The organism is Enterococcus sp. S86.2, from assembly GCF_059834485.2.
In genome coordinates, this window is sequence record NZ_CM206813.1 from 2,068,358 (window position 1) to 2,126,028 (window position 57,671).

The window sequence follows — 57,671 nt, forward strand, 5'->3', positions numbered from 1 at the left end:
CATTAAGAGTAAGGTAAAATTATTTTCAGAAATTGCAATTAAAAATGTTGCACATGCTAACAGGGCTAGCCCAAGATACAAACATTTTTCACCTAGTAGGTGATTAAAAAAGCCAAATAATGAACCGGTTACAATTCCAATTAGCGGCATTACAGCTAAGAAGGCTGAGGCGTTGTAGTTTGCACCTTTGAGATTGGTTACCATCGTAGGAAATCTTACGCCAATTGCCACAAAGGTCATGACCAAAAATAAAGCAAACAAAGCTAACAAATATACTGAAAATTTTAATTCTCCCTGCTGTTCGTGGGATTCTTTTTTTACTTGTTGGATTTCTGGTACAAAAATCGTAAACAAAATTAGAATAGGAAAAGCCAATAAGTACACAGTAAAAGCAAAGCGCCATCCAAAAGCCATCATGAAACCAGCAAGTAAAGTTAACCCGGCATTTCCGATATTTTCTGCTGCACCTCGGTACCCTAACAAAGCTGCCCGCTCTTGCGGTTCATTTTGGAATAATAAGTTAATGATAGAAACCGCCAATGAATTAAACAAGCCAAATCCCGCTCCCAAAATAAAGCGGCTAATCAAAAGTAAAGCATAACTGTCAAGTACTAACGGCGCGACGCCTCCCCCTAGTCCAACTAAGAGTAAACCTAGTTGGACTGTTTTTTTTGTACCGATTTTTTCGGCTATGAGATTGGAAAGGATTACAAAAATTACCACCGCTAGTGCGGGCAATGTTGCTACTAATTCAACTTGCGTCGTCGTCATCCCAAGTGCTTTTTGCATTTGGGGCAGAGCACCATTTATTGACATTGCACTTGTTAATAACAGCGAAATTGCTAAAATCGATAAACGGGTCATAAGGCTATTTTTATTAATCATCTATTTTCCCCCTAAACTTTCTTCAAGTGAATAAACGTGGTTTGAAAATCACCGTAAAAATCCGGTACATTCACACCCAAATTCATCAATTCATCACCAAAATAGCGTTGTTTGGTGATCTGTTCTTCATAACATGCGTTTTTGTCTAACCCTGTTAAAAAGACCTCGTGAAATACCGGTTGGGCATTAGCTAAAGTTCTCGCCATTAAAACCACGGCTTCTGCTTGATCACAAGAGACAAACATCCAAGCGGTTAAATTTCCTTCAAAGGGACTGTTCAAGCGATAAAATTCGCCAAATTGAATCAGAGGACGAATTTTTTGATAATAGTCTACTTGTTCTTTTACAATGAGTTTTTCTTCTTCTGATAGTTCGGTTAAGTCCAGTTCATAACCAAAAACGCCACTCATAGCTACAGCGCCGCGGGTCTTTAGAGAAGTAATTCGTCCTGTCTGATGATTTGGAACAGCTGAAACATGCGCGGTCATAGAAGAAATCGGATAAGCCAAACTAGTACCATATTGAATTTTCAAACGCTCCACTGCATCTGTATTATCCGTTGGCCATGATTGGGGCATGTAATACAAGAAACCAGCGTCAAAACGGCCCCCACCACCTGAACAGCCTTCCCATAAAATTTTAGGATAGCGAGTAATTAGATTTTCAATTAATTCATAAACACCTAAGATATGCCGATGTGACGCTTCACCTTGTCTTCTTTCAGAAAGAGCAAGGGAATAAACATCAGATAAACTGCGGTTCATATCCCATTTAATATAATCAATTTCTACTTCATCTAAAATTGCACAAATCTGTTGTTCAATGTTTTGTCGAACCTCTTTTCTTCCCATGTCTAATAAATGCTGATCACGTGAAGACGAAGGTGTTCGATTGGGCTCTTGCATTAAATAATCCGGATGTTTTTGATAAAGCTTCGAGTCAAGTGAAATCATTTCTGGTTCAAACCACAAGCCAAACTGCAGACCTTTTTTATGAACATAATCTGCAATTCCTTTTAGTCCCTCTTTCAACTTTCCTTCATATTCAAACCAGTCTCCTAGTGAGGAATTATCAGAATCTCGATGACCAAACCAACCATCATCTAAAACAAACATTTCAATTCCTAGTGCTGCTGCCTCGTCAACAATTTCCTCGATTTTTTTACTATCAAAATCAAAATAAGTCGCTTCCCAATTGTTAACCAAAATTGGGCGTTCTTTGTACTGATGCTCTCCTCTAGCAACTCGTTCTCTTAGCAGATGATGGAGCGTACTACTCATTTTATTTAACCCTTGATCTGAATAGGCTAAAATTACTTCTGGAGTTTGAAAGGATTCGTTGGCCGCTAATAACCAAGAAAAATTATAATCATTAATTCCTACTAATACCCGCAACTGTTCAATCTGGTCTTTTTCGAGTTGAAAGGCATGATTCCCCGAATAAACAAAATGCATACCAATAGCTGGCCCGCTAAATTCTGTTGTATTGTGATTGACCAAAGCAATAAAGCTGTTCATATGATGGCTAGACGCACCCCGACGGCTTTCAAAACTTTGGATCCCCCCATGAATTTTTTCACGACTAATTTGTCGCTCTTTTAGATGCGCCCCTGGTAAAGAAATGACTTCATCGTAGTGAGCGTCGTTGCGCAAATCCAATTGCAAAGAAGCAATTTTTTCTAATGTAATACTTTCATCTGTTTGGTTGACTATGGAAACAGAACGCGTAATAATTGGTCGCTCGTGATAAATCGTATAAGTCAAATTTAAATATATTTCTTGCAGACGATCTTTTAACACCACGATTAAAGTCGTTGCTTCCTTTTCAGCCATAACGTAAGCCTGTGGTAAGCCTTCTAACTTTGGTTTACCCGTTTTTATTTGATAATCAAAATAGCGAAAATCATGTAAGTTTGATCCATTTTCTCTGCGAATAATGGTAGCTGGTAAGCGATAATCCATGCTCCCGTGAGTTGAGTACTCTTGCGGTAAGGTATCTTTTGAGTAAGCCCTTTCAAGATTGCCCGGTACATTTCCTGAAAAACCGCGATCTCGTCTAGGATAGGTCTTGTGTCCGCTGTAATGTTTCATCGCTTTACCAAAATATAGATGATTTAAGACCCCGTCCTCTTCGATTTTAATAATGTAAGAGATTTCATTATTGTGTAGATGAAAAGTTTGTGTTGTCTCACTAAATGTAATAAAGTTCTGTTCCATAATTTTCTCTCCTTTTGTCTTGTTGTTTACCTTATAATATTTACTAAACATAGTTGTCAAGAGAAAAATAAAAAAGGAAAAACTTTTTATGTTTTTCCTTTATCCTTCATTTGGAATAAAACTTTCTCGAACGACCAGTTTTGAGGGGAACGTCATAATGACTGGCTCTTGACGCTGCCCTTCTATTCGCTCTTTAGCTAAACGTACTGCTGCTTTGGCAATTTCATTTGCGCTAATATGTACCGTTGTTAAACTTGGCGTTAAAAATTCGGCAATTTCAATATCATCAAAACTGGCAATTTCAACATCTTTACCTACGATTAATCCAGCTGACTGTAAAGCACGATACACTCCGACTGCCAACGGGTCACTTCCAACCAAAATAGCTGTTGGTAACTTTTCTTCTTCTGCCAACCACTCATCCATCATGCGTTTACCTTCCAGCGGTTCCCACAGTCCTATTTTGCTTTGCGGCGTTAATTTTTTGGCTGTTACAAAGGATTGATACGCCCGTAACCTTTTTTCATTTTCATCGTATTTTTTTTCACCTTCTTCATCAATCGCAATATTAAAACCGCCAATATAGCCGATACGACGATGTCCTTTTTCATAAAAGAGTTGCAAGACGCGCTTTGTCATTCGCTCAAAATCAGCATACACCATGTCTACCTCCTGATTGATATCGGGGTTATCAATCACAACGATGTTTCTATTTTGTTTTAGCAAACGGCGAACAGACTGTTCAGAAACAGTTCCCACCACAATGATCGCACCTAATTTATCAAAATCCTGCCACGCTTTGGGATTATCCTCCAAATTATAAACGCGGTTCATTCCAATGTGTAAACGCCGAGCCTCTTGCTCTAACCCCATTCTTAAGGCATTAAAATAAGGATCATCCAATTCTTTTTGGCGACTAGTCGATGTAATTACGCCAATTGAAGGCAATCTTTTTTTCACATATTTTCTTTTATCCATATTATAATCAAGTTCTTTAATGGCTATATAAATACGTTCTTTTGTCGCTGCTGCTACTGATAATGTTGGATCACTGTTCAATACTCTTGACACTGTGCCAGGACTTACCCCTGCTCGTCGTGCCACATCCCGAATTCCTACCATAGCTTCTACTCCTTATAATTGTTTACTAAACAATACCCAACATTTAATTATTCGTCAATCAAAAAAAAGACCGCTGATTTATTTTCAGCGGTCTTTTTTTACGCAATTGGTTTTTGCATATGTTCATACTGGTGACCAGCGATCATTGTTTTTGCTACTGTTTTAAAGCCATTTCGTTCATATAATCGTTTTGCACCCGGATTTTTCACGTCCACGCTTAAACCAATGACATCTTCGCCATCGCGTTTTGCAATTTGTGGGAGTGCTGCTAATAGTTTACCACCAATCCCTTGTCCCCGAAATTCAGGTGCTACAGAAATAGAGTCTAAATACCATTCTGGATCAATAGTTTCTGGATCGGTAAAAAGGCGTGTATCTTTTGGGATCCCAAATTTTTCCAGCAAAGTGATTAACGGTTCATCAATCATTTTTTCCTCACTGGCAGGATAGCCATATGCTACTCCGGCAACTTTGCCATCAACTTCTTTTACCAAGGCCCGTTTATAGCCATAACGGTAATCAGGAATGGCCACACTTTCTTCTAAGAGTGCTAATGTTTTTTTTGCTCCATATTTTTGTACAAAGGGCAACTCCATATCCTCTAAAATTACTAAGACTAAAGGTGCTATCGCAGCAGCATCAGACTTTTTTGCATAACGTATCATGTTATCAACCTCCACTAACAAGCTTAACACGGCTAAAATATTTTACCAAGGGAGCTTTTACAAATTTATCAAAAAAGCATGTTATACTTCAAGTTAAAGCAGTATTTATAAAGGAGAGATTTCCATGAACATTTATTACATGTCAATTTCTGGCAACACCCGTGCTTTTGTGACCAATTTAAAAAAATATGCCGCGCAACAACATGAAATAGACACTAAAAATCCGACAATTACGCTACAAGCAGTCGACGATAATACATTACCAGAAGTGATTACTGAACCTTTCTTTGTCTTTGTTCCTACTTATTTAGAAGGAGGAAATGGTGTTGATAATGGTGATCAAGAAATTTTAACAGAAGCCTTACGAGAATACATTGCCTATGAAGAGAATGCCAAAAATTGTCTTGGCATTGTCGGCAGTGGGAATAAAAACTTTAACCGCCAGTATTGCCTGACAGCCAAACAGTACGCAACACAATTTGACTGTCCATTTCTAGCTGATTATGAATTGCGAGGCACACCAAAAGATGTAGCTCGAATTTACGAAGTTTTATTAACAGCTACAAATTGATCTTTTTACACCGAGAAGAAAAGGATAAAACTGTCTTTTCTGATTTATAAAAGAAGTATCATTTTTTTACAGGAAAAAAATTGATTTGACTACTTTGGCATTATCTGACTTTTTACCTGCCCAACTTCACGGATCGACCTTTTGGCAAAAATCGAAAGTTACAAAAATGCAAAAGCTATTTTAGCAAGTTTTAAGCCGTTGGCACGGACTGAAGGATTACTTCAGCTTTTCTTAACGGCTTAAATGGTCGGCTAGATAAAAAAAGCCACGTGTTTACTATTTTCGCTTGGCTAAAAAGTTCCACTCCAAGTACGCCTCCTTGGTCCTATTTTTAGTCCCTAAACAATATAAAAAGTCGTAAAGTTTACAAAAATTTGAATGAATTTTTGTAGGCTTCCGACTTTTTGTTTTAAATTTTTTGTTTCTGATGCTTAAAATATAAAATCCGTGCCTGTTTTGCTAAAAAATTTAAATAATGGGCTAAAACATACAAGACCATTATCACTGCGATTGCGGTCTCTATTTTTGCCAAATATTCAATAACGATAACGCGATAACCCATTGCTGTTAAAAAACTCCCTGCACTGCGGCTGGCAAAGGCTGAGATCGCCAGCGGAAATGTAAATGCTGCGTAGCTAGGATAAAATGGCAACCGAATCATTTTTATGACGTGGAAAATGATGAACCAATACAAAATCTGTGATAAAATCAATAGACCAACGACTAGAGCTATATTCGGTTTGAAAAAAGCTTTTAAATAGCCGGTTAGTTCCAAAGAACCCGGTGCCGCAATAATGGTAATCAGGGGAAGTGTTGCCTCGGCCATATTTTTAAATAAAAAGACGCGATGAATAATAAAAGGCAGTAATACCAAATAAAAGAATAGTCCCACCCAGAAATTCAACTGCCCGATTTCTGGAAAGAAGTTACTGCTGGTAACGGAAATGACACCAATACCTACGTAAACAATAAACCAGCTTGGATACAGATGATCTATTTTAACGCTTGGTTTAATTAGAAAATGATAGGTAAAGTAAGTCATCAAATAATAATGAATTAAAATTGCCAAAAGCCATAGATATTTTACATAAGGTGCAATTGCTTGAATTTGCAGTAAATAGGTACATAATACCATTGTTCCCATCGTGAATGTTGGGGATACAGACGCAATGATGGGATCTTGTAAACTGGCATGGGCATGGCGAAAAGTTAAAACTAGCTTTAGTAAGATTGCAACAAATAAAATTCCGGCAATAAGACCTAAACTATTGCCAAAAAAGTTTAAGCCATACGTTTTTAACACGTTACCGCAAGTCGCTAAACCCAAGATTAATCCGCAAATGGGAATAGGAATGATTTTTAGAAAGTCTCGCACTTTTGTTCCTCCTAATTGTAATAAAAAGATTGTTTACTTTCTCACTAGTGAGTTCGTTATTAGTATAGTGATATTTTGACTAAAAGAAAAATAAATAGTATAAATACTTATTATTAGTTTTTTTAATTAAAACGGAGGTCCTCTGATGTTACATCTGTTACACACCTTTGTTTCTGTCTATGAGACGAGAAATTTTACCCATACTGCCGAAGATCTGTTTTTGTCACAACCAACTATCTCAGCACAAATAAAAAAATTAGAAGAACATTTACAAGTGGAATTATTCATTCGCAACGGCAAACAAGAAATCATCCCCACCAAAGAAGCTATTTTCTTATATCCCCGTGCGTTACAAATTATTGAAGAGTGGGATGACACGAGTCAACGTCTTAAAAATCAAGAAAATTTCCGCCTCCAATGCATTATCGGCTGTTCCCATACTTGTGCTGTTTATTTTGTCCCGAAATTAATCCCGTATCTCGTCAAACAATTTCCAAATGTTGATTTTTCTATTAAATTGATGAATTCAGAAGAAGTCGGCCAGCAAATGGCTCAAAATAAAGTCAGTATTGGTTTTATTGAAAAACCAGAACGCAATGAGGCCATCAATCAAACAGCTATTTATGAAGATGAATTAGTTTTGGCTGGAAAAGAAGACTCTCCTTATTGGCTTTTACGGGAAAATGAATCGGGTTTACGTTTTTATAATGAAATTTATTTGCGGGAAAATAATTTATTGCCGCAAATTTTATATGTGGATAATAATGAAGCCATCCTGGCCTTATTGCGTGAAGGATTTGGCCGTTCAATTATTTCAAAACTGGCTATTTCCCATGATATTGCCTACGAAGCAATTCACGAACATCATTTACGCCATTTTTATTTATTGACCCATAAAGCGGTTTTTAAAGACGTTTTACGCGAGATTAGCGCCTACATTGAAATTCTCGTACCTCATTTATTGGAAAATAAAGTTTTTTAAATCTAAGATAAAAAGCTGGCCGAATCTTTATTTACTAAAAAGATTTCAGTCAGCTTTTTTATTTGCTTTATAAAAAAATAAGTATCATCATAACTTTTTTGTAGTTATTAACTATTTTTCCCAGCTAGATAAACCTTCATGACATTTTCCGTTAAAAGCCCAATGTTATGTAGTGTTGTTTCTTTTACCATGGCATTTTGTAAAGAAAGCGGCTTCGTTTGAATGGCAAAAACTCCGTCAAAATGATATTCAATCCCTACTGTATAATCTGGGCGTGCGCCACAAAAAGCAACAACTGCTAAGTTATGCCGCCGAGCTAGACGCGCCATACCTAAAGGTACCTTACCTTGGGCAGTTTGCTCATCAAAACGACCTTCACCGGTAATGACAAATTTACAATCTGCCATTTTTTCTTCCAGCTTTAGCATTTGCGCAATGGTTGGAAAACCAGGCTGCAACATGCCCCCGGCTAATAATAGTCCACCACCAATTCCTCCGGCTGCCCCACTGCCAGAAAAGGCATTAACGTCAATTTTATCTTGAAATTTTTTTTGGACACATTTTGCGCCTGCTTCCAATTGCGCTAAAATAGCTGGTGTGCCTCCTTTTTGAGGGCCGAAAATATACGTAAAGCCATGGGCGCCCGTATAAAAATTACTCACATCTGTTAAACCAATTATTTTTTTTGCCGTAAAATTTGGTAGTCTTACAGCTTGCAAAAAGTCTTTGCCTAAAAGTAAGGGATTTTTTGAGGGAATATCTTGTTGATTAAGTGCCGCTAACATGCCCAAGCCGCCATCGTTTACGCCACTTCCCCCTAAGGAAACATACACTTGTTTTGCCTTTTTTAATGCCGCTAAAATTACCAGACCTAAACCATAGGAATGCGCTTTTTGAATTGTTTTTTCACTAGGGGTGATCTGGGTTAGACCAAGAATTTGAGCAGACTCAATGATAGCCGTTTTGACGCCTGCGATTTCAGTTAGCCAATACTTACCTGTGATAGGCTGACCTAATAAGTCAATTGTAGGAACTGCTATTTCTTTGCCTGTAAAAGCGGCCGCTAAAATAGCCATGGTACCTTCACCACCATCGGCTATTGGTACATTACAACTTGCTATGCCCATTTCTGTCAACTTCTGACAGACGGCTGCATTTAATTCTTGTGAAGTAGCACTGCCTTTATATGAATCAATTGCCACCAACGCCTTCATTAAATCAACTCCTCCTATCACGCTTCATGCCTGTGAAAAATCCTGCCATTAAAAACCTCAAAAAAGTAGCTATAATTTTTTACACTCTTTTTTGATTCACTCTTTTCTTTATTGTAGAAAAAAGCTGCGATTAAAGCAAAAATTTGACAATTCCTTATTCATTTTGCTTCAGATTAGTAGCAAGTTCTCATTAAGAAGAAAAACAATGAAAGAATGAAACGATTAATAAAGCTTTTCTTTGTGAAAAATTTACAATTTCTTTTCTCAGACAAAAAAAATGGAAAAACGTAGCAAAAGCATTGCTATATTTTTCCATTTTTGATTATTTGCCGATTGGCCAAAAGTTATCTTTTGTTCCTTGTTCCATTCCCATTAAAAACTTCTGCCGCACATCTGGATAAGTTTTAGCAATATTTTCAACAAAAATTTTAATTTCTTCCCGTTTTGTTTTTTTATCCACTGGACAGGGGTTAAAAATGACAGGCAATGCTTCTCTTTTGACAAAGCGAATAATTTCTTGCTCTGGGATATAAAGCAGCGGACGAATCAAAGTAACTTCTGTTTTAGATAAATAACTTTTCGGCTCAAAACTATTTAACTTGCCATGAAAGAGAAAATTCATAAAGTACGTTTCAATCGCATCATCCAAATGATGCCCTAACGCTACTTTGTTACACCCAAGTTCACGAGCTTTGTTGTACAAAATTCCTCGGCGTAATTTGGCACATAATGAACAAGGAGATGCCTCTTTTCGAACATCAAAAACAACCTCGGCAATTTTAGTGGGAACTACTTCTAATGGGTACCCTAGCTGTTGACAAAATTCTATTAGTGGTTGTAAATTAACATCTTCAAATCCCATGTCTAAGCTAATTGGGACAATTTCAAATGGAAAACCAAGCCGCTCTTGCTTTGAAATGGTATCCAGAAAATACAACAAGCTGGTGCTATCTTTGCCCCCACTTAGACCAATTGCAACTTTATCTCCTGCTTCAATGAGTTGATGGTTTAAAATCGCACGCCGGATGGGATTGTAATAAAGTTGATTGTCTTTTTTCTTAAAACTCATACTAGCTCCTTATCAATCGACTATTTAAAAAAATCAGTTTTTAAACTATATTGCTTACCAGCTAAAATATCGTATTGAATTAACCGATAATCTTCATAAACGTCTTTTTTTGCACCGGTAAGTGTTAAATTTTTCTGCCAATTCCCTTGTTTTAAATACATATTTTTTTCAAAAGCTGGCAATGTTTCTTCCAACTTCAAAAGCATAGCATAATAAGGTGTGACACCAAGACCTGCTTGCAAAAGTAAATTAGGCGCAAAATAAAAAGGACTTGTAATAACATCATGCTGATTACTTTTTGCTAACTTTTCGGCCGAATCAAAAATCAAAAACTGCGTTTCATGTAGGTTCGTACCACTATTTGCTTTTTGAATGGCATCTGAATATATCCCTGGCAGATGATCCCCCCAAAAAACAACGAGGGTTCGTCGCGGCAATTTTTTCACCGCTTCAGTAAAGCTTTGTAACGCCTCAGCGCTATAGGCGATATCTTGTAAGTAATTGGCAATGGCTGAGGTATTTCCCTCTGCGTTTACTTGATAGGGAATATTTCCATATTTATTTCCGTAAGGCATATGGGTTTGCATTGTCACCAAGTGAATAAATTGAGGCGTTTTTCCCTTTTTTAAAATGGATAAAATTTCGTCATAAGCTGACTCATCGGAGATATAGGGATTATTTTCAATTTTATTTTGGTATTTCATTGTATCTTGGTCTAAAAAACGGTCAAAGCCTAAAATTTTATATACATCTTTGCGCTTATACATTGATGTATCATAAGGGTGAATAGCGGTTGTTTGATAACCTTGTTCTTTTGTTAACGACACAATGGAAGGTAATTGCTGTAGTTTAGGAACAAGTAGCGTGTATGGTGTTGTCATTTGGGCATTTAATAATTCCATACTAAAACTGGTTAAAGCTTCGAATTCAATATTGGCAGTGCCGCCACCATAATTTTGCGATAACATTTTTCCACTATACGTTTTATTGGCCACTGCATAATAATCAGCCAATGGTTCACCGCTATATTTTACGCCTTTTAAATGTGCCGGATCAGAGAAACTTTCTGACATCACGTAAATAATATTCGGTTTTTCTTCGCTGCCTTTTTCACCTTGGTATTTCTTTACAACTTCTGTGACTTTCTCTTTAGAATAATCTTTTGGCTTAGTCATTGCTTCTACTCTTAAATTATATAAAAAACCGCCAACAAAACCGACATTATAGTAATTCATTTTTTGCGAATACGGAATCCAAAGAGCCGTTTTATTGTATGCCTTTCTTAATAAATTGTCATTGGAGTTAAAATGACTAGCATAGACTAAAAAAGATAAACTAAGTAAAAAGACAACACCGCGAATGATTTGCTCGGTAAAAGACAATTTACGGCTGCGATAAATACTGTAACCTAGTGCAATAACTGCTACAAAAATGGCAAGGAGTGCCATCAGAAAGACTGGCCAACCCACCAGATCTTTTAAAACACCTAATTGCCCTAACATCTTTAAATCATCGGGATAAATAGGTTCTTGTCTGGCGGTCATTTTTTGTAAGTCAGCAAAGCCTAAAAGTCCAATGGCGATACTATAAAATATGCCCCCAAATAAAAGCGAACCTGCAATTGTGGCAAAAATGCCATAGACTGCCAGTAAAACCAAACTACCAAGGAAAAATTTGGCTGTATGCCAAGAAAAAGCAAATTTCAAAGCTAAATCCAGTGATAAATTATTTTGACACCACTGCAAATATAAATTGCTGATGATGATCAGTAAAAAAACGGCCACACCAGCTAAAACATATTTCATTTTTTTCATGAAGAAACCTTCTATTCGTTGTTTTTGTTAAACAATTTATTTTCGTAGCCTTTATTTTAGCGGTTTGTTTTACGGGTGTAAAGAAACTATGGAAAATTTAAAAAAGGACAAAAAAAAGAGGAACCAAACTGGTATCCTCTAGCCGTTGTTGACGGAGTCTTCCCCAAAACTCCACTTTTAGTATAAAATAAACCAAGTTATATAGCAAAAGGGAGGGGGTCATTTTAATTAAAAATTAATTTACACCATCGTAATCTTATTTTACTTCCAAAAATCATCGAAAACTGTAATCGGTAAGTGGCGCTTGTGTTGTCCTTTTGCCCACCAAGATTCAATTGTTGCTTGAGCACTTTTTGAAATTGTTTTTCCTTCTAAATAATCATCAATTTCATCATAAGTCACCCCAAGTGCTGCTTCATCGGCAATGAGAGGTTTGTCATCTTCTAAATCTGCCGTTGGAATTTTCAAATACAAGGCTTCTGGTGCTCCTAATTCTTTTAACAACAGTTTGCCTTGACGTTTGTTTAAACGAAATAAAGGTAAAATATCAGCACCACCATCACCAAACTTGGTAAAAAAACCGGTAATATTTTCCGCCGCATGGTCAGTACCAATCACAGCGCCGCTATTTGCTCCGGCAATTGCGTATTGCGTAATCATCCGCTGCCGAGCTTTGATGTTGCCTTTATTAAAATCCGAAACTTCAACGCCTGCTTCATTTAAGGCGTTCACTTGCCCATCAACAGCTGCTTTAATATTCACAGTTAGAAAAACGTCGGGTTTTATAAAATCTAGTGCCATTTGTGCATCGGCTTCGTCGGCTTGGGTGCCATAAGGCAAGCGGACTGCAATAAATTGATAATTAACCCCAGTCTCCTCACGTAATTCTGTAAGCGCCAATTGAGCTAATCTTCCCGCTAAACTAGAATCTTGTCCGCCACTAATTCCCAAAACCAATGATTTTAAAAAAGAATTACGTTTTAAATAAGCTTTTAAAAAGTCAACACTCACTCTAATTTCTTCTTTTGGATCAATTGTTGCCTTAACGCCTAACTCTTTGATAATTTCTGTTTGTAAAGACATTAAAAGCGTCCCTCCTCTTTTGTTACAGCCGCCACAGATTTGCGAACTTTTTCCATAATTGCCATTTTATGATTCCAACAATCGGTAGATAAATCTACTGGATATTGTTGTGGGTTCAAGTCACGTTTGTATTCATCCCATAAAGAATCTAGACATTCATGGGCATAAGCTTTAATATGCTCCAAATCTGGCAAGTCATAGACTAATTTACCAGCATGAAAAATTTCTTGTAAAACAGGCCGCGCACTAAAATCGCGAACAGTTTTATTAATAAAAGTGTGGACTGGATGGAACATAAAAATTTCTTCTTCTTCCCGTGGATCTTCATCCCAGAGCGTGATATAGTCGCCTTCAGATTTCCCATCTTTATTACGATTAATCCGCCACACTTGCTTTTTCCCAGGGGTCGTGACTTTTTCTGCATTTGATGAAAGTTTAATCGTGTCTACCATTTTGCCATTGTCATCTTCAATGGAAACTAATTTATAAACGGCACCTAAAGCTGGTTGATCATAAGCGGTGATAAGTTTTGTCCCCACACCCCATACGTCAATTTTAGCTTTTTGCATTTTCAAACTTAAGATGGTGTTTTCATCGAGATCATTTGAAGCATAGATTTTTGCTTGCGTAAAACCAGCTTCATCTAGTTGTTCCCGAACTTTTTTAGAAATGTAGGCCATATCTCCAGAGTCAATCCGAACACCTAAGAAATTAATTTTGTCCCCTAATTCTTTGGCTACTTTAATCGCCGCTGGAACACCAAGTTTTAAAGTATCATAAGTATCCACTAAGAAAACACAATCTTTATGGGTTTTAGCATAAGCCATAAAGGCATCATAGTCATTGCCATAAGATTGAACTAAGGAATGGGCATGGGTTCCACTTGCAGGAATACCAAAAATTTTACCAGCTCGCACATTACTTGTGGCATCTGCGCCCCCAATAAACGCAGCACGAGTTCCCCAAAATGCCGCATCGACTTCTTGTGCTCGGCGTGAACCAAACTCTAACAAAGGATCGTCTCCAATAACGGATTTAATTCGAGCGGCTTTCGTAGCAATTAACGTCTGAAAATTCACCATGTTCAAAAGGGCGGTTTCAATTAACTGCGCTTGTGCCAACGGTCCTTCAATTTGGACGATAGGTTCATTACTAAAGACCAAGTCCCCTTCTAATGCTGAACGCACTGTACAGCTGAATTTAAAGTCTGCCAAGTAATCCAAAAACGCTTCCGGATAGCCTGTAACTTCTCTTAAATAGGCAATGTCACTTTCTGTAAATTGTAAATTTTCTAAGTAGTGGACAAAACGCTCCAACCCGGCAAAAATCGCATACCCCGTTTTAAAAGGCATCTCACGAAAATAGCACTCGAAAACAGCATGACGATCGGCGCGTCCTAATTCCCAGTAAGTTTTCATCATATTCAATTGATATAAATCTGTATGCAGCGTTAAGCTGTCGTCAGGATATAATTTTTGCATCAGTTAAACTCCTCAAGATATTTTATGCCTTCCATTATATCAAAAAAACGCAAAAAGATAGGAAAATCACGCTTTTTCTTAGATTGACAGCAAAAAAAAGAGAATAAGAGACTGCTCTTACCTCTTTTTAGCTCTATACTTTTTTTAGATATTCTTAAAGACTAAACTAAAATTATTGTTGTATGATGATGCAATCAAACTTAATGCAGATATGTTTAGTTTTCTAAAGGCGTATACTCCACTAAGATAATATCTTTACGGGGTTTGGAGAATTTACTGCCTGCTCCTTGCATTTTTTGTTTAATGTTCACATCAACAAAAACAGCGTGACGATCCACTTTTAACAAACGATGAATAATTGTATCGACTTCTTCTTTACGAATTTTCTTGTGATCGTTAATCAAAATTAGCCGAACCTTGTCATAGGTATCAGCATAAATGATTTGCGTACGATCAGCTGAATATAATTTGTAATATTTAATTGCCGTCTTGCCAAAAACAAATTTGGTAATATTAGGATAAAATGTTTCTAAGTTCAAATTTTTATTTACTGGTGTTTCGATTATTTTCATAACATCTTTCCTTTCAAGTGAAATTCAACTATACACTAACACTGTTATAACCTTTACTCATTGATATTATAACATAATTTGTTTTCAACTTTAGCGAAGAAAGTTTGCTTAAATTATGAAACAAGAGAATTTTAAAACGCATTACCATCCAACTAACTTTATCTTTTAAAGTTCTATTTAGTCACTTATAGGCGCATTTTGCTTTGTGATCAGTGTCCAAAATAGTTTACTAGAAAAAAACTTGACCTTTACGTTGCGTCAACCCTTATGCTGTAAAAGAGAAATGGGATGAAACAACAAAAAGCAGGAGGATTACTCATGTATACGATTAATGAATTAGCCAAACTAGCAAAAATTTCCAACCGCACGCTGCGTTATTACGATCAAATTGGTTTACTAAAAGCGTTACGTCAACCTAATTCTGATTACCGCTATTACGACCGTGCTGCGGTGGACAAATTGCAGCAAATTTTATTTTTTAAGAGTTTTGGCTTTACTTTGGCTAAAATTAAAGAAGTGATGAACCTCCCCCAAGCAGAACGTTTCGCTTTGCTTGAAGAACAATACCAAGCGCTTTTAACCCAACAAGCACAGCTGAATGAAATGGTTCAGACTCTTTCTCAAACATTGGTTTATTACAAAGGAGGAGAACACATGAAAGATAGTGAAAAATTTGCAGCTTTTAAAGCCAAACAAATTGAAGAAAACGAGCAACGCTATGGAAAAGAGATTCGTGAAAAGTATGGGGAACAAGCCGTTAATTCCGCCAATGATAACTGGTCACATTTGACCAAAGAACAATATGAAAAAATGCAAGCAGCTCAAACTGCGCTATTTGCGAATTTAAAAATCTTGTCTCAAGCAGAAAAAATTGATTTAGACAGCAGTATTTCAAAAAATGTTTTTAATGCTCACAAAACTTGGCTACAAATCGCTGCTCCTTTTTACAATTCTGCGTATCATCGCGGTCTAGCCGACTTGTATGTTGCCGATGAACGCTTTGCAGCGTACTACAACGACCACGTTGAAGCCGATGTTGTAGATATTATGCACGACATTATTTACCACTATACCAAAGAATAGAACAGTCTTTACTTCAAATTTTTTTGATGAATGTTCTTTAAATTTCGCCACCCTTTTAACTGAAGGATAAAAAAAGTGATGATCCCTGAGAGATCATCACTTTTTTAGTGTTAAAAATTACATCATACCGCCCATTGCAGCAGGATCCATTCCTGGAGCTTGTGGCGCTTGTGGTTCAGGTTTATCTGCAACAACTGCTTCAGTTGTTAACAACAAAGCTGCAACAGAAGCTGCATTTTGTAAAGCTGAACGTGTTACTTTCGTTGGGTCAACGATCCCAGCTTCTACCATATTTACCCATTCACCGTTAGCCGCATTAAAGCCCATACCGATTTCAGCATGTTTTAATTTGTCGATGATAACAGATCCTTCATAACCAGCGTTTTCAGCAATTTGACGTACTGGCTCTTCTAGTGCACGTTCCACAATTTTCACACCAGTTGCAATGTCACCATCTGCTTCAATAGCCGCAACTTCAGCGATAACGTTGACTAGTGCAGTACCACCACCAGAAACCATACCTTCTTCAACAGCGGCACGGGTTGCGTTTAAAGCATCTTCAATGCGTAATTTCATTTCTTTTAATTCTGTTTCAGTTGGCGCACCAACTTTGATTACAGCTACGCCACCAGCTAATTTCGCTAGACGTTCTTGTAATTTTTCACGATCAAAATCAGAAGTCGTTTCTGCAATTTGATTTTTGATTAATTGCACGCGCGCAGCAATAGCATCTGTTTCTCCAGCGCCTTCTACGATTGTTGTATTGTCTTTATCAACGACAATTTTACTTGCTTGACCTAAGCTTTCAATTGTTGCGTCTTTTAATTCAAGACCTAAATCGTCTGTAATTACTGTGCCGCCTGTTAAAGTAGCGATATCTTCTAACATTGCTTTACGACGATCGCCAAAGCCAGGAGCTTTTACTGCAACGACATTGAAAGTACCACGAATTTTATTTAAAACAAGGGTTGGTAATGCTTCACCATCAACATCATCAGCAATAATCAACAATGGTTTTGATTGTTGTAAAATTTGTTCCAACAATGGCAAGATATCTTGAATGTTAGAGATTTTTTTATCGGTAATCAAAATGTATGGATTATCTAAAACAGCTTCCATTTTGTCGTTGTCTGTTACCATGTATTGGGATAAGTAACCACGATCAAATTGCATCCCTTCAACAACGTCTAGTTCAGTTTCAATCCCTTTTGATTCTTCAATGGTGATAACACCATCGTTTCCGACTTTTTCCATTGCGTCAGCAATGTAGTTCCCAACTTGTTCACTACCAGAAGAAACGGCACCTACTTGCGCAATTGCTTCTTTAGAGTCAACGATTGAAGAAATGCTGTGTAATTTTGCTACTGCTGTTTTAGTTGCAAGTTCAATCCCACGGCGAATACCCAATGGGTTAGCACCAGCTGTAACGTTTTTAATTCCTTCTCTGACAATTGCTTGTGTTAAGACAGTAGCCGTTGTGGTACCATCCCCAGCAATATCATTTGTTTTAGAAGCAACTTCAGAAACAAGTTTTGCACCCATATTTTCAAAATGATCTTCTAATTCGATTTCTTTTGCGATTGTAACACCATCGTTTGTAATCAAAGGTGAACCATATGATTTTTCTAATACAACGTTACGACCTTTAGGGCCTAATGTTACTTTTACTGTATCGGCTAATTTATCTACTCCACGCACCATCGCGGCCCGTGCTTCTTCTGCAAATTTAATATCTTTTGCCATGCTAAAACACCTCATTTAATTTTTTTATAACGTTTTTTGTGTGATTATTCCACAATAGCGATAATATCTTTACCATTAACAATTAAATATTCTTTGCCTTCATATTTCACTTCTGAACCAGCATATTTTTCAAACATTACTTGGTCTCCCACAACAACTGGGATTGCGGCTTTTTCACCATTTTCTAAAAAGCGGCCTTCACCAACAGCGATAACTGTACCTGTTTGTGGTTTTTCTTGTGCAGCTGATGCTAACACGATTCCGCCTACAGATTTTTCTTCTTCTTTTGCGACTTCAATGATCACGCGATCACCTAATGGTTTTAACACGATAAATCCCTCCATCAATTTTCATGTATTAGCACTCTCAATAGTTGAGTGCTAACCTACAAGAACTATATTACTCATTTTACCCCCACAATGCAAGTTTTTTCCCTTGTTTTTTTATTGAAGAAATTTTGCCTATTTTCCGAAGTAATTGTCTTGCGAAAATGATTCAGGTATACTTTTATTAGACAACTAAAGGAGTAGTTAAATGTCACAAATTAAATATAGCTTTTCATCAATTTTATGTTATGCTTTCGTTTTTTTAATTCCTGCTATTATTAAAATAAACAACGGTGAGACTCTCACTGCTGGTTTATCTTATTTAATCGGCACTGGTGTTCTAATTTTTTTATACCAAAAAGTTCCGCCTTTATCCTTCGAAAAAAATCCGATGAGTCGAAAAAAAATTATTCTCACCGGACTGATTGGTATTTTATTGACCGTCTTATTAATCGGCATCACTGGCTATATCGAAACTTTTTTTAGTATAAAAAATAATTTTAATCGCAGTCTCAATATGATGGAAGTTTTGTGGCAGCGGCCTATTTTTGCAGTTATAGCCACTATCTGTGGTCCCATTATGGAAGAACTCGTTTTTAGACGGGCTTGTATTGGCTTTTTTGGTGAATATTTTTCTTTACCTTTGGCAATTTTATTTAGTGCAGCAACGTTTGCGCTAGTTCACACCGATAGTGATATTTTAGTCTACTTTATTTTAGGTTGCTTTTTATCCTTTATTTACGTCAAGACAGGTTCAATTAAAACGGCCATCCTTAGTCATTGCGGTGCTAATATTTTAGTATTGCTTATTCAAGTATTGCGCTTTACACTTTAATCCTTTATTTTAACAGGCTTTTTTTTAGCAAAAAAAGTAGCTAACCGCTAAAATAAAGGATGTAGTGTTTTTTTTATTTTTAAGGAGGCGTTTTGATGAAAATTGGAATTATTGGAGCCACAGGTCATGTCGGCAGTCATCTACTAAAAGCGGCATTAGACGATCATTATGATGTTACAGCGATCGTTCGTAGCCCTGAAAAATTGCAAGTAGCTGTGCCCGTGCTAAAAAAAGATCTTTTTGATTTAACAACTGCTGATCTCTCTGATTTTGATATTGTGATTGATGCTTTTAACGCACCCCACGGACGAGAAGAAATGCATAAAACAAGCTTGCTTCATTTAGCTAAAATTTTGCGGAAAACATCTGTCTGGTTAATTGTAGTCGGCGGCGCTTCTTCTTTGTATTTGAATACAGAGCGAACAAAACGCTTGCTAGATACCATTCCAGCCAGCTCTCCCATTCATCCAACGGCGTCAAATATGGCCCAATCATTGGCTGAGTTAAAAGAATTTCCTGATGTTGTTTGGACTTATGTATCACCTGCCGCAAACTTTATCTATGATGCCCCTTTTACTGGTAAATACCAAATCAACGAAGATATCTTGGAAAAAGATAGTGCTGGAAAAAGTGAAGTCAGCATGGCGGATTATGCGAAGGGTGTTATGGATTTAATCAAACAGCCACAAAAAAATATTCACATCAGTATTGCTGGCGATAGTACAAATTATTAAAAAAACTTCGCTAACGCCCTTTGCTCTCAAAAATTTCCGCGGAAATTTTAGAAATCATTCCGCAAATTTTTGAAAATATCGCCTTATTCCTAAAAGCGTCAGCCCATGAAGCTAGACCCCAAAAAAAGCGGCATGAACTTGATCTACTCTTTAGCAATAAGATAGAATCTTGATAAATTGCTCTTCAAATTTCTCAAGATTTTGACTTATTGTCGCTAAGAGTTAGTTCATGAAGCTAGACCCTTAAAAAGCTTCATAAACTTGATCTACTCTTTAGCAATAAAAAAGCGGAGACAAAATTTTTGTCCCCGCTTTTTTACATATAACTGTCGTTTATTCACGACTTTTTTCATATCAATACTTAAATTGCAAACAATTCACTGGCTTGATCTGGGTCTGTATCGTAAATTTTAAAGTTATAATCCACACCTAAATCATGTTCTTTCAAAATATTTTTCATCGTTAAATGGGCGAGCTCTTTCATATTGTTTTCTTTACTTAAATGCCCCAAGTAAATTCTCTTCGTGCTATCTCCGATGATATCTGTCATAACCAGTGCACCATCTTCATTTGACAAATGGCCTTGATCCCCTAAAATTCGTTGTTTTAAACTCCAAGGATAAGGTCCCATCCGCAACATTTCCAAATCGTGGTTACTTTCCACTAAATATGCATCTGCATCGCGAATAATCCCACGAACATGATCACTGCAATAACCAGTATCTGTCAACATTACAAAAGATTTGCCGTCTTTGTGAAAACGATAAAATTGCGGTGCCGCTGCATCGTGAGAAACGCCAAAACTTTCAACGTCCATATCCCCAAAGGTTAGAACCTTCCCCATTTCAAAAATATGCTTTTGCGCGACATCAATTTTACCTAGCATACCATCCATTGCTTGCCAAGTTCCTTCATTGGCGTAAACATCCAGACCATATTTTCTAGCCAATACTCCCACACCATGAATGTGATCGCGATGTTCATGGGTAACTAGTATTGCATCTAAGTCCGCTGGATCTTTACCTACTTCTGCTAATAAAGATGTAATTTTTTTGCCAGAAAGACCGGCATCAACTAGCAGTCGTTTTTTTCCGCTTTCAATATATAAAGAATTACCAGAACTACCACTGGCTAACACACTAATTTTTAAAGCAGCTTCTGCCATCTGCTAGACTTCCCTTCAACTAAACTAAAGCGTGATTGAAATTTACAACCTCACCTTCTAAACGATTTTTATTATACATACCTTAATTGGTATTTTCCACCTTTTGCAACGTATTATTTGTAATAATACGATTTGTAAAGGCGTTCACTGTTTCAATTTGAACATTATTTTTACCAGTTTCCACAGCTACTAACCAGGCAGGCACATAAACATTTTTACCTCGAACTTGTAAAATCATCACATAAGACAGCTGGCGCCACAAAATTTTGGATTTTGCTGGTAGTTTGTTATTGATGTAAAGCGTATTGACAGCATCTTTTTCACTGTATAAGCCCATCTTTTCCCGTAGTTTTTCAATTGCAGACAGATGGGTTTGCATATAACGAGAAACACGCAGTAGACCGTCATTTTCTTCTAAGATAATTTCCATTTTACTTGTGTCATCATAAAAAGGAATACCTTCAAAGCTTTGGGCACAAATAATTTCTGGATATTCTGGATCTGTTAACGACTCATGGGGGACATACATGTATTCTTGTCCAAATAAAACTTCATTTGAATCCTTCAAAAAAGAATCCACATTCTCTTTGGTTTCTTTACTATCTTTAATATAAAAATTCGTACTCGGCGTATAAATGAATTGACTGTGATTTTCTCCAACAAAGTTTGTCCCGCTGTTGAAGGCTGCACCGTTTTTTTCCTTAGCAGTATTGACAGCTTCATTCATATTTGTTGGTACCGCAGCCAAATAATATCCTTCTTTTATTTCTGAAGAAAGGTTGCCTTTGATACTAATCTCGTCTGCTTCCAAACGCTGTAAGATATCAATTTTTTGATTCGTACTAGAAACGTTACCTTCTTCATTTTTAGTAGCGTGATAAATATTAAATAAAAAGATATTCACACCCAGAAAAGCTAAGAAGAAGATCCATTCGATTTTTTTAAAATCCAATTAATCCGCCCCCGTTTCCTGCTGGATTTTAGCAATTAAACTATCATAAGAATACCACTGACCATCATAGCGGATATACCACATCGGGACTAAATCTACAACACCACTAGTGGCAGATAGATCTTGGCGACCATAAGCAATCACAAGCGATTGAACCAAACTTTGATCGACCCCCATATAAGCCAGGTTTTCAATAATTGTATGACTTGGCGGTAATTCCACGACCTCATCAGAAGGAATCGGTACTTGGATTGCATTCATACTTGAGAGAATTTGGACCGGCAAAGCACCGTTATCTGTTTTACTTTCCCCGTTTATTTTTAAATTAACTTCCCCTTGATAAGCATCCCCAAACACAGGATAGCCTTCCACGAAAATCCGGTAAGTAATTTCATCTTTGTCGCGATCAAAATAACGTAAATTTCCCAAATTAGCACCAAGGCGTGTGATATAACTGAAGCTTTGGGAATAGATATCGCCCTCACCACCACTTAAGTCAATCTCTCCACGAAAATCAATGAGCTGCTTGTCTTCTTGAATACTCATATTTTCAGTGCCATCATATAAAACAAGGTTGCTAGTTTCTTCATTCATTTTTACATCTTGGGGATTTGTGAAAAATGCATCCCGGAATGTTGTATAAGATAAATTAGAAGCAATATAGCTATAACGCTTCAATTTGACTGGCGTTTGCGTATTGTATTGCATACTACTGATGCGATTTTCTTCATTCATTTGCAGCCAATTTTTTTCTGCGGCTTGGCTTGCAATTTGCGTAATCTTCAGCTCATCAATGGTTACTGGCACCTCGACAATTTGATGACGGCGCATATTAATAAAGCGAATTTGATGACTGTCAAAGTCAAGCTGCACCTTAGTAAAATGAACATCTTGCAATTTATCTAATGCTAAGTCCAGATTAAACATTTCAACATATTCCTTCACTAAAAATGGGCCAAAATATGAAAGTTCAACGCCATTTTTAATATCGACATCAGCAAAAAATTCTTCATCGCTGTCATAGTTTTTTTTCTCAGGGGTACCAAAACTAGCTTTATTCACTAGATTTTGAACATCCCCAATAATTGTGTCTGTAGATGTCTGCTTAATATTGCCTTCACCATTGACCCATACCAAACGTAGCGGTAAAAAAATGTCGGTTGCTTTTCGGATATTCTGGGTCGTACTGACAATCCGTTCTGCTTGCTTATTGGTTTGCAAATTACTGCGCGCAGTCGGGCTCAACCAAATCATATAAGAAAGATAAAAACTTAATGCGATTAAAAAAATCAAACCGATACGAATAATACGTTCGGATATTTTCATTCCCACCATTCCCCCTCATATGGTTCATAAGGTAATGTAATAAAGAAAGTAGAGCCTTTGCCTTCTTTACTTTCAGCCCAAATACTACCACCATGGGACTTAATTACTTCTTTTGAAATTGCTAAGCCTAGGCCTGTACCACCTTGTTTTCGTGCTCGCGCCTTATCGACGCGATAAAAACGATCAAATACTTTTTGCAAATCTTTTTTTGGAATACCTAATCCTCTGTCTTGAACGCTCAAGACGATGTTATTATGCGTTTCCATCAAACGAACAGTAATCGTGCCGCCGTCTGGTGAATACTTGATGGCGTTATTCATGATATTATCAATCACTTGCATCATTTTATCGGTATCCACTTCAACCCACAATTCCCGTTTGGTAAATTCTCGCCGAATTGTATATTTTTTCTTTTGATCCTGGGAATTCATCATCATATCAAAACGATCCAAAACAAAATTCACTAGTTCATTAAAATTAATATATTCTAGTTGCATATTATTTTTACCATTATCCATCCGCGATAAATTCAAAAGATCGTTGATCATGCGAATCATACGGTCGGTTTCATCTAGCGTTACTTTTAAGAAATTTGGTGCAATTTCTTTGTCTTGCCAAGCACCTTCACTCAAGGCTTCAATGTAACTACGCATACTGGTCAAAGGTGTCCGTAATTCATGGGATACATTTGATACAAACTCCCGGCGTTCTTGCTCTGTTTTTTCCTGTTCGGTTACATCGTGCATAACGGCTACTAAACCACTAATAAAGCCCGATTCACGCCGAATCATGGAGAAGTCCGTCCGCAAAATAATTTCACTGCCATCTGGTGCTTCACGAGAAATTAACATTTCATCAGGATTTTCCAAAAGTTTTCGCAGGGTATAATCTTCTTCAATATCTAGTAGTTCTAAAATCGAATGTCCCACTGCTTCTTCACTGGTGACATTTAAAAGGTTGATTGCCATTTCATTAATCGTAATGACTTTTCCTCTTCGATCGGTGGCGACAACACCATCTGTCATATGCGACAAGACACTATCTAGCCGATTTCGCTCTGCTTCCATCGCTTCTTGCGTTTCTTCGATCCGATCTCCCAGTTGATTAAATGTTTCAGCCAATTGCCCTAACTCATCTTTACCATGAACAGCCACCTTACGACTATAATCTCCTCTGGCTATTCGCCTTGCTTGTTCTCGCATTTCTCCAATCGGTTGTGTGATCGAGCGGGAAACCAATACCGCCACGATTATTGAAATGGCCGCCGCGATAATCGAAGCAGTAACAAAAATCAGAGCCGTATTTTGAATTTCTAAGTATTGTTTTTCAATATCACTCTTAATGTAAACAGCTCCGATAATGCTATCCCCTGTAGGAGATTGAATTGGTTGTACATTAATGTAAACTCGATTTCCTGTTGTATCATCAATGGCCATCTCAGATTTTACGGCTAAATCATCAATATCGCGATAATCATTTTTTTTGCCGCGGGCACTACGATCAGAAACATTGGTAGTCGCTCTCACAATGCCTTTTTCATCCACAACTCGAATTTCAATAATATCGCCGCTTTTATTCGTGTCAATAATCCGCTGAATAGAAGCATCCGCTTCATCGGTCTCTTTATCATTGTCTTTACTCAATTCTGAGCCAAGCGTGCCGGATAAACTGGCAGCTTGTCGGTTCATACTCGTGGTAAAACTTTCGATCGTTTTATTTTCCAATCCGCGAATAAAATACGCCCCGATAATCTCGATCGAAATAATTAAGATCAAGATAAATGCCAGGGCGATTTTAAAGTTCACTGATTGAAAAAAGCGAACTTTTTTATTCATTCCATTACTCCTGTTCCGGATTGCGTAAATAATAGCCTACGCCTCTTCGTGTCACCAAATAATTAGGATGGCTTGGATTATCTTCAATTTTTTCCCGCAGACGACGAACTGTTACGTCAACGGTTCTGACGTCGCCAAAATAATCATAACCCCAAACGGTTTGTAATAAGTGTTCTCTGGTCATTACTTGACCTAAATGCTTTGCCAAATAATGTAACAATTCAAATTCTCTATGGGTCAGCTCAATCGCCTCACCATTTTTCATAACCATGTAGGCTTCTGGTTGAATGGTCAAATCTCCAATGACAAGTTCGGAGTTTGGCGCTTCTTCAGCTTCTTTTGCCGCAGTAGAACCACGACGCAAGTTGGCTTTAACCCGAGCAACTAATTCACGGTTTGAAAACGGTTTGGTTACATAATCATCTGCGCCCAATTCCAGTCCTAAAACTTTATCGATTTCAGAGTCCTTGGCTGTTACCATGATGATTGGCATATCATAGTTTTTGCGCACTTCCCGGGCCACTTCTAGCCCGTCAATTTTTGGTAACATTAAATCCAATAAAATCAAATCTGGCTCGACTTCTTTCACTTTTTCTAGGGCTTCTTCCCCATCAAAAGCAGTGTGTACCTCATAACCTTCTTTAGTTAAATTGAATTTGACGATATCTGAAATTGGTTTTTCATCGTCAACAACTAATATTTTCTTCATTAGAAGACACCTCTTTATGCTTCTTAAATTTGTCTCTATTATTATAACTCATTTTGACAGGCATTTCATTAAATGGAAAATTTCCTGCTCTAGCAGCCTTTTGAAAAGAAAAAGCTTAACAAAAGAGTAAGAATTAAGTCAAATAACACACCTTTTTTCTGACTTTGATTCTTCACTTGTTAAGCTTCCTTCATTATTTTTTTGATTAGTCTAATGCTTGAATCCCAAAACCTAATAATCCAGGACCAGTATGGACAACCAACGCTGGGGAAATTTGCCCAAAGAAAAATTCTTTGACTTGGGGAAATTCTTTTTTTAAGTGCGTCAACATCATTTCAGCCTCTTCTTTTGCATCACCATGAGCAACTGCTAATCGGACTTTTTGATGATTCCCGATTGCTTCAGAAATCAAACGCACTGATTTTTCCAAACTTTTTTTGCGCCCTCTGGCTTTGGCAACGGTATAATAAATTCCTTCATCATTGCATGAAATTATCGGATTTAATTTTAATGCATTGCCTAAAATCGATGCGACTAAACCAATCCGGCCGCCTTTTTGCAAATATTCTAAAGTTGCCACATTGAAGTAAACTTTGTTTTGCAACACTTCTTTTTCCAATTGGGCGATTAATTCGGTAAAGGATACTCCTGATTGCAATAGTTCTGCTGCTCGAATCGCTTGCAGGCCAGCCCCAATACCAATATTTTTCGTGTCAAATGCATAAGTAGTTAAACCTTCATAATGCTCGCCTAAAAGACGAACAGCATTATTTGTCCCGCTCAAACCACCAGAAATCGTAATCGCTAAGACATGGGTAAACCCATCAGCTTTGATTTGATCAAAAATTTTATTAATCGTATCGCCATCAGGTAATGAAGTAGAAGGAATTTCCTGACTTAACTTGGCATAAATCTCTTCTGGGGTGATATCTACTTTATCGGTGTATTCCCGATCTTTATAAATAATTTTTAAAGGAATCGTGTACATATGATTTGCGGCAACAATTTCTTGTGGTACGTCTGTTCCAGAGTCTACTAGTAAGGCAATTTTTTCTTTAGTCATTATTTTCTCCTTGTCGTAAATAATCAATCTCACAACTAATAACTTTTGCGGCTAGAATTTTATTGGCAAAGGCAATTGTCGCCGTTCGGGCTGCCAAATAAGCAAAAGGGATAGGTTCATTGGGGTAAGTTATCCCTTCACCTTGCGCTTGGCGGGCGATTAAATGAAGCGCACTTTCTTGCTCACGACAAAAAAAGTTATAGGCCTCACGAATGCCATCGGTACGTCCTTGAAAAACAATTGCTTCTTTTATTTCGGAAATCGTTAAAACTTGCTTCAATGTGGTAATAGCAAGTAAAAACGCCACATGGGTTCTGGTATAACGTTTTTTAACTGGCGGTGGAATCAAGCCTAATTTGACGTAATTGTTTACCATTGACTTTGTCAAAAGCGGATGCTTGTCGCCTGTTGTCACAGGGGATAAATATTGATCAACTAATTGAATCACTTGATCCATATATAATTCCAAGTCAGGTAATTGGTCCCAACGTGGTAAATGGAACTCACTAATTGCTTCGCCCCATTTTTTTAAAGTTTCATTTTGAAAAGTATCATTCATTTTCATTACTCCAAATAAATTTATGATAATTATATAAAGTAGTTTTAAAAACTAGATAGAATATAACACATTCTACGAAACAAGACTAGCTAACTAAAGGAAAATTTTAGAAGTAGCCCCTAGAAAGTTTGCATAAATTTCCACAGCTTTTAGATAGTAAGAGCAAAATATTGCAAAATTGCAACTCAAATTAAAATTTTTTACTTCGTGCTAGTAAAGCGCGTTTATAAAGTGTGGCAGGAAGAAAGGCTTTCTAAAACTTGTTTTTCTTTCCAGCAGAAAACCAAAAAAGTTAGCTCAAGAGGCTGATGGCTAAAAAGATAGCTACACTAAATTTTTAAAGTAAAAAAAAGACCTGTCGGCGGGGAACCGACAGGCAGGAGTAAAAATGAAAAAGTGTTAGGGTTTGTCTTAAAAAGACAGGTTATTGTTGGTACTCTTGTATAGTAACGAGAAAGTGTGAAAAAAGTGTGAATGAAGTTTTGCACCTCTGTAAAATTTTTCTTGCGATAAATTAACCAAAGCAAAAATATTTTCCTCTTTATTCTTGCATTTTCAAAATCAGAGTGCTAACATAAAAAAGTACTTTTCTTAAAGTATTTTTGGGCCGTTAGCTCAGTTGGTAGAGCAGCTGACTCTTAATCAGCGGGTCGCGGGTTCGAGCCCCTCACGGCCCATTGGGTGCCAAACCCACGCCACCGGTATGATCTCGGCGTCTTTTAGACGTTTCGAAGAGATTGTATGCGGTGGTATTTTTTTGTCTTAGGTATGGAATTTGGGTACGAAATTCTAAATTTTTTAATTTCATAAAAAAATAACAACAAAAAACAGCCCCATTCTCAAATTAAGAGTTGGGGGCTGCTCACTGTTTAATAGAACATTAGACAACAAATTCCCTAGAGAGATATCCCTTTTGGTATTTATCAGTTCGAAGTCATATGATCAAAATATTCCCACTTACTGACTCACTATCACCAAGTGTAACTTGAATAACAATTTTTAAACTATCTATTTTTGGGCCAGCTTTAGTTGCTTTCACTATGCTATGGTTTTCTGGTCTATGATTTATAGAAACAAAATAATTAGTCGAAACCTAGTTCAATTGTTTCGGCTTTCTAACTACGTCAATAATTGTTCCATCACGATATTCAATCATCGCGACAACTTTGTCTTCAAATTCAATTTTTTCTGGTTCTCCTGCATATTGATAGGCCAGATCACGAAGTTCTTCAATAGTTTTTAAAGGAATGTCTGTTTCCTTAAAAGCATCAAGCAAGTCTTGTCGTTTAGGATTGACTGCTACACCATAATCAGTTACCACAATATCAATACTTTCACCTGGGGTCGTGACTGAGGTTACTTCCGTTCTCACTGTTGCTAAACGGCTTCTGATTAAAGGTGCAACAATAATTGAAACTTTGGCTCCCGCTGATGTATCTGTGTGGCCTCCTGGAGCCCCTTGTAAAATACCGGTTGTTCCTTGGACGACATTGACATTGTAATCGACATCTATCTCTAATGCACCTAATATTACGAAGTCAAGTTGATTTACAAAAGCGCCTTTATTGAACGGATTTGCATATTGTGAAGCAGAAATTTCAAAGTGATTAGGATCAGTATGCACAGAAGCTACCGCCGCAAGATCAAAAGCTTGATCATTAATTACTTTATTGATGTAACCTTCTTTAAACAGGTTTACAATTGGTTCAGTGATTCCGCCCATAGCCCACCGACACTTAATATTTTCTTGATCCATGTACTTTTTCAAAAATACCGTCGTTGCTAAAGAAGGTCCACCTGCACCAGTCTGGAAAGTAAAACCATTTTTGAAATAGCCGGAATGATACATACATTTAGCAACAGTTTCTGCCATATTCAATTCACGCGTATCTTTTGTCAATCGTAAGACTCCAGAGGCAATTTTAGAAGGGTCACCAATCGAATCTACAAGAACAACAAAGTCTACATCAACACCTTGAATACTAGCTGGAAAGTTTGGCGTTTCAACCAAAGTATCCGTAATAATTACAACTTTATCAGCATATTTCGCATCGCCGTCAACGTATGATAGAACACCACAGTCTGATTTTCCACCTTTACCGCTTGCATTACCATAAGAATCACTTGTTGGCGCTCCTAAAAATGCAACGTCAATTTTTACAGTACCATCTTCAATTGCACGAGCTCTGCCTCCGTGAGTTCTTATATATGCGAGATTTTTTAGCTTCCCAGCTGATACAGCTTCTCCAATCTCGTCACGAATTCCACTAGTAGAAATACCAGTCACCGTTCCGTCTTCTATACACGGAACCAAGTAATTATGCGCTTTACCCAAACTTGAAGCACAAACAAATAGATCCTTGATACCCAGCTTATGGATTTCTTTCATTACCATATTTACAATATAGTCACCATCTCTAAGATGGTGATGAAACGAAATTGTCATTCCATCCTTTAGGCCACTTTTTACAATAGCCTCTCTTATATTTTCGACAATTTTGTCTCCAGTCGGTTTTACATGTGCAGTAACAGTTGGCGCACTTTTCGTATAAACATAACCATCACGATAATATTGTCCCTGAAATACTTCTTGTCCTTCGACGAGTAATTCTTCTGGAATCTCTCTTCCTAATACATTTTTCATACTAGATCCCCCTTATACTGTCCTGAAGCTTTGGCAAGATTTAATACTCTTTGAGCGCCTTCAACCCAAGCGATATCAACCATCTTACCATCAACAACTAAGACTCCAATCCCTTGATCTTCACTCTCTTTGACAGCTTCAATCACATGAATTGCATGATCAATTTCTTTTTGAGTCGGGTTAAAGATTTCATGGGCAACACTAATTTGTTTTGGACTGATACACGATTTTCCATCAAAGCCCATATCCGCAATCATTTGTACTTCATTTGCAAAACCATCCATATCGTTTACATCTGTATAAACAGTATCAAAAGCCATCACGCCTGCCGCTCGCGCAGCTACCAACATCTGACTTCTTGCATAAAATAATTCATTGCCTTCATTCGTTCTTTTGGAGTGCATCGTTCGTGTGAAGTCTCCTGCACTTAACGCAATTCCCATAAGTCTTTTACTACTACCTGCAATCTCGTATGCATTGATAATTGCCAAAGGTGATTCCAAAGCGGCCATTAGCATCGTAGAACCAACTTCTCTTCCAAATTCCTTTTCAGCAGCTTCAACCAAATTTTCTACCAATTGAACATCTTCAGCTTTTTCCGTTTTAGGTAACCGGATACCTTCGGCTCCACCAGCAACAGCTGCTCGGATATCTTCTTCAAAAAGATCAGAATCTAGTGCATTTATCCTAACCCATCTTTCAATTCCTTGATAATCCAATTCTGCAAGAGTATGATAAAGTTGAATGCGAGCCGAATCTTTCTCACTTTCTGCTACTGCGTCTTCCAAATCAAAGATCACGCAATCTGGTTTATACACAAAGGCATCCTTTACTAAGGAAGCTCTTTGCATGTTTAGAAAAATCATCGTTCTTCTAATTCTGTTCTTGATCATAGGATTGTTTCCCCCCATGCAATATCTTTTTTTACTTCACATGCACGTAAAACAGCTGTTTCAACTCTCGCTTTAATTGTACAATCAAGAGCACCTTTATCGTTAACTATTACATTTGCTTGTTCAATTCCCAATCGCATTAAAACGCTTTCAACTGTTGTTCTAATTTGTTTTCCATACTGGCTCATTACACTACTTTCGATGTCTATGTTAAGTCCGCTCTCAGCAGGCTCAATTACTACGTAAACATCACTAGATTCATAGCTACCAGCTACAGCACTGTGCTTAAGCTTCATTGAAATTCTCCTCTCACAAACCATTTTTCTTTTTACATACTAAGTTTATCTTTAACTAAATGTGAAACCCATGTTTCAAATCACAATAAAACAAGGCATATCTATCATTTTTTTGTACTGTAATATAATTTGGGTTCTCCAAAAGCTCCTGCATAGAAAAAATCAGATTAAAGCCTACATTAGGCAAAAAAACTAGCATTCACTAATGTAAATGCTAGTTCACTACTTAATCAAAGTTGAGGCTATTCTTGAAATGGCTTCCTGAATTTCATCAATTGAATGTTTCTTACTTCTCCCGCAAATTTTTGCATTATTTCCACACAAATAACATTTTCTTGGAGCAATACCATAATTTTTGCGACTTGTAACTACAATCTGGTTCTCAGTAGCATACAATACATCCAGATCTGCAATTCTACCAAAAATATGAGTATTCTCAATCTCGATCATCTTTTTCTTTATTTCGTTTGGATCACCTGGCAAAGAGATAAATAATTCTAGTCCTGTTTTTCGATTATAAGACTTCGTCAAACATGACTGTCCTTTAACAACACTTCTCTTTAGCTCTTCGTAAATAATCTCAAAAACTTGCTCTATTATAGGAATATTTTTTACCGGTCCAGGTATATTCAAAGTAAAGCAAATTAGTGCATTTTCAGGATACTCATGCAGTATCTCACTTTGGAGCATTGCCCTTTTTTCTCTTGCCTCCAACATATCTTCCATAGTTATCTTTAAACCGCTAGCAAAAAAATTAAATGCCATAAACTAACCACCTCAATAGTGAACTACATCAGAAGTCATCTTTATTTTCTCGATAATCGGTAAAGCTTCCTCACTAACCAGATAATTAAATGTAGTTTCAGGCACCAGATCTTTGACGGTTTTTAAATCATTTGCCTTTAGTGCCTGCCTAATCTTAGAAGCGCTGATTATTTTTGCATTGACTTCTTTCCGCTTTAGTTCAATAAATTCAATTCCGACTTTTCTTAGCTCATGATTCATCACATTATTATAAATACCTGTTACCAAACTAAACGGCTCTTCTCCTGCATAGCGGCAATTTATAGCTAATCTTTCCGCAATTTTTTGAAATATCTTTATATCAAGTAATGCGTGCCCTTCAATAACCGAAGTTTCATCTTTCTGAAAATAACTTGGAAAGGTTGCATTACTAATCATATATGGCCCGGTTGGATGTAGCACAACATTTTTAAGATGAGCTGTTCCCTCTTCAATTAATCTTTTTCTGATTGAAAACGGGAAGATACTACTATCCTCACTTACAACGAAAAGATGAACCAGATCACTTTTTTTGGCAGCTTCCTCAACTAAATATTGATGTCCTAAGGAAAATGGATTAGCATTCATGATAATTGCCGAGTTTTTACCTTGATTTAAATCAAATGCAACATTGGTGTGTAAACTATTTAAATAATTTTCAAAACCATTTTTTCTATTTTCTAAAAATACAAGGTGGTCATCAACTGTAACGATCTCATAAAATCCCAAAGTTTTAAATATATCTTCTCGTCCCGCTTTTGTATAAATAAATAGGTGAAAAATACCACGTTTAAACTGATAGTTCACTAAGTGAGTAACAATCAAATTCATCAGCCCCTCACCTTGGTGCTTGCTAGCTACAGCTAAACATCTCAACGTATTTCCAAAACAACTTCCTGTAGCAATCAAATTGTTATCCTCGTCAAAAATGCCACAAGTATACTCCAGGTTTTTATCTCTGCGAATATTCTCCTTTTCTAACAGCCGAATAACTTGTTCATTTTTCTTTCTATTTTTAGGAAAAATTTTTGTTACAACATATTCACTCATTGAAGATATCTCCTTACTGGTTTATAGCGATAAAAACTTCTCTCTTTTGAACAACAACAGCGTAGCATCGCACATTTCTCCTAGCTAAAAAAGCTTTAGCTTGTTAAAAGAACACAGCCATTAAAACTCTCTCTTTTATTTTTTTGTACTTGCAATTTCTTCACTAAAAATGATGTGTAATTTAAAATATCTCTGCTTATAGTTTGGTCTTCTCAAATAAGATGTACCTAAGTTATAATGAAATCGTCCACTCATTATTTCCCTTAAGTGTAATTAAACTAAAGCTTTTCATCTATGTCTGGATATACATAAATCATTTGCCATATTACTGATTTTTTGGATAGGAAAACAAAATGGGAGGAAAACAATGCAGATTTCAAAACTAAATTTACTTTTTACAAAGAAATTTTTGTCTGACATCACAATTTATAAAGTTGAAATGTTTGATCTAAATGGGAAGAATTATTTTACAAACGAGCTAGATTCAACTATTTCAAAAGCACTAATTCCTGATATAGTTGAACTTCAACAAAATGTATATCTTCCTATTGAAATTCAAAAAGAAATCAGTTTTATTTTACGTTTCAAAAAAAATAAGGAAGATGATAGTGTGTTCTATCAAGATTTTGCTAGCTCTTTAAAAAGAACTTTAGAAACCAGCCTAAACTTCGTAAACGATAATTCCTACGTTGGCAGTATTGATATGCTAAATGACTTTCTTACAGAATTACTTTTACGGGACTCCAGTGACCTTTTTAGTAATTTAGTGGAACGAGCAAATCTTTTGCATTTTGATTATGCTGTAAGTCGTCGCCTAGTCCTCGTAGATATTACTCATTTTAAAAAAGTTGTCCGAAACAGTTCAAATAAAATAGAGGTTCAAGAAAAGTTAGACACTGTTCAAAAAATTCTTAAAAATCACATTTCAAGTTACGCGGAATATGCAGTCTATCTTTATGATGATAAATTTGTTCTTTTTAAAAAAGAAAATGATACCTTCGATGAAGAGCTTTTAACTATTCGAAAAGAAATTATGGATGTACTTGCTTTAGGTTCTCAATTCATTGTCAGTCGTCCATGTACATCTTTGGAAAGCTATAGATCCGAGTTTAAAAAAGTAATCGAATTACATGAGAATCATGCTCGCAGGAACCTTGATATCCCACTTCTTTCAGTTGATAAAAACCAAATTGAACTCCTGCTATCTAACGTTAGTACTGAGGATCAATATTTTTTTATTCAGAAAGATAACACTATTTTGACAGAAATATTTAAATCTAATCATGAATTAATCGAAACTTTTATTCATTTTTTTAAAAACAATATGGATACTAAAATGACGTCAAAAGATTTGTTTATTCATAAAAACACTGTCTATTATCGAATCAAAAAATTATCCGATCTAGTGAATAGGGACTTATTTCTACCCTACGATAGTGCTTTTTTATTCATTCAGATTTGTTTATATAGGAATTTAAATGAACCGAATAGAAGCCAAATAAAATCAAACTAAAGGAATACTTGCACCTTTTTTTGGTTCTTATGTAAATTTATTCGTCTACAAATATAGAGAGTCTGGGACATAAGTCCTCTAAAACAAATAAACTAGCTAAGTGTTCTTATGTTTAAAGATTATGTCACAAATCAGATTATTCTTCCTCTAAATTTTAGTTTTTGGTTAGAAAAAATGATATTGCGTTTGTCATAAATGAGCTCATTGAGAGTATTCTAGAGAATCATTTTCTCACTTACCATCCAAAAATGATGACAATAATGATTTTATGCGCCTATACACAATCCGTCTTTTTCGGTCGTAAGATTGACGTGTTAACCAAAGATATTCTCCGCATGATGTGGCTTACGCAAAGCTATCAATCCAGTTACCGAACCATCAATCGTTTTCGCGTAAATCCTTTAGTACTCATCTTGAATGACAGCACAAAATACTATAGAACCAAAAAAAGTGATTTTTAAAAGCGCGAGTAAAAATCGCTTTTAAAAACCACTATCTAACAGTGCTATAACGTAATGATCAAATCGTGAAATCCAGCGACAGAAAACATTGCTTTTGCTTCCATGGCTACTTTTGTTTTCACATAGCAAATAGCGCGACCATTGCGTGTTCTTCTATATTTTTCACCATAATTGGTAATATCATCCATGTCCCCATTTTCAAAGCCTAAAAACTCGCAGTTTTCGCCTTCAAAGTGAATAACTTGATTGGTAGCGGTTAGATTTTCCTCTTTGTCGACGATAGATAATTCAATTTGTTGGATTACTTCATCTTGTGGCAAAAGCGTTTTAAAAGCCGTTGGCACTTGCCACAAATTGGCTGTTAATCGTTGCCCTTGACCTACGGCTTTTAGAGTATCGGTAATTACCTCTCCATCTTTTTGCGCTGTCAAAATTAATGGGCCCGCTACAAATGGAACAATAGTCGAATAGTAACCCTCTACTTCATCAAAAGTTAAAGCAATTCTTTCCTCGTTCACCTTCAATTCAAAACTGTCAGCATTCGTGTAGAGGCGAATTTCAACTTGTTCGCCTTCACTGTAATTCCATTTGCGATAAACAGCTTCCCATGGATCCTCTGATTTTTCTTTAGCAGGACGCGTAAAAAGACGGGCGGTTAATTCTTTTGACCACCAGCTTTTACGTTTATAAAACATCATGGTTTCATATCCACACATATCTAATAAGCCACGATAAGTCCCATGTTTGGGCCAAACGCCACGAGATTCTCCTAAATAATCAATTCCCGTCCATAAAAATTGGCCAGCGATATAATCATTATCTTTTACCGCTAACCAATTTTGATAGCTGTGACGATTTTCACTACCAATAAAAGGCTTGTTCGGAAAAAGACGGTGATGTTCTTCATACAAGTGTTCTTTATAGTTATAACCAATGACATCTACACTATCTACTAAGCCCGTTTGATAGGATAATTCTGGAAAGGCTGCAGCCAGTGTCGTTGGTCTTGTTGCATCTTCTTTGTGGACGATTTCACTCAACTGTTTGGCAATCGTTGTTAAACGACGCGTATCCGGACGATTTGGATTGTAAATCCGCTCTTCAGCTGGTTTATTGGCGTCATTATTGCCTTCCATTTCATTGAATAAATCATTGGCATAGGGATCATTGGGATAATCAATTTCATTGCCAATACTCCAAGCAATAATTGAGGGATGGTTTTTATTACGCAATACCATGTCCACTAAATCTTTTTTATGCCACACTGGAAAGTCCTTGGCATAGCCTTCGTATTTTGGCGGATAAACATTATGTCCTTGCCACCATTTATTTTTTGGGTTTTCCCATTCGTCAAATGCTTCATCAAAAACAAAAAAGCCTAATTCATCACATAAATCGTACAAAATTTGGGAATGTGGATTATGGGCCATCCGAATCGCATTGCAACCAGCTTCTTTTAATTTTAACAAGCGACGCAGCCAGACTGCTTTGGGAACAGCTGTACCAAAACAACCGGCATCTTCATGCAGACAAACCCCTTTTAGTTTTACGTTATCTTTATTATTTAAAATAAAGCCGTTATCCGCAGTAAATTCGAATGTACGAATACCGACTTTTTCTTCGTAGCTATTTTCTTTACCGTCACTAATAATCGTTGTTGCAAGCGTGTAAAGATTCGGTGTTTGTGGACGCCATAGCTTTGCCTCTTTCACTGCTGCTTCAAATTGAACTTCGTAAATTTCGTTGTCTTCTAGCGTAATTTGGCTTTCTCCAATTGTCACAGTATTTCCAATAGCATCTGTTAATGTTTGCTTCACAGTTGCCGTATTTTTTACTCCACTTAAATTGGTTACAGCTGTTTTTGTTTTAACACTAGCAATAGTATCATTTAAGGATGTCGTTTCAAAAGTGACGCCATATCGATCCACCATAACTGGATTGGAGCTGACGATTGCTACCGGACGAGAAATTCCAGTACCGTTATACCAACGAGAATCTGCTATATCCGTGTGATCAACCCTAACGGCAACAACAATTTCATCATTCGTGTTGTAGCTTAAAATTTCTGTTAAGTCAAACTGAAAAGAGCTGTAGCCAGATGCCCAACTTCCCATATGATAGCCATTAACCCAAACCTGGCAATTTTTATAAACACCATCAAAACGCAATTGAAGAATTCTATCTTTTAATTCACCAAGTTCTTTAGCATCAACATGAGCCCGATACCAACCAATCCCCCCTGGCAAATATCCTGTTCCACTAGAAGCTTCCTTCGTAAAATCTTGTGTAATACTCCAATCATGAGGCACCGTTACATTTTGCCAGTTTTCGTCGTTAAAATCTTTTTGCCACGCGATTTCATTATCACCTAAATAAAAACGCCAATCATTAATGGGATATTTTTCCATTCGTATTTTCCTCCATTGTTCAAAAGACTCCTAAACTTTTCAACTTTACATTGTTTATCCAAAAGATAATTTCTTCAACTAGGCAGCCATTGTTTTTAATTAGATTTGTCTGTTTGAAAAAAGGGTAGAACCATTTTTTCGTTCTACCCGAACTAAGAAGAAATCTTAGTAATTTATTTATTTAATTCACCTAGGACAAAGTCAACTGCGCCTTTGGGATCACGGGTTAAATTAATATACTGCGCCCCTTTGGTTGCAATTAATTTGATACCTAATTTATCAGTATCGGTCTTAATATCTTCGTAGTAGCTATTTACTTGTGGCGCTAAAACAATAACATCGTAGTTATTCATAATGTCATAATGAGACCCATATGACCCAGCTGCTGCATTAATGTGTTTCCCGGTTTCTGCTGCACCTTTTTTCAAAGCGTTGGCCAACATCGCACTAGTTCCCGCACCAGCACACAAAACTAAAACATTTAAATCTTCATCGTAACCTTTGCCACTAGCATTTGGACTAACAGCAGGTTCTGTCTCAACAATAACAGTTTCATTGCCATCAACAACTGCTGCTGCACTAGCTGGCGCTAATTCTGGTGCAATTGTTTCTACTTCATCTATCTCTTCTACCCGTTGTGCTTCTTGTTCAACTAAAACTTTATCGTAAGCTTTACAAAACGGCATATAAATGAAGAAGTCGACTACTAATAATGTGGCAGCCAATAAAAATGAAATTGGTTGGAAATTAGTTGATAATACAGTACCAATTGGTCCTGGCGTAGCCCACGGCAAGACATACATGAAACCATTCATCCCCAAAATGTCGATGAATAATTTACCAATGATTACATTGGCAACCGGTGCTAAACAAAATGGTACTAAAAAGTAAGGATTCAAAATAATTGGTGCTGCAAATAGTAACGGTTCATTGACGGCAAACATGACCGGAATAATCGAAGCTTTACCAACTGCTTTTAGCTGTTTGGAACGCATTAACAAAATGAAGATAATTGGTACGATAAACGTTGCCCCAGTACCCCCTAATTCGCCAATGAAATTCCCAAAGTTTTCCGTCAATGAATGAAAAGGATGTTCACCATTTTGGAACAATTTCAAGTTTTCTTCTGTATTTCCATACAAAGCTGAAGACAGGCCCGGTTTTACAACCGATGGACCGTGTACGCCAACAAACCAAAACATCGGAATTAAAAACCAAATCAAAGCCATTCCCGGGTAAGACTCGGCGGCTGAAAAAAGTGGTGATAATAATTTAGAGAACATTTCCCCAAAAGGAGCATCAATGAAATAACGAGAAATCAAATCGATAATTGCACAGCTTAAAACTGAAAATGAAAAAGGAAAGACATCTCGAAAATTTTGCGAAATACTACCGGGTACTTCTGGTGGCATTTTGATGGTAATGTCGCGTTTAATACAGAATTTATACATATTAACGGTGATGAAGGCTGCCACAAAAGCTGATAACAAACCTTTTGTTCCCATGTAATCTGCGACAAAGGCACCGTCTGTTTTATTAACAGCAAGTAAAAGCATGCCACAAATTGAAGCTAGCATAACAGAAGTTTCGTTAATCACTTTACCATCAGGCATTTTACGGTTCATAGAACCTGCTAAACAACGTGCTGTTGTTCCGGCCACCAACATCCCCACTAAGCCCATGGTAAAGTCATAAATTTTCCATAACCAGGTTTCAAATTCTGCTGGTAGTGTAATACCAAAAATTGGCGGGATCGCCGCAATCAAGATAAAAATACTGGAAAATAAGATAACTGGCATCGCTGCCAAGAAACCATCTTTAATCGCCGACAAGTAAATGTTTCTTGAAATCTTTTGAAAAGTTGCCTGATGCTTTTCGATTTGTTTAATAATGGCGTTCATTTTATTTCCTCCTTAACCTTTGTTTATTTGTTGTATTTTTCTTTATATAAGTCGACAAAGTTTTCTGTTAATTCTTTTAAAAGAATAGTCGTCATCAAATGATCTTGCCCATGAACAAAGATAAAACCGATATCTAAGTCTTCACCTTCTGCTTCTGCGGCCAGACATTTGGTTTGAGCATTATGGGCCAAATTCAAATTTTCCTCAGCGTCAGCCATAAGTGTCGTAACATTTTCAAAATTGCCGGCCCGGGCTTCTTTAATAATTGTTAATAGGCTGCTTCTAGCGTCACCAGCATATGCGACAATCTCAAAGCCCAGCATCTGTAATTCTTCTTTATTCATCATTCTCACTCCATTTTTTCAATATTCTGAATTCGTTTTCCGGATAATTTTTCGCAACTTCTACTAAAGTTTAAATAATTACTTTTGTTTCACTGACAAATTTATACCAATATGCCGATTCTTTGGGATAGCGTTTTTGCGTTTCAAAATCCACATAGAACAAGCCATAACGTTTGTTGTAGCCATTGGCCCAAGAAAAAACATCCATTAAAGACCAGATGAAATAGCCTTTGACATCGACACCCGCAGCGATGGCTTTTGCGATAGCATTAAAATTCCCCCGTAAATATTCAATCCGCGGACCGTCCATAATCACGCCATCATTGAAGTTATCTTTAAACCCTAAGCCGTTTTCAGTAATATAAATTTTTCCATAATTTGGATAGTCGGCTTTAATTCGAATTAATAAATCAGATAAACCTTCTGGATAAATAGCCCAATCCCAATCATTTTTAGGAATATCATCTCTTTGAACACGTTCACCAATTCCTTTGATCCGGTAAAAACTAGTTCCTTTTTCTCCAGTACCATTAAAGCCAATTTCACTTTTACCATCATAGTGGCGAACCCAGTGACTTTGATAATTATTGATTCCCAGAAAATCAGTTTGGGTAGCTGCTTTTTCCATTTCAAGAAAATCTGACTCCTCAAAAGTAATACTTGTATCATTAGCAGCTAAAATTTCATTAACTAGCGCCATCGTTTTATCAGAATAGCGTCCTTTATAGGTTGCATCTAGTAAAAAGGCAATGGAAAGCGCATCATCTTTAGCCGCAGCATGAACATCTTCTTTTGCTTTAGAATAAGGATATTTTGGTTCCAGGGAGTGCACAACACCAATTTCACCGGCGTAATTGCCTGCTTTAAAAATGTTCACAGCCCGTGCGTGGGCCCACATCATATTGTGTAAACAAGTCACTACTTTTTTTAAATCAAATTTCGTTTCTGGCGGGAAGATACCTGTTAAATATTGATTCGTGGCCACAGGATAAATTTCATTAAAGGTACTCCAATAATGCACTTCTTTAAATTCTTCAAAGCAAAACTTAGCGTAGTTAACAAAATGTTCCACGTTTTCTCGGTTTAAAAAGTCACCATTATCAAATAATGTCTTCGGCGTATCAAAATGATGAATGGTAACAAAAGGAATGACCCCTTGTTTTTCACATTCCGCAAAGACGCGATGATAATAATCCACACCAGCTTGATTGACCTTTCCATAACCATTCGGGAAAATTCGACTCCAAGCAATGGACATGCGCAAACTGTCGATCTTAAACTCGCGACATAGTTTTAAATCAACTGGATACTGATGATAAAAGTCACTGGCCGGCTCTGCGGTGTATCTTCCTTTTTCCTCAAGCCACGTATCCCAAGCAACTAAGCCTTTGCCGTCTAATTGTGTTGCACCTTCAGCTTGGTATGCCGCAGTTGCACCACCCATGATAAAATCTTTTGGTAGGGTTCTCATTTCTTTCATTACTAAACCTTCTTTCACAATAGTCGTTGAATATGAATTGCCAGATATACCCGCTCGCTATCGCTTAATTTGCGATTCGCATAATCGCTTACCAATTGATAAATTTCATTGCCAATCGCGTAGGCACGAGGATAATCTGTTTTGATATTTGTTTCCAAACTTTTAGAAAAGATGACTTGTTCTGCTGGCTGATCGAGTCTATCTGCAAAATAATTCAAATGAATCATTAAACGATCATAAAAATTTTTATTTTCTTCGGTTCGTACAATACCTTTATTTAATAATATTTTTTCTACCTGATTAATAATATCTTGACGGGGATCCAAAACTTCATTTGTTACAGGCTCCCCTTCCCGTTTGGCATTGATAAAATGCAGGGCAATCCGACCAATTTCATCATCAGGAAAATGCGCATTTAATCGCTCATTAATAATGGTGACACCCATTTTTCCAATCGCATATTCTGTCGGATATTCTTTACTCATATCAGGTAAGCGACTGACTTCATAGTTTCCTTTTTGCTGATTTTGATAGCTCCAATAAATATGATCGGTTAGTGTTACATAGATATATTCCTGAACTGGATAATTGAATTTAGAAATCGCCGTATCAATCACTTCATAACCGGTAGTAATAAAATTTAAAGGTAAATCTTTTAGCAGTGAAGAAAAATTTTGCTGGGACTCTTTATTGCGCAACATGAAAAGTTTACTAATATCTTCTTTTTTTAGTAAATCGCCTTTTTTCTTTTGAAAGACAATACCTTTTCCCATTGCAATAGCCTGCTCATCGTTTTCTATTCGAATAATGGCGACATTATTATTTAAGACTTGAATAATGCGATACATTCTATTCCCCCTAACTAACCAATAAAAAAACCGCAAATGATAGGATTATCATACCATGTAAAGATACTGGTACTCACCTAGCATTCGCGGTTTTTGCCTAATCGAATAGTAACAATCCACTACGTATTAACTTCACAAGTATCGTAACATGTAAATAAACACTTGTAAACCCTTTCTAACATATTTCCACTGTATTTTTTTCAAAAAAACACTTATACCAAACATAATCAAACATAAAACAAATGTTTTTGCTTTTCTCACTCAAAATATTTCTTGCTAAATCAACAATTTAAATAAAATACTATTAGAAAATTTGCGAATTGAATAACACAGCAAACCCACACAAAAAAACGTTTGCATTTTAACTTTTTTTGTCATTTTACTAAAATTTTTACTTACTTTTATAAAAATCTATTTAGATTTCCAATTGGTTAAAAGAAACTGCTATACTAAATACGTATAGACAGGAGGAATTTGCATGATTCGAATTGAAACCAGTCAGACAGAAACTATTGAACCTTTATTAAGAGAAGTTTTCACAGCGCAATATCAAGCACAATTTCACGATGAATTGCCCAAAAAACACGAAAGACTTGCCATTGCCGCAACCTTAGCAGATGAATTAGTCGGCGGATTAATTGCCAAGCAAGATTTTGAAAATCTTCACGTCAGTCTGTTAGCTGTCAAACCAGAATTTCAAAACCAAAAAATCGGCTCCCGACTTTTACAAGCCTTAGGTGATTGGGCACAAGAAGAAGGTGTGATTAACTTAACCTTAACAACCAAAAGTTATCAAGCCGTTGAATTTTATCAAAAAAATGGTTTTACTATCTTTGGCAGCCTACCAGATACACCTATGCGGGGCGTCACCAAATACTACTTATATAAACGTGTCACAAAATAGTGTTGCCTTCTTACGCTTAATAAAAAGAAGGGCTTTACCAATTTTTCTTCACGCTCAAAAACAAGAGGCGGTTTTTTTCTCAACTTTTCTTCCTATTTTTAAATAGCGCAATAAGGGGCTATGACAAGGATTTTGTCATAGCCCCTTATTTTACTTTTACAACTACTAAAACTGTTCCGGTTTTTTCACAGGACAACTTGTTTTACAATCTTCACAACTGCTGCCTTTTTTTACTTGACGGTAAACAACAAAGGCTGCTGCGCCAAAAATTAAGAGGCTTAAAATTATCGTTGCTACCATTTATTTCACTTCCTCTTTTAATTGATGGATTGAAATGACATCATTTTTAGGTGCGGGTGTTTTACGAATTAGTAAGAACAGACCGTAGGCTAAGACCGCGGCTGCTAAAATAGTAGCCGCATTCATTGGGCCTCCTTCAAAGATAACCCGGCCAAATTGATAGACGACAAAGCTTACCGCATAAGCTAAACCACATTGGTAGCCCACTGCAATCCAAGTCCATTTCGCATTGCCCATTTCCCGATGAATCGCGCCAATTGCTGCAAAACACGGTGCACATAGCAAATTGAACACTAAAAATGAGTAAGCAGCTACTGGCGTAAAGGCTGCTTGTAATGGTCCCCAAATTTCTACACCATTTTCAGAAACTTCATCTAAATGACTAAACAAAATGCCAAATGTGTTGATCACATTTTCCTTGGCGATCAATCCAGTAATTGTTGCAACTGCACCTTGCCAATTTCCCCAACCTAATGGTGCAAACAATGGCGCAATCACACGACCTAAATTCGCTAAAATACTTTGATTGCCATCAACTGCTTTTAAGGTAAAGCTGTAATTGGACATAAACCACAAAACGATACTGGAGACAAAAATAATCGTCCCTGCTTTTTTAATGAAGGAAAATCCCCGATCAAAAGTTTGGCGGAAAACATTTTTGACTTGTGGCAAATGATAAGCGGGTAATTCCATAATAAATGGTGCGGGATCACCGGCAAATAAGTGCGTTTTTTTCAAGGCAATGCCTGACAAAACAATTGCGGATACGCCAATGAAATAGGCAGACGGTGCAACCCAACTTGCTTGTGGGAAAAAGGCACCGGCAACTAAGGCAATGATTGGTAATTTCGCAGAACAAGGCATAAAGGTCGTTACCATAACCGTCATACGACGATCTTTTTCATTTTCAATTGTGCGACTCGCCATAACCCCCGGCACACCACAACCGGTTGCAATCAACATGGGGATAAAGGATTTACCAGATAAACCAAACTTACGGAATAGACGATCCATTACAAAAGCAATCCGTGCCATATAACCACAATCTTCTAATAGTGACAAGCAGAAAAAGAGCACTAATAATTGCGGGACAAAACCTAAGACAGCTCCGACACCGGCAATAATGCCATTTAAAATTAGATCTTGCATCCAAGCGGCAACGTGCCATGCCGCGAGATTTTTCGTAACAAAATCCGGTACGACTGTTCCAAACAAGACATCGTTGACCCAATCTGTTCCCATGACTCCAATTGTTTGGATAGACAGATAATAAATCCCCCACATAACAAAGGCAAAAATTGGAAGTGCCAAGAAACGATTGGTCACGATTTGATCGATTTTATCGCTGATGGTTAAGCGTAATTCATTTTCATTAACGGTACATAATGCCATTAGGCGCGCGATAAATTCATAACGCTCATTTACCAAAATGGCATCACTCGTATCATCAAAGATTTTTTCTGTAATGGCAATAATTTCGTTAATTTCTTTACGCTGAATTTTACTTAAATCTAAATTTTTTGTTGCCAATTCATCTTTTTCAAATAATTTTGCAGCATAAAAACGTGCTTGTCTTTGCGCAACAGTATTACCTAAGACGTCAATAATTTCAGTTAAGGCTGCTTCTAAACGCTCATCATAAGTCGGATATGTCGTTTCAGGAGGAAATTTTTCCGCTGCTTGCGTACTTTTATGAATCAATTCCTGTAAACCTTGTTTTTTCAAGGCACTCATGCTCACTACCGGAATACCTAAGCCATAAGCTAATTTGTCCAGGTTAATGGTTTTGCCGCTTTTTCTGATGAGATCCATCATATTCAATCCTAAAACAACAGGAATACCTGTTTCCATAAGCTGCGTCGTTAGATATAAATTACGTTCCAAATTAGTCGCATCAACAATATTGATGATCGTATTAGGTGAACCTGTTAATAAATAATCTCTGGCAACAATTTCTTCTGGAGTATAAGGAGATAAAGAATAAATCCCAGGCAAATCTTGAATGGTAATATTTTTTTGTTTCTTTAATGTACCGGATTTACGCTCAACAGTAACCCCCGGCCAATTTCCCACGGATTGCATGGAACCTGTTAATTGGTTAAATGTACTTGTTTTCCCACTATTGGGATTCCCCGCTAAAGCAAATTGCAAGTTTTCCATACTATCCCTCCTTTTTTAACTCCACTAAAATATACTCTGCTTCACTTTTTCTTAAAGATAATTCATAGCCACGCAAATTAATTTCAATGGGATCGCCTAATGGTGCTAATTTACGGACCGTTATCACAACATTTTTAGTCAAGCCCATATCCATTAAGCGGCGTTTGACCGCACCTTCGCCAAATATTTTAATAACTTTGCCTTTATCTCCTACTGCTAATTGATCTAAAGATAAGACTTCTTCTTTTTTGCAGCTGGCTCGACGATAATTGCTTCTAATAAACTCTGGTCTAAAGCTAGGCGCGCATTTTGAACTAGGACAATTCCGTCTTGACCTTTACTTTTTAACAACACAACATGACTGCCTGGCAACAATCCTAAGTTTTGTAAATGCTTTTGAACTTCTGCTTGCGCTGTTACTTCTTTCACAACAAAGGTTTGATTGGGTGCAACTTCTGCTAATTTTTTCATGAATACTCCTTTACTGACAGGAATCAATTGCGACTGATAATTATTCTCATTTAGAATAAGGTCTACCGCTAGCAAAGTCAATCAAATTTAAAATATTGTAATATTTTTCACATATTAATAATTATTCTAATTTAGAACTAGACCATTTTCTATTCTCATCATGAAAATAGAAAAGAAAACTTGTCCTTCTGCTATCTTTTCAACTTGTCTACCCCGAAACCACAATGTATAGTGTGTTTATTATTACAAAACACAATATCTAGTGTTTTTCGTTTGACTTTTAGTTTTACTTCTCTATACTGAGAATATAAAGAATTAAGGGGGCATTATCATGACGATTACATTATTTTCAAAAAACAACTGCATGCAATGTAAAATGACAAAACGCTTTTTAACTGAGAATCATGTCAGTTTTAAAGAAGTTAACATAGATGAAGAGCCAAACGCATTGAACTTTCTAAAAGAACAAGGTTTCAAAAGTGTGCCGGTAACAACTGCTGGTGAAACAACAATCATCGGTTTTAGACCGGACCAATTACGTAGTCTTGCTTCTTAAACGCATTTAACCGAGGTTGTATCCTAGACAAAATAGCAGCAGTCTAACTGGCAGATTTTATTTTACAAATAGTGGAAAATTATTTTTACCAGTTATACAAGCGTATTTTGCAATTTACGGGGACACCTCCTTTTTTTCGCATTTTTTTATTTTTTAGAGCTTAAAAAAAAGAAAGTTGGTCCTTCCATGAGTTTAAAAGAGTTAAAAGATGTTAGTTACTACAAACTAAATAACGAAATCAATCGCCCTGTTAATGGTCAAATTCCATTAAACAAAGATCAAGAAGCTCTGCAAGCTTTTTTCAAGGAAAATGTGTTACCAAATACCAAGCAATTCGCTACATTTAATGAAAAACTGGAATATCTTGTAGCGCAAGATTATTTGGAAGCAGAGTTTCTAACACATTATTCTGCTGCATTTCTTACAAAATTATACGACTTTTTATTAGCCCAAAACTTCACCTTCAAATCGTTTATGGCAGCCTATAAATTTTATTCGCAATATGCCTTAAAAACCAATGATGGTGCTTTTTATTTAGAAAATTACGAGGATCGTGTCGCAATTAACGCCTTGTATTTTGCTGCGGGCGATGAAGAGTTGGCGTTAACTTTAGCCGATGAAATGATTCATCAACGTTATCAACCCGCAACGCCTTCTTTTTTGAACGCAGGACGCAAACGCCGAGGAGAATTAGTGTCTTGTTTTCTAATTCAAATTACCGATGATATGAATTCAATCGGCCGCGGCTTAAATTCTGCATTGCAACTTTCTCGAATTGGCGGAGGAGTCGGGATTACATTATCCAACTTGCGGGAAGCCGGAGCGCCAATTAAAGGCTATGAGGGTGCTGCAAGTGGTGTAATGCCGGTTATGAAATTATTTGAAGATTCCTTTAGCTACTCGAATCAATTGGGGCAACGACAAGGTGCAGGGGTAGTTTACTTAAATGTCTTCCATCCAGATATTATGGCTTTCTTATCGGCAAAAAAAGAAAACGCCGATGAAAAAATCCGTGTGAAAACCTTATCCCTAGGTGTATTAGTTCCCGATAAATTTTACGAGTTAACCCGTAACAACGAAGATATGTATTTATTTAGCCCTTACAGTGTCGAAAAAGAATACGGCGTTCCCTTCTCTTATATCGATATCACTGCAGAATACGACAACTTAGTTAAAAATCCGAATATCCGTAAGCAAAAAATCAAAGCGCGGGAATTGGAAAATGAAATTTCTAAATTACAACAAGAATCCGGATATCCTTATATTGTCAATATCGATACAGCTAATCGTGAAAATCCGATTGACGGCAAAATTATCATGAGCAATTTGTGTTCAGAAGTACTGCAAGTCCAAACTCCATCTGTTTTAAATGGACGTCAAGAATATGAAGTCTTAGGTACGGACATCTCTTGTAATTTAGGTTCAACCAATATTGTTAACTTAATGGCTAGCCCTGATTTTGGTAAATCGGTCCGAGCTATGACACGCGCACTAACCTTTGTAACCAATAATTCTCATATCGATGTAGTCCCTTCCATTGCCCACGGAAATGACCAAGCTCATACAATCGGACTAGGCGGCATGGGCTTGCACACTTTCTTTGCTAAAAATCAATTGGTTTACGGTTCAAAAGAATCCGTTGAATTTACTGATATCTATTTTATGTTGTTAAATTACTGGACCTTGGTCGAAAGTAATAAAATTGCTAAAGAACGCCAGCAATCTTTTTACAACTTTGAAAAATCAGCCTATGCTGATGGCAGCTATTTTGATAAATATATTGCTGAAAATCATATCCCCCAATCTGCTAAGGTGAAAGAATTATTTGACGGCATTTTCATTCCGACAGGTGAAGATTGGGCCAAATTAAAAGCAGCCATTCAAAAAGATGGCTTGTATCATCAAAACCGCTTAGCAGTGGCGCCAAATGGTTCTATTTCCTATATTAATGACACAAGTGCCAGCTTACATCCTATTACTCGGATGATTGAAGAACGTCAAGAAAAGAAAATTGGTAAAATTTACTATCCAGCGCCTTATCTCTCAAATGAGACATTACCTTATTACACATCAGCTTATGATATGGATATGCGCAAAGTTATCGACGTTTATGCCGCAGCCCAACAACACATTGATCAAGGTATGAGCTTAACGCTGTTTATGCGTTCTGACATTCCCAAGGGCCTTTATGAATGGAAAACGGCTACCACCAAACAAACGACCCGTGACTTGAATATTTTGCGTCACTACGCTTTTCATAAAGGCATTAAATCGATTTATTACGTCCGTACCTTTACCGACGATGCAGAAGAAATCGGCAGTAACCAATGTGAAAGTTGTGTCATTTAACCCTTAATTAAAAGTGAAAAATAAAGGGCTTGTCTTAACAGCTTGCACTTTTTGCGAGCAAGCTGTTAAAACAATTACGATTAGGAGGCAGATCATGGCAACTTATTATGAAGCCATTAACTGGAACGAAATTGAAGATATTATCGATAAATCCACTTGGGAAAAACTAACCGAACAATTTTGGTTAGATACCAGAATTCCGCTATCAAACGACTTGGATGACTGGCGGACTTTATCAGAACTTGAAAAACAAACAGTAGGCCACGTTTTTGGCGGGTTGACCTTATTAGATACCGTCCAATCTGAAAGCGGAATGGATCAATTACGAAAAGATGTCCGTACCCCCCATGAAGAAGCGGTATTGAATAATATTCAATTTATGGAATCCGTCCATGCCAAAAGTTACTCATCGATTTTTTCAACCTTAAATACAAAGTCAGAAATTGACGAAATATTTGAATGGACCAACACGAATCCATATTTACAAAAAAAGGCCGAACGAATCAATGAAATTTATAAAAACGGCACACCTTTGGAAAAGAAAATCGCCAGTGTCTTTTTGGAGACATTCTTGTTTTACTCTGGTTTTTATACACCTTTGTATTATCTAGGTAATAATAAATTGGCCAATGTCGCTGAAATTATTAAATTGATTATCCGCGATGAATCTGTTCACGGAACGTATATTGGCTATAAATTTCAATTAGGTTTTAACGAACTGGATGAAACCAAACAAGAAGACTTAAAAAATTGGATGTATGATTTATTATATGAATTGTATGAAAATGAAGAACGTTATACCGAAGAATTATATGATGAAATCGGCTGGACTGAAGAAGTAAAAACCTTCTTACGTTACAACGCCAATAAAGCATTGATGAACTTAGGACAAGATCCGCTTTTCCCAGATACTGCCGATGATGTTAACCCGATTGTTATGAACGGAATTTCAACTGGGACAAGCAATCACGACTTCTTCTCCCAAGTCGGCAATGGTTATTTATTAGGTCAAGTTGAAGCAATGGAAGATGACGACTATAACTTTGGTCTTTAAGTAAAAAAAAGACTTCCAAATTCCATTTTCTTTTGACTACTACTAGTGTCATAACAAATTAGTTCAAAAAAGCACCGCTACAATTATGATTATTACAATTGCCAGAATTTCACGGCAATTATGTAATGAAAATAATTTGGCGGTGCTTTTTCGTCTATTATAGGAAGTATAAGTTGTCCACCAGAAAAAGATTGATCTAACGGCTTTAGCCCTGTCTAGCTTTTTGAACTAACTCGCTGCGACAATAAGCCAAAATTTGAAAAAATTGGAAAAACAATTTATTAGAATTCCGTCTTATCGCTGGCGAGTTGAGCGAGTTCAAAAAACTTTTCTTACTGTCTAGCTTTTTGAACTAACTCGCTGTAACAATAAGTCAAAATTTGAAAAAATTGGAAAAACAATTTATTAGAATTCCGTCTTATCGCTGGCGAGTTGAGCGAGTTCAAAAAACTTTTCTTACTGTCTAGCTTTTTGAACTAACTCGCTGTAACAATCAGTCAAAATTTGAAAAAATGGAACTGCTATGTATCAGGATTTTGGTCTTCTATCTCTGGGCTGAACCATTCCTTTAACTTCTCTTATGTTACACTAAAAGGGTGTAAATTCCGTTAACAAAAGAGGTGTCAAATGATTACAGTGTATTTAGCCTGTGGGGGCTTAATTTTCACAGCGCTCCTTGGTTTTGTACTTTTTATCGCCCATTATCTAACTTTCTCAGGTTATCTTGCTTTTATTTTTTTAGGTACTTTTTTAGCTGCGCTAACGCCTCCGTTTGTTTGGCTTTTATTAGGGCTATTCTTTGGCAGTGCGATTTTCATCCATGCGATTAAAAAAGTTGCTAGTAACCAATTCGATACAATTGGCAAAAAAGGAGCCCAGCGAGATGCTGAACAGCTTTTGGCTAATAGCCTGCCCGTTCTTGTTGCTGGCTTATTAGCACAATTTTTTCCCGCGACTTTTAACTGGTCAGAAATTATGACAGCTCTGATCGCAGTCAGTTCTGCAGACACTTGGGCTTCTGAAATTGGCATGTTAGCTAAAGGGGATCCTTACAATATTCTAACGTTAAAAAAAGTTGCCACTGGTTTATCAGGGGGGGTGAGTTTGCTGGGAACTTTTGCGGAAATTGGTGGCAGCTTTTTAATTGCGGGAACTCACGCTGGCGGCATTTTTCTATTTACCCCAATCGGCTTCCAGCCTGCTACTTTTTGGCAGCCATTTTTACTTGGTGTATTGGGAATGTTTGTCGATAGTCTTTTGGGTTCAGCTTTACAAAGTAAATACAGCTGCGTTGTTTGCCATCAAATAACTGAGCAGGAATATCATCACAATAAACCCGGTCAGCTTGTCCATGGACTAAAATTTATTGATAACGATATTGTTAATTTGCTTACCTGTTTTACAGTCTTAGTTATAACCATGTTTATTTAATAAGAATAGCAGGTAAATAAAATTATGCTAAATTGTCCTTCAAATTTCTCAAGATTTTGACTTAGTGTGCAAAGAGCTGGTGCACAAAGCTCCATCTCTAGAAAAGCTGCGAGCACCGTCTTAGCTCTCAAGCACTAAGATGGAATCTTGATAAATTGTCTCTCAAATTTCTCAAGATTTTGACTTAGTGTCGCAAAGAGCTGGTGCACAAAGCTCCATCTCGAACATTTATAAATCATAAAATTTATAATTCTTTTAACAAAAAAGCACTTCATTAAGTAAGCATTCGTCACAATGACGTACCTTACAGATAATGAAGTGCTTTTATTTAATTAGCTTTTATTATAATTTGCTGGCAGCTGCATCATCGACGATTACGACCACATCTGCGTGATTTTGTAGCGCAGAAGCAGGAAGATCTGTTGTAACCGGACCATTTACCATGCCGGCAATCGCATCTGCTTTGTCTTCACCATAGGCCATTAAGACCATTTTTTTACCTTGTAAAATAGAACCAATTCCCATTGAAACAGCTTTTGTTGGTACATCTTCAATTTTATCGAAGAAGCGTTTGTTTGCTTCAATTGTTGACTCCGTTAAATCAACCACTGATGTTTTACTATCTAGTGGTGTCCCTGGTTCGTTAAAACCGATATGACCGTTGCGACCAATACCTAAAATTTGGATATCAATTGGATGCGTTGCAATTACATCATCATAACGTTTGCATTCAGCGTCCAAGTCTTCTGCTTTACCATTTGGAACAAACGTTTCTTTGAACGGTTTTTGATTAAATAAATTTTCATTCATGAAGTAGCGGTAACTTTGCTTATCTGATCCACCTAAACCAACATACTCATCTAAATTAACAGAAGTCATTTCTGAAAAATCTAAATCACTTGCCATCATTTCTTGATACAAAGTAATCGGTGTACTTCCAGTTGCTAAACCTAATGTATGGATACCATCTTTCATGGCTTGTTGAATAATTTCAAAGGCTTTTTTTCCGCCAGCAGCGGCATCTTTTACGCGGATAATTTCCATTTTGATAACCTCTTTCTACGCTTGTTTGGTATAGCCCAATTATAGCACCATTTTTTTATGTAGGCAACAAAAGTCTAGACCAAATTCCACCTTTTTTAAGAAATTCATAAACGTGTGACTAGATAAAATTTTCTCTTAAATATCGCGAGTATGCGTACAAAAATATGTGTTAGCTATAAAATTATGCTTACAAATTTTAAAAGTAGCAGAGTTTTTCTTAACAATCCTGAGTAAAATGTAAAAAAAACTTACAGACTGCATGCAGCCTGTAAGTCAAAAATTTATTTTTCTTTATCTTTTTTATCAAATAATTTGTTGATTTCACCAGCTACATCATCTTTTAAATCTTCAGCTTTTTCTTTGATTTTGCCAGCTTCTTGTTGTAGCTTACCTTTTAATTCTTTTGAATCATCACCTGTTGCTTTACCTGCTGTTTCATTTACTTTACCTTTAACTTGATCTTTATCCATTGATATAGCCTCCTTATTCTTTACTACTCTTCAAGTGTAGCAAAAATATGGTCAACTGCCCAATGAAAGAGCTTCAAATATGTCAGATTACATAAACTTCTTAATTCATTTTGAATAGCAATTTTAAAAAAAAAGCCGAGACCCCAAAGGATCTCGGCTTTTGAAATAATCAGTGATTATTTAACTGTTACAGATGCGCCAACTTCTTCAAGTTTGCCTTTCAATTCTTCAGCTTCTTCTTTAGAAACTGCTTCTTTGATTGGTGCAGGAGCGCCATCAACTAATGCTTTAGCTTCTTTCAAGCCTAAGCCAGTTGCTTCACGAACTGCTTTGATAACTTTAACTTTTTGGTCGCCAGCTGAAGTTAATTCAACAGTAAATTCTGTTTGTTCTTCTGCTGCACCAGCAGCACCAGCTGCAGCTACAGCTACAGGAGCTGCTGCAGATACGCCAAATTCTTCTTCGATAGCTTTAACTAAGTCGTTTAATTCTAAGATTGTCGCGCCTTTTAGCTCTTCGACAATGTTTTCGATATTCAATGCCATGATTGATTTTCCTCCAATTTAGGTTTTGTTTTTTTTATTTAGATTATGCGGCGCTTAGGCTGCATCTCCATCTTTGCTTTCTGCCACTGCGTTGACAGCGTAAGCCACGTTGCGGACTGGCGCTTGTAGTACAGATAGCAACATAGAAAGTAGTCCTTCGCGGTTTGGTAATTTTGCCAAAGCTGTGATTTCTTCTAAAGAAGCCACTTTACCTTCAATGATACCGCCTTTTAATTCTAATGCTTTTGCGTCTTTTGAAAATTCGTCCATGATTTTCGCTGGTGCAACTACGTCGTCGTTACTAAATGCAACGGCAGTAGGACCTGTGAAAACTTCGTCCAAACCTTCTAAGCCGGCTTGTTTTGCAGCGCGAGAAAGGATAGAGTTTTTGATAACTTTCATTTCAACGCCTGCTTCACGCAATTGTTTACGTAAAGTTGTTACTTCTTCAACAGTTAATCCACGGTAATCAGCGATTACAACAGATGCAGCTGCATTGAATTTTTCAGCAACTTCGTCAACGATTTGCGCTTTTTTAGCGATTGCTGCTTCACTCACTTGTATTTCACCTCCTGATTTTGATGAACAAGGATTTTAGGCAAAGAAAAAGCCTCTCCTTGTCACCGTAGACATAGAGGGACTATTGAATGTTCTCCAATAAACGTCCTCGGTAGGAAATTAAGACATACGTCACCTACTGTCTTCGGTACAGTTAATTATTAACCTTGACTACCTTACCATAGATAAGGTAGTCAAGTCAATGTTTTAATTACGTTTAATTAAAATGAAGCTTGGTCAACGTGAACACCAGGACCAAATGTTGTAGTCACTGAAATGTTTTTGATATATTGACCTTTTGCAGCTGATGGTTTAGCTTTCACTAACACATCGTTAATTGTTTTGAAGTTTTCAACTAATTTGTCATCTTCAAATGAAACTTTACCGATTGGCACGTGCACGTTACCAGCTTTGTCAACACGGTAAGTAACTTTACCAGCTTTTACTTCGTTAACAGCTTTTGTAACGTCCATTGTAACTGTACCAGTTTTAGGGTTAGGCATTAAACCTTTAGGGCCTAAAACACGACCTAATTTACCGACAGTAGCCATCATATCTGGTGTTGCCACAACTACGTCAAAGTCAAACCATCCGCCTTGGATTTTTTGAACCATGTCGTCGTCGCCAACAAAGTCAGCGCCTGCTGCTTCTGCTTCTTTAGCTTTTTCGCCTTTAGCAAAAACTAAAACAGTTTGTGTTTTACCAGTACCGTTTGGTAATACAACAGCACCACGGATTTGTTGATCCGCTTTTTTAGGGTCAACATTTAATTTGTATGCAACTTCAACCGTTGCGTCGAATTTTGCGATATTTGTTTCTTTTGCCAAAGCAACAGCTTCTTCAACAGAGTAAGCTTTAGTTGCGTCAACTTTTTTTAATGCTTCTTGCATTTTTTTGCTCTTTTTAGCCATTTTGTTTCCTCCTTGATGTGGTTATAACGGTAGAACCTCCCACGTGTCTCGTATTTTTCAATAGCGAGTAAACTGAGAAGCTACTTCCTCAGGGTGTAGAATTATTCTACAGTGATCCCCATGCTTCGTGCAGTACCTTCGACCATGCGCATAGCAGCTTCTACATCAGCAGCGTTTAGGTCAGCCATTTTAGTTTCAGCGATTTCTTTAACTTGATCACGCGTAACTTTTGCAACTTTAGTTTTGTTTGGTTCGCCTGAACCTTTTTCAACACCGGCAGCTTTTTTCAATAATACTGCAGCTGGTGGTGTTTTTGTGACGAATGTAAATGAACGGTCTTCATATACAGAGATCACAACTGGAATGATTAAACCTGCTTGATCAGCAGTACGGGCGTTAAATTCTTTTGTGAAGCCCATGATGTTGATACCCGCTTGACCTAGCGCAGGACCTACTGGTGGAGCTGGTGTTGCTTTACCTGCAGGAATTTGCAATTTAACGATTTTTTCAACTTTCTTTGCCACGAGACATACCTCCTTGAGTCCGTGATGTGGTTAATTGGAGATGCATATTTCTCCTCCCACGTACTTGTGCTGCTACTAAATAGTAAAAACACAATTAAAAATGCGTGCCTCAAAATAAGCGTGAGTTTACGCACACTGAAATATTATAGCAAAATTCGCAAAAATTGCAACAAGAAAAGTTTAACAAACCCGCTTTACTCTCTTGCAATAAGACAGAAGCTTGATAAATTGCTCTTCTAATTTCGCGAGCTTTTGACTTATTGGCTTTGAGAGTTGGGTTGGTAAACTAGACAACAAGAAAAGTTTAACAAACCTACTTTACTCTCTTGCAATAAGACAAAAGTTTGATAAATTGCTCTTCCAATTTCTCGAGCTTTTGACTTATTGGCTTTGAGAGTTGGGTTGGTAAACCAGAGAAGCTAAAAGGTCCTCTAGTTCTGATTAGTTAATTCGCTGGCTGCTTCTTGATCTAAAATTAGCGTTAAATTCGGGTGTAATTGTAAAATTGAAGATGGGATATCTTCTGTTACTTCACCAAAAAATGCTTTTTTGACGATTGCTGCTTTTTTCTTACCGTTGGCAAACATGACTAAGTGTTTTGCCGCCATTACGCTTTTTGGTCCCATCGTGTAAAACTCATTGGGAACTTTACTTAAATTGCCATCAACTTCTGCGGCCAATGACTCTCTGGCTTCATCGGCATCAGAAATATCCACAGCATATGTCTCAGAGCCAAATTTTGTCCAACCAGGCATATTTCCACAAAAATGACCATCTGCACCAATGCCCATTAAAATTAAATCCAAGCCACCAGCTTCCTTTAGACGCGCATCTTGTGTTTGCCAATTTGTTTCATCTAATGGATGCAACTGCTCTTTTTTGATATTAGCTGGTCCAAAGTACAGGTCATTTAAATTGCGCATGGTAATGCCATAACCTTGGCTACCGACAATTGGAATTTCGTCAAAATTATAATAATGAACATTTTCAAAATAAGGGCGCCCTTTTACTTGAGGCACCATGATCTCGTATAGTCGTTTGGGTGTATTGCCCGCAGTAATCGCCAAATTAACACGCCGACTTTCACTCATTAAACCTAGTAAAATATTGGCGGCTACTTGGCTCATGGCTTCATAATCTTTTTCAATAATTAGTTTCATTAATATCGCTCCTTCATTTTTTGAAAACGTTTTACAAAATAATTATATCGTAAAAGAATGCTTTCGTGTAAATATATTGTGGTATCTGATTTTTTTTGCTATTATTGCGCAGTTGAATTGAATTAAAATTTCAAAAAACTTATCTTTTTTATAAGAAAAACAAGCTTAAAAATTGTTATTTTTGTGTTAGACTACAAGTGCATAAAACGAAACGAGGTGCCTTCAATGGAACAGCTGAAATATCGCAGCGTTTTCGACATTATCGGACCTGTCATGGTCGGCCCTAGCAGTTCTCATACTGCCGGTGCGGCTCGAATTGGAAAAGTTATTCGCAGTATTTTTGGCGAACAGCCAGATAGTGTTGATATTTATTTATATGAATCCTTTGCCAAAACTTATCGCGGTCACGGAACAGACATCGCATTAGTTGGTGGTTTGTTGGGGATGGAGCCAGATGATACCCGTTTGGCAGACTCTTTAAAAATCGCTTACGAAAATGGTATGGAAGTATACTTCATTCCTAAAAGTGAAAAGGCGGAACATCCCAACTCAGTCAAAATGGTCCTGCATAAAGGTGAGCGAACATTATCTGTAACCGGCAAATCAATTGGCGGTGGCAATATTCAAATTTCCGAGTTAAATGGTTTTAAAATTTCTTTATCTATGGGAACACCAACCTTTATTACAGTTCATCAAGATGTGCCAGGTATGATTGCTAAAGTTACCAATATCTTATCAAAACGCGGGGCAAATATCGGTACCATGACTGTCACGCGGGAGTCAAAAGGTGAAAAAGCGATTATGATTATTGAAGTTGATGAGCCGCAACCAGGTATTTGTGAGCAGTTAAAAGCTTTGGATCACATGTATACTGTTAATTATTTTGATTAAGGAGCATTATCTGATGTTTTATACAATTGCAGATTTAGTAGAACAAGCTAAAAATTATCCTTCTGTTGCAGATTTAATGATTGCTACTGAAATAGCTGTCACAGGACGAAAAAAAGAACAGATTATCGCATTAATGGAACGTAACTTAACCGTTATGGAAAATTCCGTTGCCGAAGGTGTTGCGGGAGTTACTTCTGTTACAGGTTTAACTGGCGGTGATGCTAAAAAGATGGATGATTACTTAAACAGTGGGAATTTTTTAAGTGGTGATACAATTTTAACGGCTGTCAGAAACGGCATCGCCGTCAACGAGGTCAATGCCAAAATGGGCTTAATCTGCGCT

53 protein-coding genes, 1 tRNA gene, 1 pseudogene and 1 other annotated feature (2 of these 56 running past the window's edge) are annotated in these 57,671 nt (G+C 36.9%); of the genes and pseudogenes, 15 read left to right on the top strand and 40 right to left on the bottom strand.

The window, feature by feature from the left end; all coding sequences use genetic code 11:
• The 4 genes from AC6R0T_RS09805 to AC6R0T_RS09820 form a co-directional block, all read right to left on the bottom strand.
• Positions 1 to 885: the 5' portion of an MFS transporter gene (locus tag AC6R0T_RS09805; RefSeq protein ID WP_206902491.1), read on the bottom strand. The gene continues 303 nt to the left of window position 1, outside the view; 885 of the gene's 1,188 nt are visible here — the first part of the coding sequence; it begins with the start codon at positions 883 to 885; the stop codon falls past the left edge of the window.
• 11 nt (positions 886 to 896) lie between these two features.
• Entirely contained in the window at positions 897 to 3,101 is a 2,205-nt protein-coding gene (locus AC6R0T_RS09810; RefSeq protein WP_303754595.1) for an alpha-galactosidase, read from the bottom strand.
• Positions 3,102 to 3,200: 99 nt separating this feature from the next.
• A complete protein-coding gene (locus AC6R0T_RS09815; protein ID WP_303754594.1) occupies positions 3,201 to 4,223 on the bottom strand; it encodes a LacI family DNA-binding transcriptional regulator in 1,023 nt (340 codons plus the stop codon).
• Between the two features lie 98 nt (positions 4,224 to 4,321).
• Positions 4,322 to 4,888: a GNAT family N-acetyltransferase gene (locus AC6R0T_RS09820; protein WP_206902488.1), complete on the bottom strand. Its 567-nt coding sequence runs from the start codon at positions 4,886 to 4,888 to the stop codon at positions 4,322 to 4,324.
• 124 nt (positions 4,889 to 5,012) lie between these two features.
• Between AC6R0T_RS09820 and nrdI the strand changes: the two genes are divergently transcribed.
• Entirely contained in the window at positions 5,013 to 5,459 is a 447-nt protein-coding gene (gene nrdI, locus AC6R0T_RS09825; RefSeq protein WP_303754593.1) for a class Ib ribonucleoside-diphosphate reductase assembly flavoprotein NrdI, read from the top strand.
• 409 nt (positions 5,460 to 5,868) lie between these two features.
• Here the strand turns inward: nrdI and AC6R0T_RS09830 are convergent, their stop codons facing one another.
• Positions 5,869 to 6,834: a TDT family transporter gene (locus tag AC6R0T_RS09830; protein ID WP_303754592.1), complete on the bottom strand. Its 966-nt coding sequence runs from the start codon at positions 6,832 to 6,834 to the stop codon at positions 5,869 to 5,871.
• Between the two features lie 145 nt (positions 6,835 to 6,979).
• Between AC6R0T_RS09830 and AC6R0T_RS09835 the strand changes: the two genes are divergently transcribed.
• Positions 6,980 to 7,816: a LysR substrate-binding domain-containing protein gene (locus tag AC6R0T_RS09835; RefSeq protein WP_303754591.1), complete on the top strand. Its 837-nt coding sequence runs from the start codon at positions 6,980 to 6,982 to the stop codon at positions 7,814 to 7,816.
• Between the two features lie 107 nt (positions 7,817 to 7,923).
• Here AC6R0T_RS09835 and AC6R0T_RS09840 read toward each other — a convergent pair whose 3' ends face one another.
• The 6 genes from AC6R0T_RS09840 to AC6R0T_RS09865 form a co-directional block, all read right to left on the bottom strand.
• Positions 7,924 to 9,030: a glycerate kinase family protein gene (locus AC6R0T_RS09840; RefSeq protein WP_303754590.1), complete on the bottom strand. Its 1,107-nt coding sequence runs from the start codon at positions 9,028 to 9,030 to the stop codon at positions 7,924 to 7,926.
• Positions 9,031 to 9,352: 322 nt separating this feature from the next.
• A complete protein-coding gene (locus AC6R0T_RS09845) occupies positions 9,353 to 10,099 on the bottom strand; it encodes a tRNA lysidine(34) synthetase (RefSeq protein ID WP_303754589.1) in 747 nt (248 codons plus the stop codon).
• A gap of 20 nt (positions 10,100 to 10,119) precedes the next feature.
• The gene (locus AC6R0T_RS09850; RefSeq protein WP_230709350.1) at positions 10,120 to 11,913 is read right to left on the bottom strand and encodes an LTA synthase family protein; all 1,794 of its coding nucleotides are present in this window, start codon (positions 11,911 to 11,913) and stop codon (positions 10,120 to 10,122) included.
• 261 nt (positions 11,914 to 12,174) lie between these two features.
• Positions 12,175 to 12,996, bottom strand: a complete 822-nt coding sequence (gene nadE, locus AC6R0T_RS09855) for an NAD(+) synthase (protein WP_303754588.1) — start codon at positions 12,994 to 12,996, stop codon at positions 12,175 to 12,177.
• Complete coding sequence (locus tag AC6R0T_RS09860) at positions 12,996 to 14,477, bottom strand: nicotinate phosphoribosyltransferase (RefSeq protein WP_303754587.1); 1,482 nt, start codon at positions 14,475 to 14,477, stop codon at positions 12,996 to 12,998. The genes nadE and AC6R0T_RS09860 overlap by 1 nt, the downstream gene beginning before the upstream one ends.
• A 215-nt stretch (positions 14,478 to 14,692) precedes the next feature.
• On the bottom strand, positions 14,693 to 15,049 hold the full coding sequence (locus tag AC6R0T_RS09865; RefSeq protein WP_206902479.1) for a DUF1827 family protein: 357 nt from the start codon (positions 15,047 to 15,049) through the stop codon (positions 14,693 to 14,695).
• A 318-nt stretch (positions 15,050 to 15,367) separates the two neighbouring features.
• Here AC6R0T_RS09865 and AC6R0T_RS09870 point away from each other — a divergent pair, with 318 nt between their 5' ends.
• On the top strand, positions 15,368 to 16,132 hold the full coding sequence (locus AC6R0T_RS09870) for a MerR family transcriptional regulator (RefSeq protein WP_303754586.1): 765 nt from the start codon (positions 15,368 to 15,370) through the stop codon (positions 16,130 to 16,132).
• 117 nt (positions 16,133 to 16,249) lie between these two features.
• On the opposite strand, the gene groL is transcribed toward AC6R0T_RS09870, so the two are convergent.
• On the bottom strand, positions 16,250 to 17,875 hold the full coding sequence (gene groL / locus AC6R0T_RS09875) for a chaperonin GroEL (protein WP_206902477.1): 1,626 nt from the start codon (positions 17,873 to 17,875) through the stop codon (positions 16,250 to 16,252).
• Positions 17,876 to 17,919: 44 nt separating this feature from the next.
• On the bottom strand, positions 17,920 to 18,204 hold the full coding sequence (gene groES / locus AC6R0T_RS09880) for a co-chaperone GroES (protein WP_206902476.1): 285 nt from the start codon (positions 18,202 to 18,204) through the stop codon (positions 17,920 to 17,922).
• A 205-nt stretch (positions 18,205 to 18,409) separates the two neighbouring features.
• On the opposite strand from groES, the gene AC6R0T_RS09885 reads away from it, so the two are divergent.
• Positions 18,410 to 19,036: a CPBP family intramembrane glutamic endopeptidase gene (locus AC6R0T_RS09885; protein WP_303754585.1), complete on the top strand. Its 627-nt coding sequence runs from the start codon at positions 18,410 to 18,412 to the stop codon at positions 19,034 to 19,036.
• Positions 19,037 to 19,131: 95 nt separating this feature from the next.
• The gene (locus AC6R0T_RS09890; protein ID WP_282462205.1) at positions 19,132 to 19,770 is read left to right on the top strand and encodes an NAD(P)-dependent oxidoreductase; all 639 of its coding nucleotides are present in this window, start codon (positions 19,132 to 19,134) and stop codon (positions 19,768 to 19,770) included.
• 361 nt (positions 19,771 to 20,131) lie between these two features.
• Here AC6R0T_RS09890 and AC6R0T_RS09895 read toward each other — a convergent pair whose 3' ends face one another.
• The 7 genes from AC6R0T_RS09895 to AC6R0T_RS09925 all read right to left on the bottom strand — a co-directional run bounded on the left by AC6R0T_RS09895 (position 20,132) and on the right by AC6R0T_RS09925 (position 27,385).
• Positions 20,132 to 20,935 (bottom strand): MBL fold metallo-hydrolase, encoded by an 804-nt coding sequence (locus tag AC6R0T_RS09895; RefSeq protein ID WP_303754584.1) that lies wholly within the window; start codon positions 20,933 to 20,935, stop codon positions 20,132 to 20,134.
• Positions 20,936 to 21,017: 82 nt separating this feature from the next.
• Positions 21,018 to 21,887 carry a two-component system regulatory protein YycI gene (locus AC6R0T_RS09900; RefSeq protein ID WP_303754583.1) on the bottom strand — a complete coding sequence of 290 codons (870 nt, stop codon included), beginning with the start codon at positions 21,885 to 21,887 and terminating at the stop codon, positions 21,018 to 21,020.
• Positions 21,888 to 23,213 (bottom strand): YycH family regulatory protein, encoded by a 1,326-nt coding sequence (locus AC6R0T_RS09905; protein WP_230709371.1) that lies wholly within the window; start codon positions 23,211 to 23,213, stop codon positions 21,888 to 21,890.
• A complete protein-coding gene (gene walK / locus AC6R0T_RS09910) occupies positions 23,210 to 25,048 on the bottom strand; it encodes a cell wall metabolism sensor histidine kinase WalK (protein WP_206902470.1) in 1,839 nt (612 codons plus the stop codon). Before walK ends, AC6R0T_RS09905 begins: the two co-directional genes overlap by 4 nt.
• Positions 25,049 to 25,052: 4 nt before the next feature.
• Positions 25,053 to 25,757, bottom strand: coding sequence for a cell wall metabolism response regulator VicR (vicR, locus tag AC6R0T_RS09915; protein ID WP_206902469.1), 705 nt, complete (start codon positions 25,755 to 25,757; stop codon positions 25,053 to 25,055).
• Positions 25,758 to 25,962: 205 nt separating this feature from the next.
• Positions 25,963 to 26,820: a DegV family protein gene (locus AC6R0T_RS09920; protein ID WP_303754582.1), complete on the bottom strand. Its 858-nt coding sequence runs from the start codon at positions 26,818 to 26,820 to the stop codon at positions 25,963 to 25,965.
• Positions 26,813 to 27,385, bottom strand: a complete 573-nt coding sequence (locus AC6R0T_RS09925) for a DUF1836 domain-containing protein (RefSeq protein WP_303754581.1) — start codon at positions 27,383 to 27,385, stop codon at positions 26,813 to 26,815. Before AC6R0T_RS09925 ends, AC6R0T_RS09920 begins: the two co-directional genes overlap by 8 nt.
• 598 nt (positions 27,386 to 27,983) lie before the next feature.
• On the opposite strand from AC6R0T_RS09925, the gene AC6R0T_RS09930 reads away from it, so the two are divergent.
• Positions 27,984 to 28,056 (top strand) — tRNA-Lys (locus tag AC6R0T_RS09930).
• Positions 28,057 to 28,472: 416 nt separating this feature from the next.
• On the opposite strand, the gene citF is transcribed toward AC6R0T_RS09930, so the two are convergent.
• The 5 genes from citF to citC form a co-directional block, all read right to left on the bottom strand.
• Positions 28,473 to 30,023, bottom strand: coding sequence for a citrate lyase subunit alpha (citF, locus tag AC6R0T_RS09935; RefSeq protein ID WP_206902466.1), 1,551 nt, complete (start codon positions 30,021 to 30,023; stop codon positions 28,473 to 28,475).
• Positions 30,020 to 30,934 carry an aldolase/citrate lyase family protein gene (locus tag AC6R0T_RS09940; RefSeq protein ID WP_303754580.1) on the bottom strand — a complete coding sequence of 305 codons (915 nt, stop codon included), beginning with the start codon at positions 30,932 to 30,934 and terminating at the stop codon, positions 30,020 to 30,022. The genes citF and AC6R0T_RS09940 overlap by 4 nt, the downstream gene beginning before the upstream one ends.
• The gene (gene citD, locus AC6R0T_RS09945; RefSeq protein WP_206902464.1) at positions 30,913 to 31,212 is read right to left on the bottom strand and encodes a citrate lyase acyl carrier protein; all 300 of its coding nucleotides are present in this window, start codon (positions 31,210 to 31,212) and stop codon (positions 30,913 to 30,915) included. Before citD ends, AC6R0T_RS09940 begins: the two co-directional genes overlap by 22 nt.
• A gap of 222 nt (positions 31,213 to 31,434) precedes the next feature.
• Positions 31,435 to 31,977 carry a citrate lyase holo-[acyl-carrier protein] synthase gene (gene citX, locus AC6R0T_RS09950; protein ID WP_303754579.1) on the bottom strand — a complete coding sequence of 181 codons (543 nt, stop codon included), beginning with the start codon at positions 31,975 to 31,977 and terminating at the stop codon, positions 31,435 to 31,437.
• 12 nt (positions 31,978 to 31,989) lie between these two features.
• The gene (gene citC / locus AC6R0T_RS09955) at positions 31,990 to 33,045 is read right to left on the bottom strand and encodes a [citrate (pro-3S)-lyase] ligase (RefSeq protein WP_206902462.1); all 1,056 of its coding nucleotides are present in this window, start codon (positions 33,043 to 33,045) and stop codon (positions 31,990 to 31,992) included.
• Between the two features lie 367 nt (positions 33,046 to 33,412).
• On the opposite strand from citC, the gene AC6R0T_RS09960 reads away from it, so the two are divergent.
• Together AC6R0T_RS09960 and AC6R0T_RS09965 are read left to right on the top strand one after the other, a co-directional pair.
• The gene (locus AC6R0T_RS09960; protein WP_303754578.1) at positions 33,413 to 34,558 is read left to right on the top strand and encodes a PucR family transcriptional regulator; all 1,146 of its coding nucleotides are present in this window, start codon (positions 33,413 to 33,415) and stop codon (positions 34,556 to 34,558) included.
• Positions 34,559 to 34,806: 248 nt separating this feature from the next.
• Entirely contained in the window at positions 34,807 to 35,019 is a 213-nt protein-coding gene (locus AC6R0T_RS09965; RefSeq protein ID WP_526159318.1) for a hypothetical protein, read from the top strand.
• 44 nt (positions 35,020 to 35,063) lie between these two features.
• On the opposite strand, the gene AC6R0T_RS09970 is transcribed toward AC6R0T_RS09965, so the two are convergent.
• The 5 genes from AC6R0T_RS09970 to AC6R0T_RS09990 all read right to left on the bottom strand — a co-directional run bounded on the left by AC6R0T_RS09970 (position 35,064) and on the right by AC6R0T_RS09990 (position 42,000).
• Positions 35,064 to 37,427, bottom strand: a complete 2,364-nt coding sequence (locus AC6R0T_RS09970) for a glycoside hydrolase family 2 TIM barrel-domain containing protein (RefSeq protein WP_303754576.1) — start codon at positions 37,425 to 37,427, stop codon at positions 35,064 to 35,066.
• A gap of 173 nt (positions 37,428 to 37,600) precedes the next feature.
• On the bottom strand, positions 37,601 to 39,328 hold the full coding sequence (locus AC6R0T_RS09975; protein ID WP_206902458.1) for a PTS lactose transporter subunit IIBC: 1,728 nt from the start codon (positions 39,326 to 39,328) through the stop codon (positions 37,601 to 37,603).
• 23 nt (positions 39,329 to 39,351) lie between these two features.
• Entirely contained in the window at positions 39,352 to 39,672 is a 321-nt protein-coding gene (locus AC6R0T_RS09980) for a PTS lactose/cellobiose transporter subunit IIA (protein WP_206902457.1), read from the bottom strand.
• A gap of 70 nt (positions 39,673 to 39,742) precedes the next feature.
• Complete coding sequence (gene lacG, locus AC6R0T_RS09985) at positions 39,743 to 41,143, bottom strand: 6-phospho-beta-galactosidase (protein WP_303754758.1); 1,401 nt, start codon at positions 41,141 to 41,143, stop codon at positions 39,743 to 39,745.
• 23 nt (positions 41,144 to 41,166) lie between these two features.
• On the bottom strand, positions 41,167 to 42,000 hold the full coding sequence (locus AC6R0T_RS09990) for a PRD domain-containing protein (RefSeq protein WP_206902456.1): 834 nt from the start codon (positions 41,998 to 42,000) through the stop codon (positions 41,167 to 41,169).
• A gap of 478 nt (positions 42,001 to 42,478) precedes the next feature.
• Here AC6R0T_RS09990 and AC6R0T_RS09995 point away from each other — a divergent pair, with 478 nt between their 5' ends.
• A complete protein-coding gene (locus AC6R0T_RS09995; protein WP_230709379.1) occupies positions 42,479 to 42,904 on the top strand; it encodes a GNAT family N-acetyltransferase in 426 nt (141 codons plus the stop codon).
• Between the two features lie 165 nt (positions 42,905 to 43,069).
• On the opposite strand, the gene AC6R0T_RS10000 is transcribed toward AC6R0T_RS09995, so the two are convergent.
• The 3 genes and pseudogenes from AC6R0T_RS10000 to AC6R0T_RS10010 form a co-directional block, all read right to left on the bottom strand.
• Positions 43,070 to 43,204: a FeoB-associated Cys-rich membrane protein gene (locus tag AC6R0T_RS10000; RefSeq protein WP_206902454.1), complete on the bottom strand. Its 135-nt coding sequence runs from the start codon at positions 43,202 to 43,204 to the stop codon at positions 43,070 to 43,072.
• Positions 43,205 to 45,364 carry a ferrous iron transport protein B gene (gene feoB, locus AC6R0T_RS10005; protein ID WP_303754575.1) on the bottom strand — a complete coding sequence of 720 codons (2,160 nt, stop codon included), beginning with the start codon at positions 45,362 to 45,364 and terminating at the stop codon, positions 43,205 to 43,207.
• A gap of 1 nt (position 45,365) precedes the next feature.
• Positions 45,366 to 45,835, bottom strand: a pseudogene (locus AC6R0T_RS10010) (FeoA family protein).
• Between the two features lie 331 nt (positions 45,836 to 46,166).
• Here AC6R0T_RS10010 and nrdH point away from each other — a divergent pair.
• From nrdH to AC6R0T_RS10030, 4 genes are all read left to right on the top strand, one after another.
• The gene (gene nrdH / locus AC6R0T_RS10015; RefSeq protein ID WP_206902451.1) at positions 46,167 to 46,391 is read left to right on the top strand and encodes a glutaredoxin-like protein NrdH; all 225 of its coding nucleotides are present in this window, start codon (positions 46,167 to 46,169) and stop codon (positions 46,389 to 46,391) included.
• Positions 46,392 to 46,577: 186 nt separating this feature from the next.
• The gene (gene nrdE, locus AC6R0T_RS10020; protein ID WP_303754574.1) at positions 46,578 to 48,740 is read left to right on the top strand and encodes a class 1b ribonucleoside-diphosphate reductase subunit alpha; all 2,163 of its coding nucleotides are present in this window, start codon (positions 46,578 to 46,580) and stop codon (positions 48,738 to 48,740) included.
• A gap of 91 nt (positions 48,741 to 48,831) precedes the next feature.
• Positions 48,832 to 49,794, top strand: a complete 963-nt coding sequence (gene nrdF, locus AC6R0T_RS10025) for a class 1b ribonucleoside-diphosphate reductase subunit beta (RefSeq protein ID WP_282462558.1) — start codon at positions 48,832 to 48,834, stop codon at positions 49,792 to 49,794.
• A gap of 627 nt (positions 49,795 to 50,421) precedes the next feature.
• The gene (locus AC6R0T_RS10030) at positions 50,422 to 51,225 is read left to right on the top strand and encodes a DUF92 domain-containing protein (protein ID WP_303754573.1); all 804 of its coding nucleotides are present in this window, start codon (positions 50,422 to 50,424) and stop codon (positions 51,223 to 51,225) included.
• A gap of 342 nt (positions 51,226 to 51,567) precedes the next feature.
• Here AC6R0T_RS10030 and nagB read toward each other — a convergent pair whose 3' ends face one another.
• The 7 genes from nagB to AC6R0T_RS10065 form a co-directional block, all read right to left on the bottom strand.
• Positions 51,568 to 52,269, bottom strand: coding sequence for a glucosamine-6-phosphate deaminase (nagB, locus tag AC6R0T_RS10035; RefSeq protein WP_303754572.1), 702 nt, complete (start codon positions 52,267 to 52,269; stop codon positions 51,568 to 51,570).
• A gap of 281 nt (positions 52,270 to 52,550) precedes the next feature.
• Positions 52,551 to 52,739 carry a CsbD family protein gene (locus AC6R0T_RS10040; protein WP_071865579.1) on the bottom strand — a complete coding sequence of 63 codons (189 nt, stop codon included), beginning with the start codon at positions 52,737 to 52,739 and terminating at the stop codon, positions 52,551 to 52,553.
• Positions 52,740 to 52,915: 176 nt separating this feature from the next.
• Positions 52,916 to 53,284, bottom strand: coding sequence for a 50S ribosomal protein L7/L12 (gene rplL / locus AC6R0T_RS10045; RefSeq protein WP_206902443.1), 369 nt, complete (start codon positions 53,282 to 53,284; stop codon positions 52,916 to 52,918).
• Positions 53,285 to 53,338: 54 nt separating this feature from the next.
• Entirely contained in the window at positions 53,339 to 53,842 is a 504-nt protein-coding gene (gene rplJ, locus AC6R0T_RS10050; protein WP_206902442.1) for a 50S ribosomal protein L10, read from the bottom strand.
• Between the two features lie 36 nt (positions 53,843 to 53,878).
• Positions 53,879 to 54,009, bottom strand: a sequence feature (ribosomal protein L10 leader region).
• A gap of 54 nt (positions 54,010 to 54,063) precedes the next feature.
• Entirely contained in the window at positions 54,064 to 54,753 is a 690-nt protein-coding gene (rplA, locus tag AC6R0T_RS10055; RefSeq protein WP_206902441.1) for a 50S ribosomal protein L1, read from the bottom strand.
• A 101-nt stretch (positions 54,754 to 54,854) separates the two neighbouring features.
• Complete coding sequence (gene rplK / locus AC6R0T_RS10060; RefSeq protein WP_173103535.1) at positions 54,855 to 55,277, bottom strand: 50S ribosomal protein L11; 423 nt, start codon at positions 55,275 to 55,277, stop codon at positions 54,855 to 54,857.
• Between the two features lie 431 nt (positions 55,278 to 55,708).
• Positions 55,709 to 56,437, bottom strand: coding sequence for a glucosamine-6-phosphate deaminase (locus AC6R0T_RS10065; protein WP_230709386.1), 729 nt, complete (start codon positions 56,435 to 56,437; stop codon positions 55,709 to 55,711).
• Between the two features lie 225 nt (positions 56,438 to 56,662).
• Between AC6R0T_RS10065 and sdaAB the strand changes: the two genes are divergently transcribed.
• Positions 56,663 to 57,328, top strand: a complete 666-nt coding sequence (gene sdaAB, locus AC6R0T_RS10070) for an L-serine ammonia-lyase, iron-sulfur-dependent subunit beta (RefSeq protein ID WP_206902439.1) — start codon at positions 56,663 to 56,665, stop codon at positions 57,326 to 57,328.
• A 13-nt stretch (positions 57,329 to 57,341) separates the two neighbouring features.
• Positions 57,342 to 57,671 carry the beginning of an L-serine ammonia-lyase, iron-sulfur-dependent, subunit alpha gene (gene sdaAA, locus AC6R0T_RS10075; protein ID WP_206902438.1) on the top strand. Its footprint extends 543 nt past the window's final position, so only the first 330 of its 873 coding nucleotides appear in the window; its start codon is at positions 57,342 to 57,344; its stop codon lies beyond the right edge, outside the window.

Excerpts from the sequence above, each read along its gene's own strand:
- citX (WP_303754579.1), bottom strand. The coding sequence starts at position 31,977 with ATGGCATTTAATTTTTTTGCTAGCGGTTTAAAGATAACTATGGAAGAT.
- AC6R0T_RS09815 (WP_303754594.1), bottom strand. The coding sequence starts at position 4,223 with ATGGTAGGAATTCGGGATGTGGCACGACGAGCAGGGGTAAGTCCTGGC.
- AC6R0T_RS09970 (WP_303754576.1), bottom strand. The coding sequence starts at position 37,427 with ATGGAAAAATATCCCATTAATGATTGGCGTTTTTATTTAGGTGATAAT.
- AC6R0T_RS09925 (WP_303754581.1), bottom strand. The coding sequence starts at position 27,385 with ATGAAAATGAATGATACTTTTCAAAATGAAACTTTAAAAAAATGGGGC.
- AC6R0T_RS09890 (WP_282462205.1), top strand. The coding sequence starts at position 19,132 with ATGAAAATTGGAATTATTGGAGCCACAGGTCATGTCGGCAGTCATCTA.
- vicR (WP_206902469.1), bottom strand. The coding sequence starts at position 25,757 with ATGAAGAAAATATTAGTTGTTGACGATGAAAAACCAATTTCAGATATC.
- AC6R0T_RS10065 (WP_230709386.1), bottom strand. The coding sequence starts at position 56,437 with ATGAAACTAATTATTGAAAAAGATTATGAAGCCATGAGCCAAGTAGCC.
- AC6R0T_RS09990 (WP_206902456.1), bottom strand. The coding sequence starts at position 42,000 with ATGTATCGCATTATTCAAGTCTTAAATAATAATGTCGCCATTATTCGA.
- AC6R0T_RS09920 (WP_303754582.1), bottom strand. The coding sequence starts at position 26,820 with ATGACTAAAGAAAAAATTGCCTTACTAGTAGACTCTGGAACAGACGTA.
- nrdI (WP_303754593.1), top strand. The coding sequence starts at position 5,013 with ATGAACATTTATTACATGTCAATTTCTGGCAACACCCGTGCTTTTGTG.
- rplL (WP_206902443.1), bottom strand. The coding sequence starts at position 53,284 with ATGGCATTGAATATCGAAAACATTGTCGAAGAGCTAAAAGGCGCGACA.
- AC6R0T_RS09960 (WP_303754578.1), top strand. The coding sequence starts at position 33,413 with ATGCAGATTTCAAAACTAAATTTACTTTTTACAAAGAAATTTTTGTCT.
- AC6R0T_RS09870 (WP_303754586.1), top strand. The coding sequence starts at position 15,368 with ATGTATACGATTAATGAATTAGCCAAACTAGCAAAAATTTCCAACCGC.
- nagB (WP_303754572.1), bottom strand. The coding sequence starts at position 52,269 with ATGGAAATTATCCGCGTAAAAGATGCCGCTGCTGGCGGAAAAAAAGCC.
- AC6R0T_RS09850 (WP_230709350.1), bottom strand. The coding sequence starts at position 11,913 with ATGAAAAAAATGAAATATGTTTTAGCTGGTGTGGCCGTTTTTTTACTG.
- AC6R0T_RS09860 (WP_303754587.1), bottom strand. The coding sequence starts at position 14,477 with ATGCAAAAATTATATCCTGACGACAGCTTAACGCTGCATACAGATTTA.
- walK (WP_206902470.1), bottom strand. The coding sequence starts at position 25,048 with ATGAATAAAAAAGTTCGCTTTTTTCAATCAGTGAACTTTAAAATCGCC.
- nadE (WP_303754588.1), bottom strand. The coding sequence starts at position 12,996 with ATGTCTTTACAAACAGAAATTATCAAAGAGTTAGGCGTTAAGGCAACA.
- AC6R0T_RS09865 (WP_206902479.1), bottom strand. The coding sequence starts at position 15,049 with ATGAAAATAATCGAAACACCAGTAAATAAAAATTTGAACTTAGAAACA.
- AC6R0T_RS09940 (WP_303754580.1), bottom strand. The coding sequence starts at position 30,934 with ATGGGGGGAAACAATCCTATGATCAAGAACAGAATTAGAAGAACGATG.
- AC6R0T_RS09980 (WP_206902457.1), bottom strand. The coding sequence starts at position 39,672 with ATGAATAAAGAAGAATTACAGATGCTGGGCTTTGAGATTGTCGCATAT.
- nrdH (WP_206902451.1), top strand. The coding sequence starts at position 46,167 with ATGACGATTACATTATTTTCAAAAAACAACTGCATGCAATGTAAAATG.
- AC6R0T_RS10040 (WP_071865579.1), bottom strand. The coding sequence starts at position 52,739 with ATGGATAAAGATCAAGTTAAAGGTAAAGTAAATGAAACAGCAGGTAAA.
- AC6R0T_RS09965 (WP_526159318.1), top strand. The coding sequence starts at position 34,807 with ATGATGACAATAATGATTTTATGCGCCTATACACAATCCGTCTTTTTC.
- AC6R0T_RS10030 (WP_303754573.1), top strand. The coding sequence starts at position 50,422 with ATGATTACAGTGTATTTAGCCTGTGGGGGCTTAATTTTCACAGCGCTC.
- AC6R0T_RS09810 (WP_303754595.1), bottom strand. The coding sequence starts at position 3,101 with ATGGAACAGAACTTTATTACATTTAGTGAGACAACACAAACTTTTCAT.
- AC6R0T_RS09840 (WP_303754590.1), bottom strand. The coding sequence starts at position 9,030 with ATGAAGGCGTTGGTGGCAATTGATTCATATAAAGGCAGTGCTACTTCA.
- AC6R0T_RS10000 (WP_206902454.1), bottom strand. The coding sequence starts at position 43,204 with ATGGTAGCAACGATAATTTTAAGCCTCTTAATTTTTGGCGCAGCAGCC.
- groL (WP_206902477.1), bottom strand. The coding sequence starts at position 17,875 with ATGGCAAAAGATATTAAATTTGCAGAAGAAGCACGGGCCGCGATGGTG.
- AC6R0T_RS09885 (WP_303754585.1), top strand. The coding sequence starts at position 18,410 with ATGTCACAAATTAAATATAGCTTTTCATCAATTTTATGTTATGCTTTC.
- AC6R0T_RS09905 (WP_230709371.1), bottom strand. The coding sequence starts at position 23,213 with ATGAAAATATCCGAACGTATTATTCGTATCGGTTTGATTTTTTTAATC.
- AC6R0T_RS09820 (WP_206902488.1), bottom strand. The coding sequence starts at position 4,888 with ATGATACGTTATGCAAAAAAGTCTGATGCTGCTGCGATAGCACCTTTA.
- lacG (WP_303754758.1), bottom strand. The coding sequence starts at position 41,143 with ATGAGAACCCTACCAAAAGATTTTATCATGGGTGGTGCAACTGCGGCA.
- citF (WP_206902466.1), bottom strand. The coding sequence starts at position 30,023 with ATGAAAAATGTATTAGGAAGAGAGATTCCAGAAGAATTACTCGTCGAA.
- rplA (WP_206902441.1), bottom strand. The coding sequence starts at position 54,753 with ATGGCTAAAAAGAGCAAAAAAATGCAAGAAGCATTAAAAAAAGTTGAC.
- AC6R0T_RS09835 (WP_303754591.1), top strand. The coding sequence starts at position 6,980 with ATGTTACATCTGTTACACACCTTTGTTTCTGTCTATGAGACGAGAAAT.
- citC (WP_206902462.1), bottom strand. The coding sequence starts at position 33,045 with ATGAGTGAATATGTTGTAACAAAAATTTTTCCTAAAAATAGAAAGAAA.
- feoB (WP_303754575.1), bottom strand. The coding sequence starts at position 45,364 with ATGGAAAACTTGCAATTTGCTTTAGCGGGGAATCCCAATAGTGGGAAA.
- AC6R0T_RS09975 (WP_206902458.1), bottom strand. The coding sequence starts at position 39,328 with ATGAACGCCATTATTAAACAAATCGAAAAGCATCAGGCAACTTTTCAA.
- AC6R0T_RS09845 (WP_303754589.1), bottom strand. The coding sequence starts at position 10,099 with ATGAGTTTTAAGAAAAAAGACAATCAACTTTATTACAATCCCATCCGG.
- citD (WP_206902464.1), bottom strand. The coding sequence starts at position 31,212 with ATGAAGCTTAAGCACAGTGCTGTAGCTGGTAGCTATGAATCTAGTGAT.
- AC6R0T_RS09995 (WP_230709379.1), top strand. The coding sequence starts at position 42,479 with ATGATTCGAATTGAAACCAGTCAGACAGAAACTATTGAACCTTTATTA.
- nrdE (WP_303754574.1), top strand. The coding sequence starts at position 46,578 with ATGAGTTTAAAAGAGTTAAAAGATGTTAGTTACTACAAACTAAATAAC.
- AC6R0T_RS09895 (WP_303754584.1), bottom strand. The coding sequence starts at position 20,935 with ATGGCAGAAGCTGCTTTAAAAATTAGTGTGTTAGCCAGTGGTAGTTCT.
- sdaAB (WP_206902439.1), top strand. The coding sequence starts at position 56,663 with ATGGAACAGCTGAAATATCGCAGCGTTTTCGACATTATCGGACCTGTC.